Source organism: Novipirellula rosea, assembly GCF_039541335.1.
Classification (GTDB): domain Bacteria; phylum Planctomycetota; class Planctomycetia; order Pirellulales; family Pirellulaceae; genus Novipirellula; species Novipirellula rosea.
In genome coordinates this window covers 115,344-173,014 of record NZ_BAABGA010000024.1, presented here as the reverse complement: position 1 = coordinate 173,014, position 57,671 = coordinate 115,344, and the positions used below count along the sequence as shown (strand labels likewise).

50 protein-coding genes and 2 pseudogenes (2 of these 52 cut by a window edge) are annotated in these 57,671 nt (G+C 54.6%); 22 read left to right on the top strand and 30 right to left on the bottom strand.

All coding sequences use genetic code 11. The features are described 5' to 3' along the window. Positions 1-143: pseudogene (locus tag ABD971_RS09870) on the top strand (hypothetical protein) (its annotated part extends 255 nt beyond the left edge of the window); the annotation flags it as partial. Between the two features lie 764 nt (positions 144-907). Here ABD971_RS09870 and ABD971_RS09865 read toward each other — a convergent pair. The 6 genes from ABD971_RS09865 to ABD971_RS09840 form a co-directional block, all read right to left on the bottom strand. Then, positions 908-1,357 (bottom strand): hypothetical protein, encoded by a 450-nt coding sequence (locus ABD971_RS09865; RefSeq protein ID WP_345321612.1) that lies wholly within the window; start codon positions 1,355-1,357, stop codon positions 908-910. Further along, the gene (locus ABD971_RS09860) at positions 1,354-2,925 is read right to left on the bottom strand and encodes a recombinase family protein (RefSeq protein ID WP_345321610.1); all 1,572 of its coding nucleotides are present in this window, start codon (positions 2,923-2,925) and stop codon (positions 1,354-1,356) included. Before ABD971_RS09860 ends, ABD971_RS09865 begins: the two co-directional genes overlap by 4 nt. After that, positions 2,922-3,413, bottom strand: coding sequence for a DUF2924 domain-containing protein (locus ABD971_RS09855; protein WP_345321608.1), 492 nt, complete (start codon positions 3,411-3,413; stop codon positions 2,922-2,924). Before ABD971_RS09855 ends, ABD971_RS09860 begins: the two co-directional genes overlap by 4 nt. Continuing rightward, on the bottom strand, positions 3,410-3,622 hold the full coding sequence (locus tag ABD971_RS09850; protein ID WP_345321606.1) for a hypothetical protein: 213 nt from the start codon (positions 3,620-3,622) through the stop codon (positions 3,410-3,412). Before ABD971_RS09850 ends, ABD971_RS09855 begins: the two co-directional genes overlap by 4 nt. A 1,167-nt stretch (positions 3,623-4,789) precedes the next feature. Next, positions 4,790-9,325: a hypothetical protein gene (locus ABD971_RS09845; protein WP_345321604.1), complete on the bottom strand. Its 4,536-nt coding sequence runs from the start codon at positions 9,323-9,325 to the stop codon at positions 4,790-4,792. 363 nt (positions 9,326-9,688) lie between these two features. Beyond that, positions 9,689-9,871, bottom strand: coding sequence for a hypothetical protein (locus ABD971_RS09840; protein ID WP_339940469.1), 183 nt, complete (start codon positions 9,869-9,871; stop codon positions 9,689-9,691). 378 nt (positions 9,872-10,249) lie between these two features. On the opposite strand from ABD971_RS09840, the gene ABD971_RS09835 reads away from it, so the two are divergent. From ABD971_RS09835 to ABD971_RS09825, 3 genes are read left to right on the top strand one after another with little or no spacing between them, the layout of a single operon-like run. Beyond that, complete coding sequence (locus ABD971_RS09835; protein WP_345321602.1) at positions 10,250-11,821, top strand: ankyrin repeat domain-containing protein; 1,572 nt, start codon at positions 10,250-10,252, stop codon at positions 11,819-11,821. 33 nt (positions 11,822-11,854) lie between these two features. Further along, positions 11,855-12,229, top strand: coding sequence for a hypothetical protein (locus ABD971_RS09830; protein ID WP_339940472.1), 375 nt, complete (start codon positions 11,855-11,857; stop codon positions 12,227-12,229). Further along, entirely contained in the window at positions 12,222-14,459 is a 2,238-nt protein-coding gene (locus ABD971_RS09825) for an ankyrin repeat domain-containing protein (RefSeq protein ID WP_345321599.1), read from the top strand. The genes ABD971_RS09830 and ABD971_RS09825 overlap by 8 nt, the downstream gene beginning before the upstream one ends. Positions 14,460-14,724: 265 nt before the next feature. Here the strand turns inward: ABD971_RS09825 and ABD971_RS09820 are convergent, their stop codons facing one another. Continuing rightward, on the bottom strand, positions 14,725-16,068 hold the full coding sequence (locus tag ABD971_RS09820) for a cation:proton antiporter (protein WP_345321597.1): 1,344 nt from the start codon (positions 16,066-16,068) through the stop codon (positions 14,725-14,727). Between the two features lie 206 nt (positions 16,069-16,274). On the opposite strand from ABD971_RS09820, the gene ABD971_RS09815 reads away from it, so the two are divergent. After that, on the top strand, positions 16,275-17,126 hold the full coding sequence (locus tag ABD971_RS09815; RefSeq protein ID WP_345321595.1) for a terminase gpA endonuclease subunit: 852 nt from the start codon (positions 16,275-16,277) through the stop codon (positions 17,124-17,126). Positions 17,127-17,169: 43 nt separating this feature from the next. On the opposite strand, the gene ABD971_RS09810 is transcribed toward ABD971_RS09815, so the two are convergent. Together ABD971_RS09810 and ABD971_RS09805 are read right to left on the bottom strand one after the other, a co-directional pair. Continuing rightward, positions 17,170-17,991, bottom strand: coding sequence for an HNH endonuclease (locus ABD971_RS09810; protein WP_345321593.1), 822 nt, complete (start codon positions 17,989-17,991; stop codon positions 17,170-17,172). 1 nt (position 17,992) lies between these two features. Beyond that, positions 17,993-19,420: an AAA family ATPase gene (locus ABD971_RS09805; RefSeq protein WP_345321591.1), complete on the bottom strand. Its 1,428-nt coding sequence runs from the start codon at positions 19,418-19,420 to the stop codon at positions 17,993-17,995. Positions 19,421-19,781: 361 nt separating this feature from the next. Between ABD971_RS09805 and ABD971_RS09800 the strand changes: the two genes are divergently transcribed. After that, positions 19,782-19,979: a hypothetical protein gene (locus ABD971_RS09800; protein ID WP_345321589.1), complete on the top strand. Its 198-nt coding sequence runs from the start codon at positions 19,782-19,784 to the stop codon at positions 19,977-19,979. A 267-nt stretch (positions 19,980-20,246) separates the two neighbouring features. Continuing rightward, positions 20,247-20,564 carry a hypothetical protein gene (locus ABD971_RS09795; protein ID WP_345321587.1) on the top strand — a complete coding sequence of 106 codons (318 nt, stop codon included), beginning with the start codon at positions 20,247-20,249 and terminating at the stop codon, positions 20,562-20,564. 999 nt (positions 20,565-21,563) lie between these two features. On the opposite strand, the pseudogene ABD971_RS09790 reads toward ABD971_RS09795, so the two are convergent. From ABD971_RS09790 to ABD971_RS09765, 6 genes and pseudogenes are all read right to left on the bottom strand, one after another. Further along, positions 21,564-21,728 (bottom strand): annotated as a pseudogene (locus ABD971_RS09790) (type II secretion system protein); the annotation flags it as partial. Positions 21,729-21,804: 76 nt separating this feature from the next. Further along, complete coding sequence (locus tag ABD971_RS09785) at positions 21,805-23,424, bottom strand: permease (RefSeq protein ID WP_345321585.1); 1,620 nt, start codon at positions 23,422-23,424, stop codon at positions 21,805-21,807. Beyond that, the gene (locus ABD971_RS09780; RefSeq protein ID WP_345321583.1) at positions 23,421-23,900 is read right to left on the bottom strand and encodes a hypothetical protein; all 480 of its coding nucleotides are present in this window, start codon (positions 23,898-23,900) and stop codon (positions 23,421-23,423) included. The genes ABD971_RS09785 and ABD971_RS09780 overlap by 4 nt, the downstream gene beginning before the upstream one ends. Continuing rightward, on the bottom strand, positions 23,900-24,865 hold the full coding sequence (locus ABD971_RS09775) for an AAA family ATPase (RefSeq protein WP_345321581.1): 966 nt from the start codon (positions 24,863-24,865) through the stop codon (positions 23,900-23,902). Before ABD971_RS09775 ends, ABD971_RS09780 begins: the two co-directional genes overlap by 1 nt. Next, positions 24,862-27,231 (bottom strand): transglutaminase-like domain-containing protein, encoded by a 2,370-nt coding sequence (locus ABD971_RS09770; protein WP_345321579.1) that lies wholly within the window; start codon positions 27,229-27,231, stop codon positions 24,862-24,864. The genes ABD971_RS09775 and ABD971_RS09770 overlap by 4 nt, the downstream gene beginning before the upstream one ends. Then, positions 27,212-28,417 (bottom strand): DUF58 domain-containing protein, encoded by a 1,206-nt coding sequence (locus ABD971_RS09765; protein ID WP_345321577.1) that lies wholly within the window; start codon positions 28,415-28,417, stop codon positions 27,212-27,214. Before ABD971_RS09765 ends, ABD971_RS09770 begins: the two co-directional genes overlap by 20 nt. A gap of 133 nt (positions 28,418-28,550) precedes the next feature. On the opposite strand from ABD971_RS09765, the gene ABD971_RS09760 reads away from it, so the two are divergent. Together ABD971_RS09760 and ABD971_RS09755 are read left to right on the top strand one after the other, a co-directional pair. Then, positions 28,551-28,880 carry a hypothetical protein gene (locus ABD971_RS09760; RefSeq protein WP_339940513.1) on the top strand — a complete coding sequence of 110 codons (330 nt, stop codon included), beginning with the start codon at positions 28,551-28,553 and terminating at the stop codon, positions 28,878-28,880. A gap of 449 nt (positions 28,881-29,329) precedes the next feature. Beyond that, positions 29,330-29,770 carry a DUF2946 family protein gene (locus ABD971_RS09755; protein WP_345321575.1) on the top strand — a complete coding sequence of 147 codons (441 nt, stop codon included), beginning with the start codon at positions 29,330-29,332 and terminating at the stop codon, positions 29,768-29,770. A 431-nt stretch (positions 29,771-30,201) separates the two neighbouring features. Here the strand turns inward: ABD971_RS09755 and ABD971_RS09750 are convergent, their stop codons facing one another. Continuing rightward, on the bottom strand, positions 30,202-31,014 hold the full coding sequence (locus ABD971_RS09750; protein WP_345321573.1) for an ATP-grasp domain-containing protein: 813 nt from the start codon (positions 31,012-31,014) through the stop codon (positions 30,202-30,204). 243 nt (positions 31,015-31,257) lie between these two features. Here ABD971_RS09750 and ABD971_RS09745 point away from each other — a divergent pair, with 243 nt between their 5' ends. Continuing rightward, positions 31,258-31,578: a DUF1801 domain-containing protein gene (locus ABD971_RS09745; protein WP_339940517.1), complete on the top strand. Its 321-nt coding sequence runs from the start codon at positions 31,258-31,260 to the stop codon at positions 31,576-31,578. Here the strand turns inward: ABD971_RS09745 and ABD971_RS09740 are convergent. From ABD971_RS09740 to ABD971_RS09710, 7 genes are all read right to left on the bottom strand, one after another. Further along, positions 31,553-31,963, bottom strand: coding sequence for a DUF4437 domain-containing protein (locus tag ABD971_RS09740; protein ID WP_345321570.1), 411 nt, complete (start codon positions 31,961-31,963; stop codon positions 31,553-31,555). The two genes, ABD971_RS09745 and ABD971_RS09740, sit on opposite strands and share 26 nt — an antisense overlap. 109 nt (positions 31,964-32,072) lie before the next feature. Further along, the gene (locus tag ABD971_RS09735; protein WP_345321568.1) at positions 32,073-33,080 is read right to left on the bottom strand and encodes a zinc-binding alcohol dehydrogenase family protein; all 1,008 of its coding nucleotides are present in this window, start codon (positions 33,078-33,080) and stop codon (positions 32,073-32,075) included. A gap of 153 nt (positions 33,081-33,233) precedes the next feature. Further along, on the bottom strand, positions 33,234-33,794 hold the full coding sequence (locus ABD971_RS09730; protein WP_345321566.1) for a hypothetical protein: 561 nt from the start codon (positions 33,792-33,794) through the stop codon (positions 33,234-33,236). 276 nt (positions 33,795-34,070) lie between these two features. Continuing rightward, the gene (locus ABD971_RS09725; protein WP_345321564.1) at positions 34,071-35,414 is read right to left on the bottom strand and encodes an alkyl sulfatase dimerization domain-containing protein; all 1,344 of its coding nucleotides are present in this window, start codon (positions 35,412-35,414) and stop codon (positions 34,071-34,073) included. Between the two features lie 101 nt (positions 35,415-35,515). Further along, the gene (locus ABD971_RS09720) at positions 35,516-35,968 is read right to left on the bottom strand and encodes a MarR family winged helix-turn-helix transcriptional regulator (RefSeq protein ID WP_339940528.1); all 453 of its coding nucleotides are present in this window, start codon (positions 35,966-35,968) and stop codon (positions 35,516-35,518) included. Next, on the bottom strand, positions 35,958-36,419 hold the full coding sequence (locus tag ABD971_RS09715; protein WP_345321562.1) for a hypothetical protein: 462 nt from the start codon (positions 36,417-36,419) through the stop codon (positions 35,958-35,960). Before ABD971_RS09715 ends, ABD971_RS09720 begins: the two co-directional genes overlap by 11 nt. A 341-nt stretch (positions 36,420-36,760) precedes the next feature. Further along, the gene (locus tag ABD971_RS09710) at positions 36,761-38,956 is read right to left on the bottom strand and encodes a trypsin-like peptidase domain-containing protein (protein ID WP_345321560.1); all 2,196 of its coding nucleotides are present in this window, start codon (positions 38,954-38,956) and stop codon (positions 36,761-36,763) included. A gap of 466 nt (positions 38,957-39,422) precedes the next feature. On the opposite strand from ABD971_RS09710, the gene ABD971_RS09705 reads away from it, so the two are divergent. Then, positions 39,423-39,824 carry a leucine-rich repeat domain-containing protein gene (locus tag ABD971_RS09705; protein ID WP_345321558.1) on the top strand — a complete coding sequence of 134 codons (402 nt, stop codon included), beginning with the start codon at positions 39,423-39,425 and terminating at the stop codon, positions 39,822-39,824. Positions 39,825-40,082: 258 nt separating this feature from the next. Here ABD971_RS09705 and ABD971_RS09700 read toward each other — a convergent pair whose 3' ends face one another. The 5 genes from ABD971_RS09700 to ABD971_RS09680 all read right to left on the bottom strand — a co-directional run bounded on the left by ABD971_RS09700 (position 40,083) and on the right by ABD971_RS09680 (position 43,719). After that, the gene (locus ABD971_RS09700) at positions 40,083-40,436 is read right to left on the bottom strand and encodes a YciI family protein (protein ID WP_339940535.1); all 354 of its coding nucleotides are present in this window, start codon (positions 40,434-40,436) and stop codon (positions 40,083-40,085) included. 1 nt (position 40,437) lies between these two features. Further along, the gene (locus ABD971_RS09695) at positions 40,438-40,839 is read right to left on the bottom strand and encodes a DoxX family protein (RefSeq protein WP_339940537.1); all 402 of its coding nucleotides are present in this window, start codon (positions 40,837-40,839) and stop codon (positions 40,438-40,440) included. Between the two features lie 2 nt (positions 40,840-40,841). Then, positions 40,842-41,321: a VOC family protein gene (locus ABD971_RS09690; RefSeq protein ID WP_345321556.1), complete on the bottom strand. Its 480-nt coding sequence runs from the start codon at positions 41,319-41,321 to the stop codon at positions 40,842-40,844. 47 nt (positions 41,322-41,368) lie between these two features. Continuing rightward, positions 41,369-42,220 (bottom strand): YciI family protein, encoded by an 852-nt coding sequence (locus ABD971_RS09685; protein ID WP_345321554.1) that lies wholly within the window; start codon positions 42,218-42,220, stop codon positions 41,369-41,371. Positions 42,221-42,468: 248 nt separating this feature from the next. Continuing rightward, positions 42,469-43,719, bottom strand: a complete 1,251-nt coding sequence (locus tag ABD971_RS09680) for an RNA polymerase sigma factor (protein ID WP_425571278.1) — start codon at positions 43,717-43,719, stop codon at positions 42,469-42,471. Between the two features lie 549 nt (positions 43,720-44,268). Between ABD971_RS09680 and ABD971_RS09675 the strand changes: the two genes are divergently transcribed. The 8 genes from ABD971_RS09675 (at position 44,269) to ABD971_RS09640 (ending at position 51,106) form a co-directional block, all read left to right on the top strand. Then, entirely contained in the window at positions 44,269-44,787 is a 519-nt protein-coding gene (locus tag ABD971_RS09675; RefSeq protein ID WP_345321550.1) for a sigma-70 family RNA polymerase sigma factor, read from the top strand. Next, positions 44,787-45,779, top strand: a complete 993-nt coding sequence (locus ABD971_RS09670; RefSeq protein ID WP_345321548.1) for an anti-sigma factor family protein — start codon at positions 44,787-44,789, stop codon at positions 45,777-45,779. Before ABD971_RS09675 ends, ABD971_RS09670 begins: the two co-directional genes overlap by 1 nt. Positions 45,780-45,785: 6 nt before the next feature. After that, the gene (locus ABD971_RS09665; RefSeq protein ID WP_339940551.1) at positions 45,786-46,520 is read left to right on the top strand and encodes a hypothetical protein; all 735 of its coding nucleotides are present in this window, start codon (positions 45,786-45,788) and stop codon (positions 46,518-46,520) included. 140 nt (positions 46,521-46,660) lie between these two features. Beyond that, the gene (locus ABD971_RS09660; RefSeq protein WP_425571277.1) at positions 46,661-47,989 is read left to right on the top strand and encodes a YHYH protein; all 1,329 of its coding nucleotides are present in this window, start codon (positions 46,661-46,663) and stop codon (positions 47,987-47,989) included. 11 nt (positions 47,990-48,000) lie between these two features. Continuing rightward, the gene (locus tag ABD971_RS09655; RefSeq protein ID WP_345321546.1) at positions 48,001-48,462 is read left to right on the top strand and encodes a YbhB/YbcL family Raf kinase inhibitor-like protein; all 462 of its coding nucleotides are present in this window, start codon (positions 48,001-48,003) and stop codon (positions 48,460-48,462) included. Positions 48,463-48,901: 439 nt separating this feature from the next. Next, positions 48,902-49,303, top strand: coding sequence for a sulfatase-like hydrolase/transferase (locus tag ABD971_RS09650; protein ID WP_345321544.1), 402 nt, complete (start codon positions 48,902-48,904; stop codon positions 49,301-49,303). 490 nt (positions 49,304-49,793) lie between these two features. Further along, positions 49,794-50,441, top strand: coding sequence for a hypothetical protein (locus tag ABD971_RS09645; RefSeq protein ID WP_345321542.1), 648 nt, complete (start codon positions 49,794-49,796; stop codon positions 50,439-50,441). Further along, positions 50,438-51,106 (top strand): DedA family protein, encoded by a 669-nt coding sequence (locus ABD971_RS09640; RefSeq protein WP_345321540.1) that lies wholly within the window; start codon positions 50,438-50,440, stop codon positions 51,104-51,106. Before ABD971_RS09645 ends, ABD971_RS09640 begins: the two co-directional genes overlap by 4 nt. 262 nt (positions 51,107-51,368) lie before the next feature. Here the strand turns inward: ABD971_RS09640 and ABD971_RS09635 are convergent, their stop codons facing one another. Then, positions 51,369-51,599 carry a hypothetical protein gene (locus ABD971_RS09635; protein WP_345321539.1) on the bottom strand — a complete coding sequence of 77 codons (231 nt, stop codon included), beginning with the start codon at positions 51,597-51,599 and terminating at the stop codon, positions 51,369-51,371. Between the two features lie 315 nt (positions 51,600-51,914). Here ABD971_RS09635 and ABD971_RS09630 point away from each other — a divergent pair, with 315 nt between their 5' ends. From ABD971_RS09630 to ABD971_RS09620, 3 genes are all read left to right on the top strand, one after another. Then, the gene (locus ABD971_RS09630; RefSeq protein WP_345321537.1) at positions 51,915-53,957 is read left to right on the top strand and encodes an FAD-dependent oxidoreductase; all 2,043 of its coding nucleotides are present in this window, start codon (positions 51,915-51,917) and stop codon (positions 53,955-53,957) included. Positions 53,958-54,188: 231 nt separating this feature from the next. Beyond that, complete coding sequence (ahr, locus tag ABD971_RS09625) at positions 54,189-55,193, top strand: NADPH-dependent aldehyde reductase Ahr (protein WP_345321535.1); 1,005 nt, start codon at positions 54,189-54,191, stop codon at positions 55,191-55,193. Between the two features lie 268 nt (positions 55,194-55,461). Further along, positions 55,462-56,886: a pectate lyase family protein gene (locus ABD971_RS09620; RefSeq protein ID WP_345321533.1), complete on the top strand. Its 1,425-nt coding sequence runs from the start codon at positions 55,462-55,464 to the stop codon at positions 56,884-56,886. Between the two features lie 288 nt (positions 56,887-57,174). Here ABD971_RS09620 and ABD971_RS09615 read toward each other — a convergent pair whose 3' ends face one another. Further along, on the bottom strand, positions 57,175-57,671 hold the 3' portion of the coding sequence (locus ABD971_RS09615) for a GNAT family N-acetyltransferase (RefSeq protein ID WP_345321532.1). It continues 4 nt past the right edge of the window; the window shows 497 of its 501 coding nt (coding positions 5-501); its start codon lies beyond the right edge, outside the window; it ends in the stop codon at positions 57,175-57,177.

Sequence of the window (57,671 nt, the reverse complement as noted above, 5' to 3'; positions counted from 1 at the left end):
CACACGTCACGTTACCGCAACAGAAAGAGTCATCGAACGCAGCCGTGCGATGGTGGAAGCGAGCGGCGAATTGGGGTTTATTGCACGCATCAGCACTCCTCGGCTGTGCTATGTCAATCGGTAGCGGCAGCGCCGGACGGTGACACTGGTACACAGGAAATCACAGGGCGAGGATCGTTTCACGTTGCCCCCCCCTTTCCCGTGCAAAATGCCCCAATAGTGAGACACAGATAGAGGCTAAACAGTCACGATTCTCATGCTGTGGCATTCCTACGAATTGCACCTGCTGGAAGCAAGCGTGATCTTAAAAGTGGTCGAGAAGCATACGAAAAAGGGTATTGAGTTCTTGAGCGGTTGCGGGTGTGCTGCCTTGCACGAAACGAAGTGGGTTCTGGCACCAAGCACCAATGCCCAGGATAAAGCCGGGAATAGGGTGATAGAACAGGAAGAATCTCCGACGGCGTCTAATACAATCAAACTACTTTGGGAGATTTCATGAAGAACCTGAAAACGGGTCCGAACAACATCTCGAGACGTTGTCCAGTAAGTCGTTCTTCTTCGCCTGGGAGGAGACGAGAATCCTCGGATAATTTCGGCGAATCGAATCCTGCTACACACTGAAGCTTAGAAGTTGGCCGAATACAGCCGAATGCAAACTCAGTTATATGAACAGCCAGTGTCTCAACGATCGACGAATTAGCGAGCTCGAACTTCTCAATACGGAATCCGAATATGGTCTGCCAAGACAACCACCAAACAGCGTGACGTCGAATGGCGTTTCAAATTCGATGACGCCCGTTAAACACTAGAGCGACTTTACTCAAGCATCAAGACTTGATATCGCACTAGGCTGAAAGTTGGTACGACGCAGCGAAACTGCACTCTTGTTCCGGCTCGACTTCATAAGTTATTGGGCGTTTTGCTCACGATCGGTGACATCGAGGCTATTCGACATCGAGTGACACTCTCCCAGTAAGGTTGCCCACATCCGCCGTTGCCTCTCCCAGGACAATTCCCTCGCGATAGGACGCAAATTCCGCTCGTGAATCTTTGATCGGCCCGTCATTTCTCGGGGTAGGTAGAGTAGAGCTTCTTGAATTTCTGGTGCGAGCAGCGATAGGCTTAGAATCTGAGTAAGGCGGGGCTGGGAGACCTTGCCCAATTCGGCAAGTTCGAGCATGTCCTGCGCCTCGCCACGCCGCAGCATCTCGTCCATCCGAATCGCGAGTGCCATCAAGCGTGAAATCCTTGGAACTTTTCCCCGCCGTTTCACTGGCGCTTCGTCGCCCGGCTCCGTCGTTTTTTTCTGTACGGGTTTCTTAGGGTTCACATTGATTTTGCATTTGACCGTGATCATGAGTTCGTCTCCTGTTTGTCGGTCGCTTCAGCAGAAAAGGTTTTGATGCCCGCAGGGTGCATTGAGATTGAAAGCGAGCTTTCGTCAGCGTCAAATTCGATTCGGCTAATCAACAACGTCAGGACCGCCGACTTCTCGCGTATGTTCAGCTCATTCCAAACGTTGCCAAAGTCTGAGAAGGCCGCATTCACATCACGCTCGTCGATCTGCTCCGCAGTCAAGCGATTGATCTCGCCGTCAACGATTTCAAGCGACTCAATAATTCGGGCGACTTCTTGGTGCAACGCGGCTAATCGTTCTGAATCGCTCGTCCCGACTTCGTTCGAGATGCCCAGATGCTTCATCTGGTCGTGCTGGTGATTCAAACGCTGGGTGAGTTGCGTTCGTTGCGTCTTCAGCTCCGCCAATTCCGCTTCGCAACGTTTACTCGACTGCTCCAACACATCGCGGCGTAATCCTGGATCGTCGGCGACGCAGCGAATCTGGTCGACTACCGCCGCCTCAATATCCGCCGCTGGCAACGATGGCGACGGACAATACCTGCGTCCCCGTTTGATCGCCGTCACGCACGTGTAATAGCGGTACACTTTCGCCCCTCGCCGGGCCACATTGTGGACCATCGAATAATTGCACGCCGGGCAATAGATCAGTCCTTTCAGCAACGCCTGATACTTGTTGACCAAGTGATTGCCGCCGCCGCGAGCGTGACTACGCATCATCGCCGCAACATCGTCGAACAACTTCTGATCAATGATTGGCGTGTGCTCACCCTTGAACGTCTGCGTCTTATGCTTGATCCGGCCGATGTAGGTCGGGTTGGTCAACATCGTATGCAACGAAGACTTATCAAACGGTTTACCGCCTCTCGTTTTCCCCGATTTTGTCTTCCAAGACTTCAAGCACCAGCCACGACGGTCAAGTTCCTCGACCACCGGCGTCATCGACTCCATCTCAAGGTACAGCCCGAAGATACGCCGCACCTTCGCCGCCTCGTCCGCGTTGACCACCAACTTTGGACTTGGTCCGGATCGGTCGACGTCGTACCCAAGCACCGGCACACCACCCGCCCATTTGCCACGCCGTCGCTGAGCCGCAATCTTGTCGCGAATTCGTTCGCCGATGATCTCTCGTTCAAATTGTGCGAACGAAAGCAGGATATTCAGTGTCAACCGACCCATCGAGTGCGTCGTGTTGAACTGTTGGGTCACCGAAACGAACGAGACGCCATGGTTGTCGAACGTTTCCATGATCTTAGAGAAGTCCAGCAAACTGCGACTCAGCCGGTCGACCTTGTACACGACCACGCAATCAATCTTGGCCGCCGCAATATCTTCCAACAAACGTTTCATCGCCGGCCGGTCAACGTTGCCGCCCGAGTAGCCACCATCGTCGTAGTGTGTCGGAATGACCTTCCAACCCTCCTGCGATTGACTGGCGATGAAGTTCTCCGCGGCTTCACGCTGTGCGTCCAGCGAATTGAACTCTTGATCGAGTCCTTCCTCAGTCGATTTGCGAGTGTAGATCGCACACCGAATGATCCGCCGTTCAGATTCCGTTTCCTTTTTCATTTCTGTCTCCTTCCGAGTCGAAAGAAGAGAAATCCGTTGTAGCTGACTCCGGTGATCTCGCCGGCGACTTTGGACAGCGAACGAAATCGCTTGCCCTCGTACTCAAATCCGTCCGTCAATACGAGCACTCGGACCATCTTGCCCTTATATCGCCGTTCCAAGAAACTGCCCGGTGGCGGAAGACGAGGATCCCAGTCGACGTATCCGTCTTCTTCAGGCTTGACCCGACGAAGGTTGTCCAGAACCTCTTCGCGAGGAGCTGTCATGCGAAGATCCGAAGTCGCCGCCAGCTCACGAGCTTTCTGTTTCGCCTCGTTACTTAGCCCGCCTTCGTCCAACGCTTGCAACCGCCAAGCGATGCGTCGAACCAGATACCGTTTGTGGCGACTGCGACAAACTTCATCGAACACTTCTTCGTAGAGCGTTCGCAATTGATTGACTGTCTTGTCTTCAAGCGAAGCGACTGCCATTCTAGTTTCATCCTTCATTGGCTCACCTCCGTGTTGACTTGCTCTTTCTCGGCGACGCTCGACACTTCATTCTTGCCGGACGAAGCGGAAGCTCGTTTAACGTCGACTTGATTCGACTGGCGGTTGTAAATCGCACATCCGGTCGCAGTTTGTCCTGCCTTGACCCTGCGGCGAGTCAACGCTCGCGAAAGAATGGCAGCGAGATCACTGCGTCTTTTGAGATTCATGACTGGGTACCTCTGTGAAAGAAGGAATGAATTTGGCCGCGGTCATCTTCCGATCAAAAACCGCGTCCGTCACAGAGAGCCCTGAAAACCGACCCGGCTCAAGCGGCTTTCCCACAGAGTCTTGAAGAGTTTCCGAAACAGTTTCCAAGCAGAACCGTTTCCACCGCCCCACGCCGCGTCCGAGCACCTCAGCCACGGCCCGCCGCCGCGCATCCGGCGACAGCTCATCCACATCCAAATCCGGCTTACCCACACGCAGCCCTCTGAAAGAACGCAAAGCAACCGGGAGCAACCAAACGCTCCCTCCCCGGTTACCTATGCCGTCCTTCCGCCCACATGCGCGCCAAAGTAGAATTCAAGTCAACAAGTAATCATCCACCCCACCCAGGAACGGCATCGTACGAACCGAGCCGCGTGGACGGGCAAAACCTAAAAGAAAATCACCACAAAATCTGCCGAGTGTGTTGACCAACGGCTAGAATCCTCCACAAGTTTGAAAACCGCTGGTCGCCCACAACTTAAGTGGAATAGGCATCTTGCCTGTCACCCACAACAAAACTTGAAAGCCGGCGTTTGGAATATTTTCCAGACGCCGGCTTTTTTCGTGGTTTACCGCAGACGGGGCAAGGACTTATGTCATCGCTGGCGGGCAAAAGTTCTCTTGCAGTGTCTCTGGAAAAGGTCTCGCCGGTTTCGGCCAGAGGGTGATTGCGAGCGATCTTGGCCAAAGGTCTCTGTTGTCTTTGTACGATGCAGACCTCAAGGTTATATGCCCAAAAGTTCTATCGCTCATTTTCTGGTTCGCAGCAGCATGAAGCGGCTAGGTGCAAACCGTTTTCGTTGACCAGAAAACCGGGGACTGAACTGACATTGCAGCGCTCCGTTTCAGGTTCCTCAACCAGTAAAATGAACTGACGCAAAGGCAACCGTACACGACCGACACATCCGATGAAGCATTGGCGGTTCAGCTTGACGGCTTGTTGATTTAATGAAGTTTCCTTCGGTAACGGGTGTATGATGGACTTTCTAGTCCGTCAATGGTGTATTCGACGGACTAGGAAGTCCATCGTACGACTAAATCAACAAGCCGTTGAGGGATTGCAGCGCATGTCTCCGACCGAGTCGCGACGAATTGCCATAGACTCGCGACCGCAGGTGGCGCCTGCTTCAATTCTCTGATGGCTGGCCAATGGCCTCCGCCTTGTCCGTCGGCCGCAGCTGTTCTTCGCCCAGCGTGCTGGTGTCGACAATAGCGATTCCAGGTGCCAGCAGCGATCGTTTTACGGTCAATTCCAAAAGCTCCACCATTTCGCTCCACCGATTGTGATGGGCCAGTAGCGCCATCATGTGGTCAATCAGCGCCGGATCATGACGCTGCGTGTAATAGGCCTGGGTACCCCGCACGAGCCGATCGATATCCCATCGATGGTCGAAGGTTACGGGCCCTTGCTGGCTGGCCATCCCTTTCATCAACTCAATGGCTTTCGCATAAACCGCATCCCCTTTGTCTCCGCCAATCGTATCTGCAACATTGCTCAAGTAATGTTCGACCATTCCAGGCTTTCCGTGCCAGCGTGGCAGTAAATAAACAGCGATCTGTTGGTGCAGCGAAGCGTTTTCGCGATGCTCGCTCTTCTGCAAGTCGATCGCGAGCTTGCGAAGCTGATCGAGCGACATGCCGGCGCTGGTGGCAAAGCCCAACCGCAGATGATACACCTGGGCGATGGGTGCTTTCACTGTAGCCAACGGCTTGATGACTTCGATGCCTTCGCGAATATGTTCGTGAAAAATCTGCCAGCCTTTTTCCGTCACCGTACTGGCATAACCTCCACCGCGAGCATTCCACGCGATTGAATGATGCAAATTGGCGAGCGCACAACGCGCGACTTGCGATTCGGGATACCTGGTCAGCAAATGTTGGGCAACGTTGAGAGAGCGATCGATGGAGTCGCCGCCAAGATGCGGCATGAAGGAAAAAACCGAGCGTTGGATCGCGCTATAAAACTCGTCCGCCAGCGCCCCTTGATAACTTCCTTCGGATCGCATTTCGGAGGAGGCCAGAAAATCAGACACCGCTTCGATCTGGGCGATGTCCAACTGCTCGACCAACTCCCCTGCAATCTGCCCGATCACGCGTTCAATCGGTTTCACTAACGGATCCGGCCGTCGCGACACCACATAGTCCTGACCGCGCCGATGCACGATCAACTTGCCTCCGGCGCCAACGATCGAATCTTCACCGATTGTGCCTTCGATGATTTGATACTTGAAACGTCCGTAACCAGCGCCGGGGTCATACCAATCCACGAACGTGTAGCCCGCTTTGTCAAAATGAGGATCCAGTGGGCGACCGATGAGTTGAACCACATCGCGTTCTTCCAGTCGCACCATGTCCATTCGCTGCGGAAGGAATGGCAAACCAACCGTGCGGGGCCGCAATCCGAACCGGTTCCAAATCAGTTGCGCGCGAGCCGCGTCCGCTTCACTCACCAGCGTATAGCCTTCACCGGCGGCCGCCAGGGCACTCTCCAGACCTAGCATGCCCAGAAAATTCCCATGTGCATCGGGTTCGGGCCGCGCGGTGCGAGTGATGATTGCTTGTTCGCTCAAACGCGCGACAGTCCAACCATCGCTCGATGCGAACAAATGCACGTTCTGCTCCGATCGCCTCCTGTTGCTCGGCTTCGTCAAACGAATCGCTTCGCTGCTCTTTAAATCCCAACGGAATTGCTGACTATCTTTCATTTCGATCACCAGAGAGTCGAAATCACCGGATTGATCGGCCGCCAAAATGGGTTCGCTAGTGCCATCGATCGACAACACCTTGGCTTGTTTACCGTCACCAACCATCAGCTTTCCCTCAGCGATCCACCACACCTGTTGCCCATCGTTATGCAGCCACGGGCCATATTGCACGCGTGACGGAAGATCATCGCTCGGAAGGGTTTGGCCGCCGGTCAGATCGACGCGGAACAACTTTCCCTGGCTGTCACGCATCACGCCATGTTGGGCGCTATGGTCGATTGCCAGCAGCGAAGCTTCGGAATCGATTTTCAGCGGTGTGGTGTCCCATACGATCGTGTGTCTGTTGGCATCGATCGCGTTTTCAATCCGTTCGCGTGTCTCCGCTTTCACCGGCGGCGTCTGGTGGACAACGTCGTCCGAAGCAACCGGTTGACTCAAAACCGCGTCGATCGAACGGTCGTCGCTAAGATTGTCGCGTTGTCGCAGATAGACGGCATGCAGTGCCCGACCTTCGCGAAGTGTCAACGTCTTAACCGGCATGGTTTGCAATGCACCATTGAGCATCCGCAATTTCAGTGTGTCATCGGATTCGTAGCCTGTCTCTTTGACCACTGCTGGACCGATCAGACCGCTGGAAACGCTTAGCATACGCAACCACTTTTCGGGTTCTAACTCGATCGTCGCCGACGCCTCGGGCGCCGCGTCCGGGTCCATCGTCGGCAGCTTCAGCGCGGCAAGCTGCTGCCGCGATCGGTCGTCCAGCGTGGCGATCCGCACCAGAAATGTTTCCCCTTGAAAATCTTTCATCACCACATCATCGCCGCGGATCGCCACCGGCTCAGCATGCAATGAGTCCGTGTGACCGCGAAACTCCCATCTGGGAAATCCTTCCTGCAGTTTTGCGACACGCTGCTGACCTTCGGCCCAGTGTCTGCGAAACTCCGTTAGCAGGCTTGCTGGATTGGGCTTGTTCTCGCTCGAGAATACGGCAGTAAACGAGTCGCCATCCCGCTTTTGAAGTGTCACCGTAAGCTGCCCTGGCAACGGCTTATCGTGCTCAAAATCGATGATTGCACCAGCAGAGTTGTATGCAATTTTGCCAGTTTCCGGTTTGACCCAAAAGCGAAAGAATTGTCCGTCACGCGTCATCGGCAACTCGGTTTCCCAGTCACGATCTGGCAAGCGGTCCTCAAGGCGACGTAGTTCCGCGTCGTGTTTCGACGCCATGTGTTTACGTGCCAACAAAACGGGCGTCGCGGTGGGATCGTTGTCTTCGACGAACAGCAAGTCTTCTCCCCACTTGCCAACCAACTTACCGACGATCGTTTGGCCCTGTTCACCGATATACCAGCGTTTCGAATCCGCTACGGCCACTTTCGAGGCTAGATCCGGAAGCTCACTCGTGGGTGACGGGATTCGGCTTGCCAGTTTGTCTCGCAGCTCGGCAACCCCCCGGTCCCGCACCATCGCTTGCAACTCAGCCTGATGCTTCATGCTGTTTGTCACTGCGCTGAGGTGGTCGAGATAGAGATACCACCAATCGAGGGCATCACCGTAGGTATGCGACATCTTCACTGTCTGGCCATCGATGCCCGGTGCCTCGTTGGTCATCCCCTGAACTTCAACGACCACGACCGACAAGTCCTTGACGACGACGCGGTACTTCATCAATCCCGCCAGCACTTCACCGGTCAACCACTGCAAATCATCGTCGCGGGTGGCGATCTGGGCGGCTTGGCGATCAATCTCAGCGAGTTGAGATGCCTCGACAAACAAGTGTTCGCCGTTGATGAATTGAAAGGCAAAACCGTTTTCGAAGGCCCCCAGCAATGTTCCTTGCAGTTTGGAAAACCCAGGTTGCAAGTTCCAGAAGTCGCGATCAAACGCAGTTTCCGCTACTCGCAACAACGCCTGGTCTCGATATCGATCAGCGGACATTTCACCGGATCGGCGCAAGACGCTGAGTTCCAAATGAAACAGATCCTCACATGACACGCTGGCTGCTTCCATCTCACGTGTCTCCAGCGGACCCGCATAAAACCGAATCATGGACTGGTTGGGTGCGCTGAGATCGAAACCGAACGTCCAACCGCTGCGACCACGCATCGCGATAGGCAGCTGACGCAATTCTTCATCGCTAAATTCTTTTGTGATTCCCAGTCGTTTCGCGCGGTTCAATATCCCACGAAACTCTTTGCCCAGCACAAACCCCATCGAATACTTGGGCAATCGATAGGCCTGGCCTTTGGGCAAAGCGAACTTATCGATATTCGCGGCAACCGATTCGCCTTGCGAGAGCGAAGGACCGGCCTGTAACACGAACGCCTCTTCGGTTTCATGCAACACCTGGCCGTGCACCGGATGCGGCACCCAATTGTCGACGACAAGATGCTCTCCGTTACCGAACGCCCGGTACCGCTCGGTCAGCTCACGTAACTCCTCATCAGCGACTGCACTGGCGTCCACCACGTACAGACGTTTGCCGTCAAACGCGAACACCTTGCCGTTTTCGATCGCAACGGGTTGGCGAAAACCCGCGGCGCCGGCCGGTGGTGCGTCTTTCCACTGTTCGATGCCGCGTGCGAGCGGCGGCAAGTATTGGTAGCGAACGTAGCTGTAGCCGCGATTATGTTTGGCCAGAATTGTTTTCTGATCCTCAGGCTGAAACATCTTTAGCGGAACCAGGTAGCTCGCACTCTGCACATCACGTCCGCTCTGCTTAACGCGAAAGATGCCTTCGATCATCGATTCAGATAACGATCCTGAAACCTGCCACCCATTTTGCAACGTCCAGGTGCGATTGGCCGTCAACGGCTGGGACTGGCGAAACGCCATCAGCTGTTTGATTTGGCTATCACCGGACTGTTGGGCAGTCGTTGGGTGGATCACACCGAATGCAAGCACCGAAAACAGAAAAATTCGAAAGTTAGCTGTGGCTTGCGTGAACCGGTCAAACATTCCATACCTCGGAGGGGGAGTCTTTCAGATTGGTCTACCTTCTTATGACGGGATGAATCCAGGCAAGGTTCCATCACCATTGCTTCGGTGAAGACTGCGACGGTAGTGTACAGTTATTCCATTGCTTGCAGGTTGCCCAGTCAGCTCACCAGTTCCCAGAGCATTGACAGTACAATTGGGGTGTTCGAGATATTTCGGGGTCTACCCACAGTTTTTGTCTCCAGGCCCTGCTTTTCGTACGCTAATGGCACTTCTGGGTGACACGGCGGATCTTAAATATTTGCAACAAGCATTTGAATCGGTCGGTGTTGCGGACCTTCTTCAGCGGCTTCGTGAGGACTGATCAGCCTCCGCGCTATCCGTTTAAAGTGCGTGCTTGAATTCGTCGGTGGTCTCGACTGCGATCTCGTCGTCACGGTGGTTCAGTACAACTTGTGCAATGACGTCTGACAACCGCTTCTGTTGCAATCGTTCATCGAGTTCGCGCCACTGTTTCCTGAACGCGAGTTGCAATCCGGGTGCGTCATCCTCGATCTTAGAAAGCATGCTTCGCTTGTCCTTGCTCCCTTCGACGCCAACTCAAAGAAGTCTCTAACGATGATGGCTGGATCCGGATCGACAAGATCCTTGCCCTGGACGGCGCCCATCCACAGTTCATCGTGCGACGCCCAGTCGGAACGGTGAAGGATAGTGGGCTCACGCTGTGGTGCGTTATCGGCTTGAGTGTCATCGCTCATGACTAGCCTCCAAGTTTGTTGTTTTGGTGAATGATCGAATCAGGAGCCCTCAGTGTGCGCGAGTGCCGAAAGTGTCTGGCACTGACGACATCGTATCCGCGATCCTGTTACAAATTAAGCTCGCAACGAACTGTTGCTATAGTTCGTCGTCAAGCAAACTGATACTTCCCCGTTTTCTAATAGCAAGATGCCCCAGAGCTACGAAACCGTTTTAACAAAATACGCGGTCCCCAATCGGCGAGGCGTTTGGACCACATTCGGCTCGGGAGGCTCGTGGGAGTCCATCCTTTTTGATGCCGTTGGCGACGACCCGGCGGACATGTTTCGGCAGATGACCGATGTTCAGAGCGTAACCAAGATCGAGAAGCGAGATGTGCTTGCGAAGTATTTTGACTCACCGGACGGAGCCTGGTCGCTCTTGATTCAGCCTCAACACCAGAAATGGAACTGGCTCGCTGGGCCTTCGACGTTTCAGGAAATCATCAGAGCAATTGCCAGAACTGAGCCGGGTCGTTGGTTGAGAACCGGCTACCAAAAGACAAGTGGTGCACTCTATGTTGAACTGTATGAAGCAGGGCGACGACGGTTGTTTTTCTCTAGTGATGGTGCTGCATGGGATGAACCCGAAGACGATGAGGACGAGCTTGATGGATTCTTGGAATTTGAATCCGACGACTACTCTGCCAATTGGCCGCTCGAGTACCAGACCATTGACGATGTTCATCAACAATTGATGATTGATCTCGACGCTTATGACCCGTGCTGTGTTTGGGATGGGCATTTGTTCGCTATGCATAGTGATGCGCTTGCCGAACAAAACATTGCAAGGGTCGACTTGATTCGGTTTGGCAGTTCAAAAACGACGCCTTCCAAGCGTCGATCGAAAGCTCAAAAGACCACGAACACCGATCTTGTCCACGGAATCCAAAAACACGATCTTGAGCGTGTTCGACACGCACTCGCGAATGATGCTAATCGAACCAAGTTGCCGGGCACTCCGTCGACGGCGATTGGGTTGGCAATCACCTACTTGAACTGGCATTTCCCCAACTCGGTAAAAATTGTGCTGGCAGTTCTGGATGCGGGTGCGGATCCGAACGATGGTGGTTTCCGCCAGCCTAATCCGATGGCAATCTTGGTGGATCATTCGACCGTTCTGGCAACGGACGCGGTAGGACTGATCGATTCCCTGGTGAAAGCCGGTTGCGATTTCAAACAACTTTCAGACATGCCGTGGGATACCGTTAAGAAAACTTCCTTGGACATCGCGGTTTCCAAGAACCGGATCGACCTTGTTTTATGCCTGCTTTCACACGGCGACGGTGATCTGGACGCTGGGAACAGTTCGGACGCGATCCCTGCACTTGTTGAGAAATCGTTACAGAGGATGGGTGACTGCGGAGACATTCAACCGCCGCCTGGATTGCGTGCGGAACTAAGCGAATTTGTGCGTGAAGAATATCCCCGCGAATCCATGCGGTACCTAGCCGGTCGTTTGGCATTTTACGAAGAGCAATTTCAAAGGCAGTCTCGCGACGCTTTACAATCTTTGTCGGACGCGGTCCCTAAGATCATGGACCGATTGACGAAAATTGTCCGGGGCGAAAAGAACCCACCTCGAAAAAAGTCGCCAGTGCTTTTTGAACCTGATCTCGCGACTGCGATGTCACTCCCCGAAAAAATCAAGCTGATGTCCGTTGAGCATCTAGATTGGGTTGATGTCGTGAGATTCAGCGAGATGGACCAAGCCATGCGTTGAGCCGGGTTTGAATCGATCGGATGCTACATCGAAGTGAACGATTCTCATCAATTGGAAACGTTCATTCATTCCGAAAAGAATCTGTACGGGATCATTACACAGCTTGGCGACCACATCTTCTGCTACACGTTGTATCACTATGCCCGCCAGCGATACGTTATTTCAATCGACTACGATATTTTTCGCTCGGAGGTGATCGAGGGGTTCTTTATGGAGCCGGCGATTAACAGCCCTTTCGACTCAGTCATACGCCAACTATTCGACTATCATGACTTTATCGAAACCAAGAGAAAACCGCTCGTGCCGGATGCTTCAACGTTTGAGAAAGATTACGCGCGAGGATACCAGACTTTTCGCACACGATTGATCGCGACTATGCAACGGAGCGAAGACAATGAAAATGCCTAATTCAAATCACGAGGCGATGATCGAAGCGATATGCGATGGAAAGCTGCCAGAGGTGAAGCAATGGTTGGACGAAGGTGTTCCGCCCGACGGACCTCCGCAGTGTCCCGCTTTTGCAAGGCCTTTAGCGTTAGCGCTAAGCGGCGGTCATCTTGAGATTGCCGAACTGCTGATCGCCCGAGGTGCGAGTCAAGCTACAGGCGTCGAGGCGCTCAAGGATTGCATTGACAACTCGGACCTGAGCGAATGGATTGACCGGCTGATTGCTGACGCCAACCCTGACCTAAGCAAAAAGTTCCAGGAAGCGTTCGTGCATGCCTGTGAGGAGGGCAAACGCGAAATTGCTGAAAAGCTGTTGGCGGTTTGCCCAACGCCTGCTGAGTTCACGTTTCGTCGTTGCCCACTCAGGCAAGCGATTTGTTCATTGCAAACAGAGACCGTGCTGTGGCTACTCGAGATCGGATTCGGACCGCAAAGTCATCTGGCAAACGAGGGACCGCCCGTCGTTTACGCAGTCCTCGCAGATGAACCGAAGGTGCTCGAACGATTGCTCGAGGAAGGCCAACCAGTCGACCAAAAAGTCGGTGGACATCAAACGGTTTTCACATGCATTCCCAAGCTGTACTCACGGCTTCGTCATGTGCGAGACTTTCCCAAAAACGACAAATATGAAGTGTTTCACGAGGGCAGTCTCTTGCACGTGGCAGCGGTGGCGGGCAGTCCGAAGTGTGCGGCTTTACTTTTGGAAGCCGGTTTGGACGCACAGGCGATTGATAGCGAAGGAAGAACGCCGGCGATGTTGGCAAGCATCGGTGGCGAACACACAGCGGACGTGCTGAAGTTGCTGCCGGAACCCGACCTGACTGATGAGACGGCACTGGTTGATCTGGCAACGCGAGGAATACGCGATGGTGATGTGTCGGCTGTCAAGAAAGCAATCGAGAATGGGTTTGACATTACGACTCCTGTGAAAACCACCTACGGCGTCGTTTGGACACCGTTGACATTCGCGGCGATCCAAGGCAATGTCGATATATTGCGTGAACTGATCGCTGCGGGAGCCGAACTCAACCGCTCAGACTGGACAGACTCTAAGCGTCCAGTGATGAAGGGAATTCGCTACTTGTACGAGAACGGAGGTCTGGGAATGTTCGCCGATCCTGCGGCACCGATTGATCGAACTGCGCTGGGTTGGGCAGCCCTACATGGACATGTAGATTCGGTTCGCATTCTGATCGATGCGGGCGCAGACCCATCTTCGATGGACGCTCTTTCGATGACCGCACTACACACCGCTGCACTGGGGAACCAGGCAGATGTCATTTCTTTTCTCGTCGATGCTGGTTTCGATTTGCACGCCGAGGCGTTTGACAAGATGACTCCGCTGCATGTTGCTGCCGAGGTCAACGCAATTGCATCGGTGAAGAAGCTCGTTGAACTGGGTGCCGATCCAACGCGATTGAACAAACGCAGCGAGAGTCCGTATCTTGCGGCGAAGTCGTGCGGGAAACCAGGGGCATATCGATTTCTGGAGTCCCATACGCCTGCGGAGCTTCGCAAGAAAAAACGCAAACCCAAACCGCCGCCACCTTCGTTGATCGGCGGGAACGACGAACGAAAAAAGATTCTTGCTGCTGCAATGAAGCGATTCGGGAAGAACGCGAAACAGCTATGCAACCAGAAAACGCGAGATCGGCTTGCCCAGGTAGCAACATCGGATCCGTTCCTCGCAATCGCTGAAACTGTTCGCAAGAAAATGAGATTCACCGAGTGGGGGAGGTGGGACGATTACCCACATATTCTGTGGTGCGAAAACGTAAGAATTACGGATGCGAGGTTACTGAAGCTGCGAGCTGAGTTTTTGCCCAACGACGCTTTTCTTACGCGAGGACTGTTGCGAAGCGACGACGGATACAGAGTTTACCTTTTGCCTACGAGTGACATGTTCGAAGTCTTCGCCGCTTTTGGCGTTAACGGTATCAACATGGGGATGCACGACGAGTTACTGTTGGCGTGGTTGATGGACCTGCACGATCGGCACCCCTATCAATTAATCAGTGTCAGCCACGACGGGCTGGAACCTCGTTTTGATGCTCCTACGAAAGATTCCAACGCTTTGATGCAGGAGTTGTTAACCATTTGTCCGCCCGAGGACGATGAACACTCCGCCACCCAATGGCTACGCAAACGACTCGCAAGTAAGACACCGCAACCATTCTTATGGTGGGACTGAGTCGAGGAGATGTCGAACCGGGAAACGACGTAGCGAAAAAGGTAACATAAAGTATGGTTTTCTCTTTCTGTTGCTGGCGATCGCAATAGGAGTGGTCTCAGTTCGCGGCGGTCCGTGGGCTTGGTTGCTTTTTTATCCAGCGTTCTCGTTTGGCGTGGTTTCGTCTGCCTATTTGTTTTCCGCACCGGGAGTGTTCGGTAATCGTTCTGATGGGCGACGATCAAGGCTTGGAACGGTTTTGGCTTCGCTTTCAGGCTCGCTCGGACTAAGCTTCCCGCTGCTTGTTCCTGTGCAGACGCTGGTCGCGTAATCGCATCACGGGTGCTGCTGCGATGCCATGCACAATCACGGACAACACGACGGCAAACGAACAAACGGCCCATAACGTGTCTTCATTGGAAAAACTCTCCGTTTCCGCTCCATAGGCAAGATAAAACAGACAACCGATGCCTCGTACTCCAAAGAAACTGACGATGCCGCGGTCGAAGAGGGAAAGCCTCTGTTCTCCCAGCAGGCTAATCATTCCGGCAACTGGGCGTAGAACGAACACCAATAGTAACCCTAGCGCGGCCCCTGCCCATGTTAGCGGAGCCAGCAAACCACCAGCGATCGCACCGCCGAGGGCGAGCAGGGTGACCGTCATAAAGAGCTGCTCCGTTTGTTCGGCAAACGCATGCATCGATCGATGCGATTGCATCGTCTGTTCGCTGTGCCGGATCGTGACTCCCCCGATGAACACCGCCAGGAAACCATATCCTCCCAAGATCTCGGTCACTCCGTACAACAGCAGTGTCGCCGCTAGTGATCCGACGCCGGCCCTCATTCTCTCCTGTTCGGATTCCACCGGCACCCGCAATAGCAAGCGAGACAACCCCCAGCCGATCGCCGTACCAGCAATGAGCGCCACGACAAGCCGATAGACGAGATCGACCAGTACCCACTGGCCGATCCAGTTCGTTGGCGATAGCCCCTCGTTGAGCATCAGAATCGCAAGGTACGTGAAGGGAAAGGCCAACGAGTCGTTGAGTCCAGCTTCGGCCGTAAGTGTGAACCGCAGCTCGTCCTCTTTCTCGGTGGGATCCGTCTCGTTGGAGGCCTCCTCGCTCTCGGCCTGCTTGCTGCCCTCGGGAATCTCCTCGTCCGGCTTCCCAACCTGCACGTCCGACGCCAGGACGGGGTCGGTCGGAGCCAGTGCGGCCCCCAGTAACACCGCAGCCGACGCTTCGAGGCCGATCAAGTACCAGGCAAGAGTCGCGACCCCGGCGATCGTCAGAGGCATGCAGATGCCTAGCAGTCGCCACGTCGCACTCCAAGTGCGCCACTGCAGGAGCCGATCAATTTTCAGCCCCACGCCCATCAACGAGACAATCACGCCAAGTTCGGTCAGATGCAAGGCGATCGCGCCGTGTTTCCTGGGGTCGAGCGAAGGGAGGTCCAGTGGCAAAGCGAAGGCGGCGTAGCCAGCTGAAAGTGCGAGAATTGGAAACGAAAACGGATAACCTTGAAATCGGTGCAATAGTGTCGCCAGACCAAGAACCCCCAAGCCCACGACCACGAGGGATAGATCGTAAGCTTCCAAAAAGGTGAGGGTGTCTGTTAGGGTGAACAAAAACGCGACTCCCGCCAATCCATTGTGATGGATGGTGGGACAACACTTGCACCATCCGACATTTTCTTTCGTCCCCCGCGATCCTGTAGCAAATCGCAGGCCAGGGTGGTCAACAATGTAGTGAATCCAGCGTGACGCAGGCGTTCAAGCTGGTTGTTGGGTGCCGTTGGCTGGTTCCTTTGGTGAATTGGTATTACGAATACCACATGCTCCAGCCAGACATGGGGCATCTCGTGAACGTTTCATTTGCCGAAACCTCTGCGGACCGTTTTATCTCGCAATTCATACTTGATTCCATTGACGCGAACGGATTTCTGTCGGCACGAATCTGGTTAACCCTACCGAGCTCTCTCCTACATAACCCTGAGGGCGATCGCCGTTTTGTACGGTTCCCTAGCGGCGTGGAAGGTTCCATCTACGCCAGCCTCGAATCGCTCACCGAAAGCATCCTTGGTCGCGAAGGGAAACGCGATGACGGAGCCGCCATGAGAATCGGCCGCTGTCTCATCGACGCCAACTGGGGCCACTCCACCAACGTCGTCTACCAGTTCTGCCGACAAAGCCCACATGCTTCGATCTTACTACCATCCAACGGTCGTTTCGTCGGAGCATCCTCCAACCCATTCAGCGAATACAAACGTCGACCAGGTGATCGCGTCGGACTCAATTGGCGAGTCCCCTTGATCCACGGCAAGCGGGCGATCCGCCACGTCATCTATGACACGAACTGGTGGAAGTCCTTCACTCACGCACGCCTCGCCGTCGCGATGGGCGACCGAGGCTGGCTCTCCATCTTCGGAACCCAATCCGAAACCCACCGCATGTTCGCCGAACAAATCACCGCCGAGTATTTTGTCAAAACCGAAGGTCGAGGCCGAACCGTCGACGAATGGAATCCCCGCCCCGAACAACCCGACAACCACTGGCTCGACGGCCTAGTAGGCACCGCCGTCGCCGCGTCGATGCAGGGTTCTTTGCTGTACGGAACAGATTCCATTGCAAGCATTCAACCAACGCGAAAAAGCGTCATGGAAATGCAACGCAATCGACGTTCGTAGTTTGTTGTTACGTCTCGACCGCATGCACAGATAGCATCAACGTCTACGTTGCATTGATTAAAGTCATAAATTCGTCATTCGAGGCGAGCGATCTATAGACGAGCGACTTATAGTAGTTTCTTCCAAATTGTGTCGCGAGCCCCGCAGCTGAACTTTCAAGATTCGACTCCACTCGTGCGCGTCGTTTTGAATGAGCAACTGCCACGACCTCAGACACGAATTCAGCGCCGAATAAATTGTATCTTTCAATTAGATTAAGGGTGTCGAATTGTTGTTGCAATCTGCGAAAGACAACTCGCTGCATTCCCGCCGGTTTCGTAAGCCTAAACTCAACCTTGGCTCTGTTTCCCCTTGGAAAAGAAATATCCACCTCGATGAACTGCTCATTCGGAACGTCGTCAAAATAGAGACTTACGATCGCGCGATCGCCATTGTGCAACCATTTGCTACCCTTCATTCGATTGCAACGACTGCATGCTGGAACAAGATTTCTCGGAAGAACTGAAAATTCGGGAAACTTGTTCTTAGGCAGGTAATGGTCAACGCAATCAATTTCGCCGAACAAACAATATTGACAGACAATCGATCCGTTCTCTGGAGCGATCTTTAAGAGACGCTCGATGAGGCTGTTCAACGGCTTTGTCGGCGACTCGAAACAATGCCTAAGATCGTTTGACCTTACCTTGCTTAAGCTTAGTGTTGAAAGTGATTCTAACTTGTCAGCGCATGACTCATACTCTCCGTAACGTTTCTCAATAATCGCCCATATGTTCTCGAGCCTTTTTTTTCGGGCTCCCCGCTTGGCGCCGACAATGCTTGAATAGGTGTCTTCATCACAGTCCGTGATTGGTTTTAGGACAGCCATACTAATCCTTCACGCTTTCCAATGCGCTCAATGCGTTAAAGCTTAGCCCACGCTGGAATAACGCAACGATCTCGTCATCTGTCAATTCCGACGCTGCGTCTTTAAACCAATCGTGATAAAGACTTGGCGATGCGTTCGTTTGAAAGATTTCTTGTGTAATCGCTGTAAGATTTTCACCAAAGCACTCCCGCACGAGTTCACGGACGGTCGTTAGATCTTTTGTGCGTATGAAGAGCCGAACATATTGCGAGGGAATCTGTTGAATCACCAAGGGTGAGTGCGTTGCAACAATGGCGAAGGAATCGAATTCGCGAAGCAAGCCACTTAGACTCAATAGTAGACCCGCAACGGAATTAGGGTGTTGGTGAAGTTCTGGTTCGTCGAAAAGAACGATAGAGTCATTCTCGATTGAAGCGACCAACTCCGTGATTGTGGACAAGAGAACTAGTTGGCCAGAGCTGAGCCGCGGAGAAGGACTCTGGCTATTGTGGTTTCTGGGATAGAGGTAGTTCCGAATGTCCTCCATTACCTTCGTATCCAATACTGAGTCAATCATATTCGTCCAAAGCTCAATCCGTTTCAGCTCTGCCACCTTTGCAGCAGCATCTTTTGACTTTTTTAATAGCCGTCGCCGATCGAGTAACTTGCCTTCGGCGTCGTAGATCCCGCAGTAGATATAGCTGAACGTGCGTTTCGTTTTCGGCTTGTTGAACCGATCGAATGCGCTGTACGACATCGCTATTACCCGACGAAATGCGGGGCGAGAAGGCAAGAACTTCCCTACGTTCACTTCATCACCGCTCAGCGCAGCAGCTAGTCGCCCAAGCAGCCAGGTTTTTCCCGTTCCATTCTTTCCAATGAGGGCCATAACACGGTCTGGCAGAAGTGGTTGGTTTCCGAGTTCAACAGACAGTTCGTGGGGTGACGACGCTCCTTGCATCTTCACCCGAAATAAGAACGAGCACTTCGACGTAGTTTTTGGTGCGGTTGGCTTGAAAAGGCTACCTGCATCACGCAGTACAACGCTGGCCTCGCTGTAACGGGTGAGGGATGTGGAGAAAACATCAAGCGAACTGAATTGTTCGTACAAATTAGGTTGAAAAACAACATCACGAAGAGCGACAAGTATTTCTTCTCGTGTTTTTTTTGGAAGTTTGCGAATGGCGCGGTAGTAATCAATCGATTGTCCGAGTGAGAAATGGTCGTCCGCCAATTGCTCAAATTCTTCATCCAAATTTGTCTTCTTATGCTGCTTCGCACTTGAAATTTTCACTGGTCCAAGCTCGACAACTTTTCCAGTCGTCAAGTATTTGAGAGTAAAGAGAGTCACAAAACCGAAGTCGTTCCATGTGTCGGGAGTAAGCGTCGCATACGGGACTTTGGCTTTCCGCGATACGCGTCCTTGTCTGCCAACAATGTAGAACTTCATTGACTAATTCCTATTTGAGAATCGTATAGACACGCAGATCATCTGCGAATCGTAGTAGCGGGATTAGAATTCTCAGCAGTTTATCGAATTGAAGCATGCTGGTTAAGCAGGTCGAAGTCAGTCAGCGTCGATGCAAATCCGTTCTCAAAGTTTTTCTCCGTATCAACTGGGTTGACCGTCGCGAGCGATTCGCGGGTCGGAGGCGAAAATGGGGTTCCGCAGTAGGTTGTTGTCGGGGAGGTTACCCCGTAGATGTAAATACCAAATTTTGTCGAAACGTAAAATTCTGGTTTACCTGTGGCTCGCTTCTCCTAAGTAACCCTAAGAGAGACGTTTGTTTGCGAGCGAGTGAGTGCTGGCGATGGCTGATGACCTTAACGATGTAATCCGTGAGAACGCTGCAGGGCCTGCGAAGGCGTCCGGCGATGCTGGATCGGTTGAGCAGTACAAACTGACAGAGCAAATCGCTGCCAACAAGCATCTCGCTGGCAAGGAAGCGGTTCGCAAAGCAAATCGCGGTTTGCGTTTTAACATGATCGTGCCGCCCTCGGCTGGCTGATTAGCAGGCGGGAGGCTTCAGGCCGGAGTCCGGAGCAAACTCAACTCGCCTACAGACTGCAGACTCAAAACTCGAGACTCAAAAAGGGCTGCCGGGGGCGACAGCAGGGTTGCAACACGGATGTTGAAGCGTTTGTCATGGATAATCGAGCAAGCATGGCCTGGTGGAGCTTCCCGTTTCTCTGTAACACCAGGATGCTCTCCCCGGCAGCCCTTCTTTTCGCGACTGCGGGCGAAGTACGACGCAGCGAACACGACGCTCGACAAGATGAAACATTGGTCGCGAGCCAATGGATTGTCGGCTGCGACTGCGAACTCGCCCGACGTGCGGCGAACGCTTCGCAATCGTTCGCGATATGAGGTCGCCAATAACTCGTACGCTCGCGGCATCACGCTAACACTTGCGAATGATGTCGAGTTCGGGATCCACGTCGACCATTTGGCGGAGAGCTTCCCGAAACAGGTCCGCAACGTCGACAATTGGTGTTGTTCCAACGGATGCAGCAAGCCGCAACAAAAGTGGCGAGTAGTTTTCGTCTTCAAGCTTGCACAAATTCAACCGCTGTTTAGGAACTCGGTATCCTAAAGTTTCAAGAAACTTAGGAAGGACTTCCTGCGTGACACCGGCCAAGTTTAGCTTTGTTACCTCAAAGTCAAAATCAGAAACAACGTCGAGGAGCAAGTCCGCCTCGCGGGTTGCGAACACCAAGCAGAAGCCAGCTTGATACGCCGATTTTATAAATTGGTTAGAAGGCAATTCATTCGAGTCAATCCAAAGACACATTCGTCCTGCGGAAGAGAGTGCCGCTGCAACGTGCTGTGGCAATGATCGTGCAGACATCAACGGACCGTAGTTTCGCATGTCCACTTGCTCGAAGACGGCAATGTACTCGTCGCGAATCGGGCTCTCGGTGGTTCGCAGGTCGGTTGGCGGCCAGAGTGTTGCTGATTCCCAATCCAGTCACATCGACCGAGCAGCTTGCAGGGCGCCAACCACATTCGGCGTGCCCAGTGGGGACATCGAAACCCGACGCATTGTCAAAGAAAACCGACCGTTTCCACGCGGGAAAACTTGATGTTTTTACAAAACAAGCTTCATTTTCGTAATAAGAGCGGTTTTCCCGAGCGAGAAAATGGAAGAAAACACGAGAATTGATGAGCAGTTCATGCTCGATAGGCTACGTCCGGGTGAGCTATTACAGCTCGGTTTGAGCGAAGTGCGGTTTGCCCAACTTTCCGTGGGACAGGCAGCTTGCTTGACATCCACAACAAAACTTGAAAGCCGGCGTTTGGAAAATTTTTCAGACGCCGGCTTTTTTCGTTGACGGATTGAAGTGCAAGCAAGAACCTGTCTCTTCGCGGCCTGGCAGTTATTTCGGGCTGCCCCCCGCAGCCGCCCCAATCCGGTCCACAACAACGGCAGCGGGCGGCTTTTGATCACCCGGGGCGTTACTAGTAGACCGGGCCTCCAATGGGCATCGAGCGGTTTCAAAATGTGGTCTCCGAGCAAAAGAAGGCTGTACATGCAGAAAGAGTGACGGACGCGGCTGGAACGTGTTGTCTGTGTTTGCTCAATCCGCCGATTGGCAAGTTGGCGGATACGGTTCTTGCAATCGGTACTGCGTGCCGCTTCGCGAGCCGACTGAACAGCAGGCAGCAATAACGCGATCAGAACACCAACGATCCCAATGACCACCAGTAATTCGATCAGCGTAAAGCCGCGCAAAGAGTTTTTTCTAACAATCAACATGAATAGGATGATCCGCAAAAGGTGCTATCAATCCGGTCCGACCGCCCACGATTGTAGTCGCGTTGCATATCGATTGTCAGTGATTTGGCCGAAATGAGTGAGCCCAGCGGAAATTGGTACCCAAAATATCCCTCACAACCCGTTGAGTTTCGTCCGGTTCAAACGGGTCGTGCTCAAGTTCATGTTCAAGTAACTCCAGCTTTTTTCGGATCAAATACCCCTGCATTCGTTGGTAGGGTCGAACTTGGCCGGTGCGAATGAACGTGCCAACCTCCATTCGGCGACTCCAATCTTCCCAGACCGGCAACCAAAACAGCGCGTGATCGACCTGTCCGCTGTTCGCGGCTGACAAACACTCCGCTCGAGCCAGGCTGATCTCTTCGAGGCATTCGTCGGGCGAAGGGTAGTAGGCATAACACGCAACGACACTCAGCGCCACCAGCCCGGCCAACACCGTCGCTCCGATCACGCCCGGTGGAACCACGATGTCCAAGCCGCGACGCGGCTTTGCATCTTCGGTCTGCAGCGACGAAGCAAACGAACCCGCCTTGGCACTTGCGACCAACGACGCTTCGTCGATTTTCAACACGCGAAATACCAGTCCAAGCAGAGCGACGATTGCCAGTGCGATTAACGAAGCGATCATGCTGACGTCGGCCTCTTTGGCGACCAGATCGCCGATCGATTCGAGGCTGATCGAGTGAGTGGTCGACAGTGGGTTGGCGTAAATGTCGAACGCGTGGGTATGACCGGCTGGCTGGACGCCTGGTGGAACAAGCGGTTTGTTGATCGCATACGACAGCCCAACCACGATCATCAACAACAATGCAAACCATATCGACGCGGCCTTCGGTCCATAGTGACGTGCGAACCACAACGGAGTGGCAAAGTTCATGCCTGCCCCAAGAATCAACAACGTGAACGACGCCCCCGGCGAATTGGCATGTTGAAACATCATCCCCATTTGGCTCATGGCCAACATCGGTGTGGCATACACCGGAACCGCAACAAACAGCATTTTCAACGGTGCCCACCAATCGTCGCGTTCGACGGAGTGTTGCATCGCGCCGTAAGGCAACACGGCGGCCAGGACCGCCAGTCCAGACAAGGCGACAAGCGTGATCAACAGGGTCACCCCGGTGGCTTCGCGTGCGAAGTGGACGATGGTTGCGAAGATGCGGCGGAGTCCGATTAAATGGTCCGGTGTGAAATAGGCGTCCAGTCGATCATCGGCATCACAATCGGCATCGCAGGCTGGAAGCCGACGCCACTTTGAAAACGCATCCCAAAACAGACCGAGCGCCGTCACCACCACCAACGAGCCTAATGCAAACAAGATGATTACCAACGGACGACTGAGCGTCAGCCCGTACAGCAGCGACAATGGATTAAATAACGGAGCCGACAACGCGAACGCCGACATCGCCCCCGGTTTCACCTTCACACGTCGCATTTCAAACAAGATTGGCAACACGCCGATCGAACAAACCGGCAACAACATTCCGACCAACCACGATTGCGGCAGCGATTGCCACCTGTCGCCACCGAACAATCGACGTGTTCCCGTGGCGCCGAGGTAGTAACGCAAAACCGATGCGATCAGCAGTCCGACCAACAACGTCGGTGCCGCTTGCGTGAATCCTTGCAGGACGCGAATCAGTCCGCCGACCAGCATCATCGAAACGGATTGATTCATGATTGGTCCTTTGCAAGGCGGTTCAGTTGCGGAGGAATTTTGTTGACAGCTTCATCCACCAGATCACAAAGCGATTCGATTTGCTTGCGATTCTCGTTCGTCAGAGCGCCTTTGGCGGCACGCAGGTTTGCCGCCAGCGATTCGCTGGCGTTGTACAGCGGCAACCAGTCGGCTTCGGCAAGGTTCGTGTCGGCGGCAACTTCCGCCGTCCAACTGATTAGCTCTTCGATTTCGTGCAGCGTTGACTCGCTCGCGTTTTCGATCGCGAGTCGTTCCCGCAACTTCACCGCCACGTCGGCAAGATCGGCGGGCCAATGCTCGGCGACGACGTGATCGTGTTCAAAGTGCGACGTTTTGACGGCGGTGTCGGGAGTGCAGCCAACCAGAAGAACCAATGCGAGCGCCGTAGGAGCCCAGGCACTGGCTGCCGTTCCCCCCATGCTCGATCGACTAAAAACTCGATTCCAACATTTCATCATCGGTACTCCGGCGCGGGAACGGCATCCAACAAACGGTTGATCACTCCGTCAACATCGTCGGTTGTTGTCAGCAAACGCACTGACAAGACCGGCCTCGCGACGTGCAGTACATCACTCGGCGTGACGAAACCACGGCCTTGCAGGAGCGCCCACGCCTGAGCGATCCGTTGCCACAACAACATGCCCCGGGGGCTAACCCCCAACTCAATCGCTGCGTCCTCACGAGTCGCCTCCACTAAATCCACCAAGTACTCACGCACTCGCGGGTGCACCGTGATTGTTCGCACTTGTTCCTGGATTCGTGCGAGTTCATCCAACGAAAAAACGGCGGACGAATCTTGGCGGGACAAATCCGCTCGCGATGCCGCTTCCAAAATGTCGATCTGCGACGCACGATCGGGGTAGCCGATTTTCAGTTTGATCGTGAACCGATCCAATTGAGCTTCGGGAAGCGGGTACGCACCGTGCGAGTCGATCGGGTTCTGTGTTGCGATCACAAAAAAGGTTTTTGCCAACGAATACGGCACCGCGTCGATCGTCACCTGGCGTTCGGCCATCGCTTCGAGCAACGCGCTTTGGGTTCGCGGCGTCGTCCGGTTCAGCTCGTCGGCCAGCAAGACGTCCGAGAAAACCGGCCCCGCGTGAAATTCAAATTCGCGAGTCTTTTGGTTGAACAAATTGAACCCGGTCACGTCCGACGGCAACAAATCCGGCGTGCATTGGACTCGGGCCAGCTTTCCACCGACGCAGGCAGCGATCGCTTTGGCCAGCGTCGTTTTTCCCGTCCCTGGCAAATCGTCCATCAACAAATGACCTTGAGCCAATAGGCACGCGATGACCAGTTCGACCGCTTCGGTCTTGCCTAGCAGGACACGGTTGAGCTGACTTCGCAAACCATCGAGCGTTTCACCAACGCTTTCGACGTCGACCAATTCGTCAACCGGTTTTTTGAGCAATTTCATGCAGTCGCCTCGGTGGTTAGTTGACGGAGGACTTGAATTTTCAGCTTCATCATCAGCTCTCTGGAAACGGTGTGTTCGTGGAATCGGTTTTCGCCGCCAGCGAACGTTGCTTGGTCGGCAGCGTCACAAAACCGGCGGGCGGTCTCGCGTAGTTGATCATGGGTGGACGTGATCGCCAGCAGCCAATCCCGTTGCGGTTGTCCCGCGACACGAGGGCAACCGGCGTACTTGGCTCGCGTTTGCAACACTCGCATCGCAAGCGAAATGCGACCTCGGGGCCACACGATCACGCCGACGGGATACAGGGCGCTGAGCCCGATTTCGATCCAGAACAATCGCGTTGCAAACAGGAGCCCTGCGACGGCGAGCAGCGACATCATGTGTGGCCACCGCGCCATCGCAAACTGTTTCGCAACCAACCAAGTCGACGGCGTATAGATTGGTTCTTGGTACCCTGGTGTCGGTTCGACCTCGAACCAGCGACCATCGTTGAGTCGAATTTCTACCCAGACGTGAACATCTTCAGGCAATACATTGGTGTGACCTGCTGCAAGGTCGATGGCCGATGGTCGCACATAGAATCCGGTTACCAATCGCGATTGCAGACCTATCTCGCGGGCCATCAGTGCCGCCGTGGTCGCGAATAGATGATCGCCGCCACGACCGCTGCGAAGGAAGCCTTCGACGGGAACGGATGAATTATTCTCGACTGAACGATCGAAGGTGAAGTCTTCGCGAAGTTTCGCAACGATGGCTTGAAGTTTTTCGTAGGGGTGGTCCCGTCCGGCGGTCCACTGCGTAACAAGACTTGTCAACCGTTTCGGTGCCTCCTGCTTCACCCTTCCGCTTGCGGGAGAGTCGGACGCAGCGGCGGTCGAGGAGGGCTCTCCGGGGGGCAATTCGACATTTGGGTTTAAGTCAACGTTCGCCGTGCCATCGCTACGTTCGCCCGTCCCAGAGCGTGCAAGAAGTGTCAGTCCATCCCACAACTCATCCTCCATCACCTTCGTTGATGCGACATTCACGACCGTCAACTGCGGCACTTTCTCGCGTCCCGGCATGAAGAACGAACCATCGTCGTCGATCGCAAAGAAGTCTTGCCGATCGACGTCTTTGATGTGCAATGCCGATGTCATCATCGGCGTGGGCAACCGCACTGAATCCAATCGCAGCACCTTCAACAAGTTCACTTCGGTTGTCGATTTTACCAACGGTTCCGCCGCCGGATCACAAAACCAAGCCGCTCCGGCAATCTCTCGCCGCGTCAAGTTTTCATTGCGATGCTTCGCCTCGTTCGACCAATCCACACCGTCAAATGTGTCATAGCGATTCATCGCCAATCGGACTCCCGTCGGTCCGGCCCATTGGATGACCGCACGATCAGCGGCATCGTCCAGATGTAGATGTTTCTTTGCCGGCATCCGGTCGGTTGAAAATGAACTGCCCCCCTTCTCGCTCTTGGCTGTCTTCTCGTGAGCTTCCAGGACTCGGTCGGCCGTCATTCCTTGGCGTCGTTCCCACTTCGTTTTCTTCTTCGGTTCGCCGATCGTATCGCTGAACATGTCGAACAAAGTCGATTCAGTCGATTCCAAGAATAGGTCGGACTCGACCGCGCCAAACGATTCCGCGTGATCCTTGGCGGCGATCGCCGCGTCACCGCTGCCGACACCGCTGCGGGCGGCGGGGTCGGACCACTGCGAACCGCCGCTGGTTGGCATGAACCCGAACGTCAATCGGTTGGATTCCCCTAAACGATCTCGCGTGAGCAAGCCGACCGCGATGCAAATCGCCATCGCGGCAAAAACGGAAACAGGACGAATGCCCGATTCACGACGAACGTTTTCGACGCGACACAACTCGAGCCGTTCCCAGTGGTTGGCGACCAAATGCCAAACACAAATCGTCATCCACGCGATCGCTATCCAAACCGCATGGGGACTGTCCGAGATCGCGACTGCGAACAAGGTCAAGAATCCCGATGCGACCAACGACATCGCTCTCGACCGCTTGTCACTTGTTGATAAAGCCAGCGAAACAGCACCGAGGGTGGCCAGCGCCGTCATCTCAAAGGCGATCGGAGAACCAGTCACGCGAGCGATGATGGCGAAAACAATGGGAGTCGCAACCGTCGTGGATCTTGTCAACACCCAACCGACGATCCGCGGGACCGGCTGGCAACCTGTCATCTGGATTCGGGTAAACAGGCTGGCAGCCTGTCCTACAACGGTTGCGGCCATTACCGACAACTCGGCGATCAATAGTATTTTCGATTCGACAGGAAATCTTAACGATGCCACCGCCGCGACGGACAGCACCGCCAAGGCCACGGCTTCCACGGTTTTTCGCTCAAGCGGCAACGTTGGCATCACGCACCTCCCGCCAGAGATCCGTCATCGCGGCTGCCAAGTCTTCACGCGGACCAATCACGATTTCGCGAACGGCACCGCCGGCACGCCGTCCGCCGCGTGGGTTGTCAATCGTGACCAGCACACTGCCATTGGTTGATCCCGATATATGGATGCTTGCGTTTGCGCTGCCTCTCGTGGTGCAACGACATGCTTCGCCGTCGACGGGGACACTCGCCAGTGCATCAAGCATGTGACGTCTGCCTCGGGTGTCGAGTTTGTACGTCAACGGACGATCGCCCAATCGAACTCGGGTCTTGATTCGCGATTGATGCAAAGACGACAGCACACTGGCGGCGACTCGGGTCTGCCGAGCCAACGCTTCGCGATCGGCATGACAACGAGTGTCAACAAACACGTCCAGCGTCACCGATTGCGGCCCGCCACGTTCGGTCACGATCAACGAATCCGATCGAGCCGACGCGACCCAGTTGATGTGCTTGGCTGAATCACCATGACGCAGCGGGCGTACGCCGACAAAGTCGCCGCTCTGACCACCGCGACTGCCGTCTCCGTGGTCTGCGTTGGTCAAACCCACCAGCGGCAGCAACTCCGCAATCCGGTACACCCTCGGCCAAACCATCAGCGGTCTGGTGTCACTGATCGGACGACGGGCAGTCCAGATTCCGAACGGAAACGAACACGTGACCTGCGGGATCAAGATCGGATAAAGTCCACGCATCGTAGGCGTAACTTCAACGGCATAGTCCGCAGTGCACCGCGGCGGGACGCATGCCAGACCGACGGTTGGTTTTGATTCATCGTCGGAATCGCAATCCAAGTACCCTTCGATCGCCAGTCCCCAAACCGGCAACGGGATGCGATTGCGAACGCTCAGCACCATGCGGCATGACGTGCCTTCATGAACCGCATCGATTTCGGGATGCAGTCCGCAGCGGGTGACGCGAACCGCGATCCACGGCCACGCCATCCCGATCGCCATGATCGCAGTCAACGACGCAGCCAACGTCCAGCCAATGGGGCTGAAGTACAACCCAATCATCACGCTGATCGCGGTCGCCAGAGCGAACCATCCGATGGGTTCTTTGAGCCAATAAACGAAACGATTTGCCCACGGGCAAAAATCAGTCGTCATCAAACGCGACAACCAACCTTGCTCGTCGGGCGCAGCATGGACAATTGCCATGGGAGCGCACCTTCAAGTAGGAGAGATCCAGAGAGGGACGTGGCATCGGTAGTGGAGATTGCTAAAGATCCCCGTCCGCGCAGGGATCTTCAAAAAAATCTCCTACGCCAGGGACGGCGCACGCAAACAGCCTATGCCACGGATAAACAACGAACGTCTTCAAGCGCTCGGTGGCCCTCGGACAGAAACTCCGCTGCGAAAGATGGATTCGACCGAGACATCATCAAGCTCGGGCCGAACACGACAAATCGCCAGTGGCTCCCAGACCGCCATTGGGCTGGATGTCAGAATCGCGTGCCGCGAAGTGAACAGGTTCTGGCAAACATGGCACGATTCCGAATTGTGGGGAACCGATTCTTGCTGCGGAGTCGACGAATCGTCCTCGGGTGCTGCCTCCGTTTGGCGTTCCGATTCGCAATGGCAGTGGCTGCAGCAAGCAACCGCCGCCGTCTCGCTCGAATGACTCGCGACGGAACGATCAGCAGTCCCATGACAGCAACTCACATGGACCCACCCGGCGACGTTGCCGAGCAACATGGTCGCCAGCAAAAGGTAAGTCGTTAGAGGGCGGAGAGAGGACAAAGGATCGGAACTCGTGTAGAGCATAAGGTATTTTGGGACGTCGATATCCAACGTCTTATTCAACTCATCGGTCCGACCAAGGATTGAGCGAATTGTTATCGGGCGGTTACGCAGCGTCAAGCGAATGCGTTCGGCCCGCCGCGGATTTTCATCGGGCTTCATCCAATCTAAATGCTGAGTTCGCCATCAGCTTGATAGCACGAGAGAGCCAGGAGAAAAGTTTTTGAACTGACTTGACGAACCGTATTTCGTTGGTCATCGTAATGAGCAGCAATGATCTTTGGTCGGACCATTTTGCAACATAACTCTCTCTATTAACGAACGTCCCCAATGACTTCGCTGGTTCGGCCTGTCCTATCGAGCATCCTGTGCTGCATGATTGCCTTCGGGCATGCACCAGCATGGTTGCACGTGGCCACCTGCGAAGGTCATTCCCACGCGAAAGCCTGTGTCTCCAGCGACAGTGTTTCCAGCGAGAAAACGGAGCCGACCTGTTCGCACTGTTGTCATCATCACCATGATGATGATGCATCCGCAACCGACCAAGATCGTCTACGAATTGCCGGTGACGACGGCTCACATCACGAGCACGATTCTGACAACTGTTTGATCTGCCAATCGCTTGCCAGTCCCTGCGGCGTAACCTGGCAATTAAGCCTGCCGATCGTAACAGGCTTAGTTTCTCAGCCCGCTCTTTTGCCAGCCGAGTCCGTGTTCGCGTCGGCTTCTCTTTCGATCGCGAATCCACGCGGTCCACCAGCGTTGGCTTAGGCTCAAGATGTTGAGATAGGCTTTCTGCTTGTCTTACTTGATCGAGACAGCTGAATGCTGTTTTGAGGGTATCTCCACCACAGTTGGGATGGATTGCTGCGCGGCTTTTGCGTGCATTCCTCCCTAATAGGCTCACGACTTCAGATGTCTCGCCGCGCGCGGTGTGACCGGTCACCGGTCCGACCAAACCCGATCGGTCGTGCCTGCGCGGTGGGGCTTCTTTTGCAAATCAAGGCTTTCGGTGCGCCACAAATCGCGGCCCCTCCCACTCCGCTCTGGCATCACAAAGGAATGGCGTTTCGAAGCTGGCGTGATGCTTGCGAACGAGTCCGCGAAAGCGGGCTCGATCGGTGATCCAAGTGATCATCGTCGATAAAAACCACGATCACGGTTACAGTCCGCCGCCGCAAGATCTTGTCGTCAAACTTATTTCATAATGGATGATTCTGGATGGCGTAGTTTGATACGGCACTCACAATCGCCGCCGCGTCGCAATCGTACAAGTCAGCACCGCCAAACGGATTGAGTTCAATAAGATGATACTCGCCTCCAACTTGACAAACGTCCAAAACATACACCGGGCAAGGTGACGGCATCGACGATGCCACTTCGTCAGCTAAATCACGGGCTTTGACGTCACCCCCACTGTCGACCGCACGCCGCGTGCCCGCGTCGTACCCGCTGCCGGCAACAACTCGCCCCTGAACCACGACAAACCTCCACTCACGGCCAACCTCGACCACTGGTGCAACAATCACTGGTAGCGTGTCTTCTTCGTAGTAGAATCCGTGGTCGAGTGCTTTCAACGAAATCGAATCGACATCCAGCACCCGACCGCTAAACGGTTTTAATGGGCTGTCTGGCCGAACAAAGACGCGATCCAGGCAACCGATTCCGGCAGCCACGTCGGTCGCATTGGCAATCAACTCATTCGCTGGCAAACACCGCCAATCCTGATGCATTAACCAACGACTTGCTCGTGGATACCACGCCGTACAGCAAAACTCATTTACCGGACAGAATGAACCTGGATTCCCAATTGCTTTCATCTCGATGACGGCAGCATTGCCGAGCGAGCCGTGAAAAATGACGGGAGTCTCTGGATCAAAATCCGGCGGCTCATGCAGCCACCAATCATCCTGCGAATCGACAATTCGGTGGTCCGCGTCGGAAATGGCCTTTCGCAACCTCCCGTGGGAATTGGGAAACACGTCCGATTCAAGAATCCAGGTTACCGAGGTCATGGTGTTTGAACTTGTTTGAATTTTCGCCGAAGATGCAAAGTTTTCGCCAATTGATTGACGCGTAACGACCGAGTAGGGTTCGCACGAAGCGGGATTCCTGGCGCCGTCTTAGCCACCGTTGGGTTGACGCTCACTCACCGAAGAAGCCAACACGTTGACCGTCATCTTGCTAACCTGTGCAAAGAACGCCTGAAACCACAATCAATCATTCCTCCTTCACCGCTCCGACTTCGTCCGTTCACCATGACTGATTCAGAAAAACAAAACCTCATTGAATTGCTTGATTCGCTTGTGATGGCGGCGGTTCCGAAAGCGACCAAGGTTGCGAAGTACGGTGGGACGCTCTACACGTTAAAGCCCGACGAGAAGGAAGGGCAGTTCTGCGGCGTGTTCCCGTACAAGACTCACGTGCAGCTGTCGTTCGCCAAAGGAAACGAACTCGCCGACCCGGATGGGTTACTCGAGGGCGGCGGAAAGTTTCGCCGGCACCTGACGTACAAAAGCCTCGATGATGTCGATGCAAAAGTCGTCAAGCGTTTCACCAGAGGATCGAGCAAGCTTTGACAGTGTCATGGTCATGCGATTGATCGTTCACAAGTCGCCGATCGTGGAGGCGTTGGATAACTGACCTGTTGCGGAACCACGTCGAACCGATCACCACGCCTCGGTAAGTGACATTGTGAATGTGAGGCGGTGAGGAAAATCCGTCCACGAATTTTACGAGAAACCCCATCGCCTGCGTCCCTGCTCGGGCGCCCCAAAGCGTTGCCGCTTGCGGGCTGGCGTCGCCGCGAGGCGGGTTGAGCTGCGTCCACTCAGCTTCCGAAGCCAAGACCACGCTAGACGTTGACTTGGTTGCTTGCTCTTGAGCGACGCCGTCAGATGCGGATGCAAAAACGCCGATGGCAAACGCGAGCAGTAGCGAAGCTGTGGTTCGGGAATAAATCATTGGTTGAACCTTAATGAATGTTCATTTTTGGGATTGCCGTAGTGGACGAGGCAACGAGTCCCTCCCACATTTTTCGTAGTGGACGAGGCGAATTTGCGCAAAGCCGTCTTTAATTAAATCCGTCAAGCACATTCTTACCAATCGCTCGACTACTCTCTTGCTCGGCGTGGGCCTTTTTGAGCGAGTCGACGCTGATCTTTCCGAGATTGTTATTTACGGTCGAAATCAGCGTGCCGTCGTCAACCAATTCCGAAACTCGATTCAATAGCTGGTGTTGTTTTTCGATGTCATCGGTTTGGAACATCGAGCGGGCAAACATGAACTCCCAGCTAAAGCTCAGAGCTTTCGGCTTACCCGATTTGATGTCCAATGTTTCCGGATCGTCAATGAATGCGACGTGACCGCGCGGCTTGATCAGTTCAATGATTGCCGGAAAGTGACCAGCCGTTCCTGTTAGCGACGCAACGTAGCGAGGCTCAAGTTTCAGTGCCTTCAGTTGATCGACCAGTGACTCGCGATGATTGATGACGTGGTCGGCCCCCATCTTCTGAACCCAACGGACCGTTTCTGGACGCGACGCCGTGGCGACGACGGTCAGTCCGGTGAGCTGTTTGGCAAGCTGGATAAGAATCGACCCAACACCACCAGCGCCGCCGATCACTAGCAGACTCTCACCGTTGCCGTCACCTTCCTTCACGGCCAGTGAGTCGAACAATAGCTCCCACGCCGTTATTGACGTCAGTGGGAACCCAGCGGCTTCGGCAAATCCAAGCGACTTGGGTTTCTTGCCGACGATCCGTTCGTCCACCGCGTGTAATTCCGCGTTGGTGCCCGGCCGCGTGATATCGCCAGCATAAAAGACCTCGTCACCGACTTTGAACTTGCTGACCTCGCTGCCGACCTGTTGCACTACTCCAGCGGCGTCATAGCCAATGATCTTGGTGCCGCTGTCAGGTTGTTGATTCTCGCGGACTTTGACGTCCACGGGATTGACCGAGACTCCTCGCACTTCGACCAACAGATCGTGAGGTCGCAGTTCGGGTGTTTCTGCTTCAACTTCGACCAATGAATCAGCGGCGTCGATTGGGCCGGCTTGCGTGTATCCTATCGCTTTCATTTTTTCTCTCCTGTTTGGGTAGTGGACGAGGCAACGAGTCCCACGGATAACCCCGCCCCGCTGCCTAAGATGATCTTTTTTCTTGTCTTTTTGGGATGAAATCACATGCTCCGCGACAGGGACTCGCTGCCTGGTCCGTTACGCGAAGAACCTCTACGTTCTCATCAGGCCATCTTTTCGTAGAAAGGATATGACCTTGTCGAAGCGATCCCAATAATCCGCAACGAACGGACGCAGTTCGGGGTATCCAGGCACTAGACATCCGGTGAATCTGTACGATGCAAACGTATCCGGCTCGACAAGTCCTGCGCGCTCAGGATTTCTGGCGATGTACTGGCACGTATTTTGGAATTCGGTATCCCGACGCTCTTCGTCGGTGAAAACGTGATCGTAAGCCTGATCCTGAAGGTCAAAACCGATCCTTTCCAGTGATTCGTTGCATCTCGGACGGAAGTGTTTCATTGCATTGAGCTGATCGCTTCCATCGCAAAGTCCCATCCATACCATGTGAATATGATCGGGCATGAGACAAAACATCGGGCAGGCTAGACCGTATCGGAACAGAGTATGCGTCAGCAATTCGCGAAAGCGATATAGGAACATTGCAGATAGCCATCCCCGCTTTCGCTCGACCATGGTGAGAGTCCAGTGAACAATCGCATCACCTTGATAATGCTCTCGCTCAAGTCGCCTAAGATGATCTCGTTTGTTCATAAGTCCTCCCTTATGCAACGTAGTGGACGAGGCCCGCTCATTCTCTGCCAAAATGGGACGTAGTGGACGAGGCCCGCTCATTCTCTGCCAAAATGGGACGTAGTGGACGAGGCTACGAGTCCTTTCCAATCTCTGCCCAAAAAAGGACTCGCTCCGCCAAAAAAGGACTCGTTGCCTCGTCCAATACGAATATCTGTCAAAACAGGGACTCGTTGCCTCGCCCACTACGTCTCGTCCAGTACCTTAGCGGTAGGCTGCTTGCGACCTGCCGCGAAATCATTCCCTTAGCTCGCGAGCGACGGTCAGGTAGTAGTTGCGTGCGGTCGCGTTGACCATGTTGCCGGCAAGTTTAGTTAATGCGTCGGCTTTGATTTGCTTCGCGTTCTTGTCGTCAGAGTCGATCGCAAGCAAGTGATCGGCAAGTTGTGCAGCCCATTGGTTATCGTCCGCAGCCAGTGCTTCGCGGGCAGATTCCAAAAGCTTGTCGATTCCGCCAGCCAGCTTTGCGACCCGCTCGGCTTCTGCCTTGGGCGGCAGCGGAAACAAGTTTGATGGATTGCCGTCAAACCAGCCGAGGTAGTAGTTGAAAGTCGTGCGGACGCCCCAGTCCGGATGTCCGTAGAACGGTTGCAAGTATTCTTTGCTCGCGAGCTCCTCAGGAAGTTGCACATACTCAACCAACTCGTCCGGCGTTAGTCCTTTGTTGATTCCTTCCACCGTTTTGTCGTGGATGAACTGCACCGCGTCGCGGTAATCGTTCAGAACTTGCTTGACTTGTTCTGCTCCGAGAATTGGATTGGTGTGACCGCCGACCAAGGCAACAGCATCGATGTCGGCCATCTTACCGAGGCTTTCGGCCCACAGCCGCGTGCTGCGATTGGGAGTGCCGCGAATCGCGTACAGGTTCGGAAATGATCGATAGAAATTGTCGCCCGCGAACACGACTTTGCTCGCCGGAAACCAGACGAACAATTCATCGTTGGTCTCGCCCGGAGCGGCAACGAGTTCGACTTCCACTCCGGCGACACTGACCGTTTTTCGATCGCCGTCAAGGAAATGAGTCGGCATGGTTTCTCTGCCAGATGAAAAGACGGCTCCACCGCGTCGGGGGTATCGGGCCGGTGCGACACCGTTGTTGATCCGCTGCTCGGGCGGCAGCTTGAATCCGGCTTGCCTCGCACCGCGAACGTTTTGAAACGTCAGCCCGCCGGCTTTCCACGGACCGGCTTCGCTGCCAAAGTTTTCGTGTGCCCAAATCTGCGGTCGCTCGTCACCGAGAAACGCCGCCGCACCGCCTGTGTGATCGCCATGGGCGTGGGTAAAGATGATCGCCTTGACCGGTTTGTCACTGAGCTTACGGAATTCATCCATGATGCGAGTGCCATCCTCAACCGACATGCCGGTGTCGATGATGACCAGTCCATCATCGCCTTCGATCATCGAAACGTTGGCCGGGCTGAAGCCGACGGCAACGTGGACATTGTCAGCGACTTTGACAACTTGTTCTTGGAATTGGGCGTTCTGGTTTCGCAGCCGCTCAGTAGCACCGGTCACTTCTTGAGCAATGCCGACACTGGCACCAGAAAGCACAAGGCAGAGAGAGAAGATGATTTTGTTCATGTGATTATTCCTTTGAAATTGGTTGTCGTGGAAGAGGCGACGAGTCCCTCCACCCTGAAATCGAAACACGGACTCGTTACCTGGTCCACGACGGTGAACCGTCATTCGAAAGTTTGGCGTGCCAATAAGTTCGCCTGCATCTTTCGCAGAACGTTTCGCGTCACTTCCAGCTCCGACTTCGAGATGCCCTTGAGTGTTGTTTCTCGCAAGTCGTCTAACAGCGGCAGGACGGTTTGAAGTTTCTGCTCGCCGCGGCGAGTCAATCCGACCATCACGATCCGAGCGTCTTCACTTGACTCGCTTCGCTGGACAAACTTCTGCTGGACGAGCCGATCCAACTGACGTTTGACCGTCGTCGGATCACGAATCATCAGCGACGCCAACTCGTTCATGCTCAGCGGCCGGCCGGCATCCAGCAAACTGATCAATGCTTGCGTTTCCTCCGGTGAAAACGGCCACCCGGCACGCTTCAGCACCGCAGCCATTGCAGAACGAATCAGATAAGCAACTCGCCCGATCGCGAATCCGGGCGAGGACTCCGAGTCAAAGTGCATGTTCGCCTCCGGATGAATCTTGAATCGAGACGGTGGTCGGTTTCGCAAAGATCGGACGATACCAGTCAAAGTAACAGTAGATCAGCAGAGCACACGCTGCGAAATCGGGAAGCCCGACGACCAGATATTGATGGGCAAAGAAGATCACGTACAACAAGATATTGAACGCATACGGCAGCGACATCAGGATCGCCAGCGGCGCTGTCCGCGGGAAGAACATCAGCCCACCCGCGACCGTCTTCAGAAAGCCAACCCAAAAGATCAGATAGCCTGTCTTCTCAATCGCGAGCATGAATTGATCGAGTTCACTTGGCGGATCGCCAACCGGATACCCGTTCACGCCAAACCCCATCGTCATGATCCCCGTGCCGAACAGGAAGAGTGCAAACAGTATCCGCACGACGAAGGCGAGACGTGGAAGTCGAACGCTGCGTTTTTCAGGTGGAGGCATATCAATCGGTTCAGTAGTGGACGAGGCAACGAGTCCTGCAGTACCAGACTCGTTGCCTCGTCCAATACGCAAGCCACATACCTGTATATTACAGCCATTTATCCGCCAGTCAATGCTTTGGGAGAAAAAAGTGGATACCGGCTTACTCCATCCAATATTTTGGATGCTCTAAAGCCTTTGAGCAGCGAACGGTTCGAATTTCGCGGAGGTAAATTAACAGTATCTGCTTGCCCCCATACGGGGCTCGAACCAGCCATCAAAGCGACGCCCCAAAGGCGAACGAAGAATGAATTGCGAGTAGTGAGTTTCAGCAGGATCACTTCCTTTTCTCTGGGTTTCCGCTAACTCGAAAAATCGTCATCGATTGACGCCACGATTCGAGTAAACGCCTCCCGGAACCTCGTAATGTTGTGGTCTCGCAGTAGTATCTTGCCATTGGGGCCAACCAGGACTAGGCAAGGCTGTATATGCCGCGTGAGGTAATCGGCGGAAATGGAGGAATGGCTTCGGATCCACGCTACCGGCCAGTCGATCTTGACCTGTTTCGTATGGACTTTGAAATCGGGCTCCCATTGCTCTGGATCGGTGTACAGACTGATCATCGCACAGTCCTCATTGTCGCGAATCAGGTCGTTATGAAGTGCCCGCAAACTCGCAAGTTCCAGTCTACAAAGCTCCGAATGCATCATCCAAAAGCATAACACGACGACCTTACCCCGCTGGTCGGAGAGCCGGAATGTCTCACCGTTGATCGTCTCGACTTTAAACTCCGGTGCCCCGTCGCCCACTCTTGCCGGCCTATACGTTGACGGAGTATCGGAGTGTGCCACGGTCGGCAGGGCGTCAGGTCGAGCTTTTTCGATCAGCTCCTGACTCGCACTCCGGGCGACTTCGGCTGGAATGACGTAGGTTTCGGTTTCGTTGTTGGCCGCCGAAATGACGATACCCGTGACTTGACCCGATCGATCCACCAGCGGACCTCCGCACATTTCCGGAAGAACGAGAATGTCCGTGCTATAGACGCAAGGAAATCCGGTGAAGCGTCCACTGGGATAGAGTTCGCCGGCCATCGGACTAGTGAGCCCATCAAGCTGGAAATGAAGTCGTACCGGCTGGCCGTCTCGCTCGACCATCGCAAGCATCTGATCGCCCACAATTTTGCCGGGAAGACGTCCATCGTTAGGCCCTCCATTCAGTTCAATCAGGCTCTTAAAATTCGGTGTGGGCACGTCATCGATCTTCGTGACAATATCCCCCTTATGAAACGGATTGGCAAAGAACTTCTCAGACCTGCCAACTTTCCATACTCTTGCCACGGGATCAGTTGACTGCAGTTGGACTGACCCAATGATGGTCCCTCTCTCTGCGGGAACGTCACGACTTGGATGAGAAACGATGCCCACGGTTCCAGGCACCTGCCGGCTTCCCGTAGCTGCAACCATCGTGCCCGAGAGCGGGATGCCGCGGTCACTCCAGCGGATTTGTGGCAACTCGGTACCCGATACTTTCAGAATCGCCAAGTCGAACTCGTGCGACGTCCCGTGTAGCTGGGCTGGCAACTCCCGTCCATCCGCCAGCCGAATGGCGACGTTGCCGAATAACTCACTCGACTTGGTAAGAACCCAACCTTCCGAATCGACGATCGTTCCTAGAACCTTCTGCTCTCCGTCGCAGAGCACTTCGACCGCGACGGTGGGAGCGTCCTGCAGCGAATCGTAGAACGCAGCCTCGATTTGCCCCAAGCCTCGCTTCGGCGTTAGCTCGACGCGGCTGAGGGCTGGACGAATAGACGCCACGCGATCATCAGCCTCATCGTCCGTAGGCGATTCGAAACGTTTCGTCTCCGTTAAGTCGTTCCAGTATCGCTCAAACAGTTCGATCCCTACATGACGGGTGCTAGCCCTCGTTAAAGCTCCACTACCTGAACAAACACCGATGAGCCCGCCGTCCAGGTCGAAGAGGCCACCGCCGGAGTCTCCTTGCTTTACGCGACAAGAACTAACGACCACCCAGGGAGCGGCATCTGCGAGCACGATCCTTCCCATGCGGATGGTAGGAGTGCGATCGCTTGCGGGAGCTTCGATGTTCGGATACCCAATTGCAACACAAGGCTGCTCAGGTTTCATCTCCGTCGATTTTCCAAATGCGACGTGCGGCCAGGGGCCAGTGACCGAAATTTTAAAGAGCGAGATGTCCAAGTTATCGTTCAAGCCGTGCATCCGCGCCGGAACAATGCGGCCGTCGGAAAGATGAACGAAGACACGTTCACCGGGAGACATGCCGTGATGCGCACAACTGACAACGTAGCCGTCCGCAGTCGCGATGACGCCACTCCAGCCTAGGTTGTCTTCTAGTTTTTCCGTGATTTTCACAACGGCCGGTGTGACCGTCTTCAAAACATGCTGGACACGCTGCTCGATCGACTCCAAATCATCATATCGTCGTTCGGCACTGTCCAGCTCGGTACCTCGCGTCGGCTTTAGCCGAAGCGTCACACTCCCACCAAGAAATATCAGGGCAATTAAAAGCAGACGCACGTTTACACTCCGTTTGGAGAAAACAAAATAAACACATGCCGTGAATTTTTCGGCCATACCACGGCGGTCGCTGACTCACCTGATGTTCGCCACCACGATAATCCTTGTCAAATGACTAGAGTTACTTATTTCGATCTCGCGGTGGCAAACGGCAAAATATCTTGCAAAGCGTAGTTGAACCACTTTCAAACTTCTAAAGATTCCATCCGGAACGACTTCCAGCGTCACGGCGTCCACCGCTTGGTGACGGTGGCTACCAATCAATCGACGCGAGTTCACTTCATCAGACCAATATTCACCCGCGTAAGCCGCCCGCGAACGAGAGCGATTGGTTCGCGAGAAATGGCATGAGAGTTGCAAGGTCCAAAATCGTGAGATGACCACAGGCGGAGTGTCCGCTGCTCGATGAACTCCCCATCCCGATGATTCGCAACAGAGAGATGGATTCGCAACAGAGAGATGTTCGATGGATGCCGCTTTGATCGACTTGACGAACCGAGGAGTTCGCTTCACGTTCCTTGGGGAAGCTTTTCGAAGTCGGCAAAAAATCCCGAACGAGGACATCGTCGATATCAACTTTAACCAAGTGGAGATCTCTGATGCCGACGTCGAAGCGCTGCTGCCGCTTTCAAATCTCGAAGGGATCAGCTTCTGGAAGACCGGCATTTCGGATCACGCGATCGAGTTGATTGCGCAGCTCCCTAAGCTCACTCGACTCAACCTGTGCGGGACGCAAGTCACCGACGCATCGGTGGGCATCCTCGTCGGCATGACGCTGAACTACATCGATGTCGCCGACACGCAGCTCACTCCGCAAGGAGTACAAACGCTGCGCGCGGGATTGCCTCATGCCGAAATTCTCGCATAACAGCCCGTCGTCGGCCACGGCTGCTCACCACCGAACAAATCCGAGTTGTCAGGATGCGAGTGCAACTCGCAGTAGACCGCGATGTGGTCGGAGCAACGTTCTCGTTCATTCGCTGAGAGCCTCTCCGATTGGCGTGCCGACTCGCTGAACCTTTGGTGAAGATCCATCAGCGGTCCATCGTTTCGCATATCACCTTGTGTGATCGCTACGATGTAATCGTCGCCAATCGGACACTCGGTGTTTTGCACCGATCGGTATCTATTGTGGCAACTCCGGCAGCGGGTACACCGGGCGAATCTCCACCGTCCCTTTTTTTGCGGGCGGAATCCTGGCGGCGATGGCGATGGCTTCGTCGAGATTCTCAACGTCGATCAAGTAGTAGCCACCCAGTTGCTCGGTCGTTTCTGCGAACGGCCCGTCGGTGATTTGCCTTCGACCCTCGCGGACTCGGACGCTTGTCGCTGTCTCGACAGAATGTAGCGGTGACGAAGCGATCCACTTGCCCTCGGCTTCCAATTCTTTGCAGATTGCCATCGACTCGATCATACACTCCTTGCGTTCGTCTTCCGTCCAGCAGTCTTCCCGTGTGTAGATTAGCAGCATGTATTTCATTTCAGACCTCGGTCTCGGTTCGTTGGTTTGGTTTGCCAATGGCAAGACGGAAGATGTCAGGCTGCCGCAGCCCGAGGGCAATCCACGCCAGGACACCCAAGATGATCGGGACGAAGAACGCTTCGCCCACGCGGACATGCGTTGCCGTCGCCCCGCCCAGGTAGGCCGAGAGCAGAATTGTGGCGACGAATGCGGTGCGAGGAACCAAGAATAGAACCGCGATGACCACCTCGACAATACCGATCTTGAACATGACGCCCTCGTCCCATCCCATCTTGGCAAACATTTCCGTCTTGCCTTCCCACGATGTAAACTTGCCACTTGCACTTGCGCCTATCAACAACAGTGAGATAAGGACACTTAATCCCCACCCCGCTGTACGCAGCTTTTTTGAACCGTTCATCTTCATCCTTGATAAGCTTGTTTCAGTTTCGCGATGTCCAGCTTCACCATTTGCATCATCGCTTGCATCACGCGTCGTGACTTTTCAGCGTCATCGCCGTTGACCAAGTCATAAAATTCTTCGGGTACAATTTGCCATCTCATGCCGAACTTGTCCTTGAGCCAACCACACATGATCGGCTCACCCCCATCGGCCGTAAGCGCATCCCAGTAGCGGTCGACTTCCGCTTGGTCTTTGCAAGTGACCGATAGCGAAACGCGATCATTGAACGGTTCGTTCGGACCGCCGCCAAGTGCCTGATAGGATTGACCTCTCAGTTCAAACTCAACGAGGATGACGTCGCCAGCCTTACCGCCTGGCCAATCGTCATGGGCGATCATCTTGTGCAGGATTCTCGAATCGTCGAACACCGACGTATAAAACTCCGCCGCCTGATCGGCGTTGTCGTTAAACCATAGGCAAGGTGTGATCGCTTGTCGCATTTTAGTTATTCCTTTTTGTTCTCGTTCGTTGTTTCGTGTCTTTCCATTCAGACGCAAGACTGTTCGCCGGGCACCATCACCATCCAGCCCACGCCAAACTTGTCTGTGACCATCCCATACAGCGGCGACCAGAACGTTTTGCTGAGCGGCATGTCGATTTTGCCACCCTCGGCGAGCGAATTAAACACGCCAGTGCAGCTATCTTCCGACGGAAGCGAAAGAGCCAGCCGGAATCCATCAAACGTTGATTTGTCATTGCACCCGTCGGAACACATCACAGTCAACTTTCCGATCTGGACGGTTGCGTGCATGACTTTGTTTTCAAATCCTTTTTGCAGCATGCCCTCGGGTGTGGCATCCGGACTCTCGTTGAAACGCATCAGCATCGCGACGGTTGCTCCGAGAGCGTGTTTGTAAAACTCAAGTGCTTCGTCACAGCGGCCTGCGAAAAACAGATACGGAGCAAGCGTGCTGTCCTGCATCGCGACGGAGGCCCGCAGTTTGTCTTCGTGCGCAGCAACCTTACCATCAGGATCGCTGGCTGCGAAATCATCCATTTCATAGAACTGGCGAATCTCGATATCCGATTCTTCTCTCATCGGATTGGGGCATCGCTTCACCCACTCGACCGCTTCGTCCATCGATGCGACTTCCCACAACCAGTAACCAGCGATCAACTCGGAGGTTTCTGCAAACGGACCATCGGTAACGATCCGCTCGTTGCCACGGAATCGCACTCGCAATCCCGTCGAACTCGGTTTCAGCCCGTCGCCGGATTTCATGATGCCGGCTTTGACGAGTTCCTCGTTGTATTTCCCCATTGCCTCGAGCAGTTCCGTGCTGGGTAACTCGCCCGCCTCCGAACTCGGTGACGCTTTTACGATGACCATGACTCTCATTGCTTCTAGCTCCTCATCTTGGCTAAGGTTATTTGGTTAACTGATTTCGCGCTTCGATCATCGCGTTGATTGTTTCGTCGGCAGGGCGAATCTCAAACGGCCCCACTTTGACTCCTGGATGCTTGGACATCAGCTCCACGGCGTGCGGCATATCGTCGGCTTTGTACTATGGAGTCGAATGGCGGATTCCAGAATCGACAGCCGATTGATGATTTTTCAAAGATTTTTGCGCGGGCATGACTCCGAATTCAAAACGCCCGCAATTTACGAAGTTTCTCTTGTAGAAAACGTTTCTCGGATGCCTGCTCGGTAAGCGCCATCGCTGTTTCAAACGCTTCGATCGCATCCGCGGTGCGACCGACTCGCCGAAGTAGCTCACCCCGAGCGGAATGGGCCAGCGAGTAGCCTAGCAGGTCACCGCGATCCAGAATCGTTTGAATGATCGTCAGCCCGGATTCGGCTCCATCTCGCATCGCCACGGCAACGGCTCGGTTGAGCTGGATGACCGACGTTGGTTCAATCCGAAATAGCACGTCGTAAAGCGATACGATCTGATCCCAATCCGTATCGTTGGCAGTCACGGCGTCAGCATGAACGGCCGAGATTGCTGCTTGGATCGTATAGAAACCAAACCGACGTGAAGCGAGCGACCGCTCGATCAACCGCTGGCCCTCGGCAATCAAGTCGCGGTCCCAGCGGCTCCGGTCCTGATCCTCGAGCAGGACGATGTCGCCATCAGGGGTTTGTCGTGTTTCGCGACGCGATTCATGAAGCAGCATCAGTGCCAACAGCCCCATCACTTCGGCGTCTTCCATCAATGGAAGCACGAGCCGGCACAGCCGAATCGCCTCACTCGACAAGTCGGCTCGCGTGATCGAATCACCACTCGACGCCGAGTAGCCTTCGTTGAAGATCAGATAGATCACCGACAGCACCGAATCAAGACGCTCGGGAAGTTCGGAGAGATCAGGAATGACAAACGGAATCGCTGCATCACGAATCTTCGCTTTGCCACGAACGATTCGCTGAGCCATTGTGGCCGGCGTTGTCAGGAACGCTCGAGCAATCTCGTCAGTAGTTAAACCACAAACTTCGCGAAGCGTCAGAGGAACTTGCACCTTCAAATCGATCGCGGGGTGACAGCAGGTGAAGATCAATCGCAATCGGTCATCTTTGATATCGGTTGCGGCATGCGAAGCATTTGCACCCGCGACCTGTTGCATTCGTTCGGCGATCTCGGTGCTGATCTGTTGAAGCTTTTCGCGTCGGCGAATCGTGTCAATCGCCTTGAATCGCCCGGTCGTGATGAGCCAAGCGACCGGATTCTCGGGTACCCCCTCGCCCGGCCATTGCGCTGCCGCCGATGCGAACGCCTCCTGCATCGCGTCTTCCGCCAAATCAAGATCACGTAGCGTACGCGCAAGCGAAGCGAAGATCTGTCGCGATGCTTCGTGGAAAATCTGTTCGATTTGTTGGTGAACCGGTTCAATCATCTGGATGATTTTCGCTGCGGCTCAACCGTTTGGGAAGAAGGGCGTTTGGGAAGAACGGCGTTTGGGAAGAACGGAACGACCACTTGAAAATTCCCGCCGGTCACAGATTGTTGCGCCGAATCGGGTTCGCCCTACCGAGTCAAGCTTTAGTAACCGGGCAATTCGCAGGAAGTCACGGATCAACCATTTGTTGTCGTTCGCCTGATTTCTAAACGTCAATTCCCGCCAATCTGGCGCCCAAACGCATACCCACAGCACCGGCGAGAAGATCGATGCCAATGACTGCCCATGCCGTCAGGGGGGTGTGTTAAGCTCGCGACTTTACGCAATTGGGGAACCGGAGGCCAGTCGGGCGGGTATGGCGAAGGAGATCGGTTTCTCGGTTGCGTGACGAGTGTGAAATTTTGTTCGCTTCGCCTTGGCATGAGTGTCGGCTGAGTGATGGGCATGATGGTGTAGAACGGAAGAATTCCTCAAAATTCGCAAATGGTGAGTCATAAAACACGTCGCTCGGATAAGTAAGTACGTGAGGAAGTTTTTTATGTGGAGAAATTTGTGGACGAGATAACCCGACAAGCGACCCGCCATTGGACTTTGGCCCAGCCAGCAGTCTCGGCGTTCATAGCCTCGGTCGTCCGTGATTTCCGCGATCGTGACGATGTGCTGCAGAACGTTGCCGTGGCGGTCGTTGAATCGTTCCACACCTACGATTCCGATTCGCCCTTCATCCCCTGGGCGATCGGAATCGCGCGGCGGCAGGTGGGGCTTTACTTGCGACGCCGGAGCCGAGATCCGCTGGTGTTTGATGACGACGCGGTCGCTTGCCTTGCCATCGCACTTCATGAAGAAGCACAAGAACGTTCGCACGCACTCGATTTCCTTCAGGACTGCCTTGGATCCCTGGATGGTCGCGCGAAAAAGTTGATTGGCCTGCGGTACCGAGACGACATGAAGCCAGCCGCGATTGCCACCGAAACTGACATGACGCCAAATTCAGTCGCAAAAGCACTGCAGCGACTTCGGGATCATCTCAGAGGGTGCATCGAACGCAAGTCACTGGAGGCGAGTGTTTAATGAGCGTTGATTATCAAGAACTGATCCACGGATACCTCGACGATTCACTTTCGAGTGAGCAGCAAGCTCAGTTGAATCAATGGATCAAGTCAGATCCAAAGCACGCCCGGCAGTTTGCTTCCTACATAATGCTGCATGATCGACTGCGTAACGAATTGGCCGCGTCGGAAAATGACGCGACGTACGTTGTGTTGCCCAACAAACCGCGATCGAGCGTGTGGGGACGATGGTCGTCGGGTCTAGCGTCGACCGCTTGTGCTGTATTGCTTGCCGTTGCGTTGTTGTGGCAAACCGCAGATGCTCCTTCGGCTTCGGCCGCGATCGCAGAATTAAATCGAATCATCGAGGCCAACGATTTGCCAATGGATCGTACGTTTATGATATCCGTTCTCGAAGCAGTGATTCCACCAAAACACCAAGATCCCAACTCACCCGAGCGTCGTCGTCCCCCCAAACCTTCTCTTGACGGCGCGGTGCTTGACGTTCGTGGTTCGAACCAGTTCGTTCTCACACGCAAGACCGCGCAAGGCGAATTCTTCATTACGGGCAGTAACGCAGCGATAAGCTGGGCCGTACGACCCGATGGGTCCGTTCGTTATAGCGATGACTTGAATAGGTTCGCTCGAGATCTGCCGGGGCACGAAGACGGATTGCCTATCAACAATCTGCACGATGGACTCGAAGCGTTGCGCACCGCTTATGACTTGGAATTGTTACCTCGGGAAGACTCCGAGCCAGCAGCCATGCGAGACAGTGAAATCTATCGACAGATGGTGGCCGTCAAGAAACCCGGTTTCCGTGGGGCGGCCCGAGTGGAAATCCGTTACGCCGAATCAAGTGGCAAGATTAGCGAGATGCGTTTTGAAGAGATGTCTTACGGCCCCCAGAAAATCACATTGACGATGACCGCTATCGAAGAGCGGAACCTGCCAGACAACCATTTCGACCATTCCCCCCATCACGGCCCCGAACAGGCCGTGGAATACGAGTAAAGAAAGATGAAACGTTTTCTCTGGACTGCGATCGCTGTCGCAGCATGCCTCGCCACAACACAACTGGCGTTCCAGGTGGGGGCGCAGCCTCCGGCCAATCAACGCCCAACTACCAATCGAATCGGCAAACCCAGTATCAGCGACACCGTGAAAGCGAATGTGTACGCCGACAACTGGTTCACCTTGTACATCAACGGCGAGCATGTCGCAGTCGACTCGATCAAGTTCATGCCGCACAACGTTGTCAGCGTCGATATTCTGCCAGCGTATCCGATGACGATTGCGGTCATGGCGAAAGACAATGCCGATTCGGAAACCGGCATGGAATACGCCAATACGAGCATTGGTGACGCAGGCTTCATCCTGAAGTTTGGCGACGGCACGGTGACCAATGCAGGCTGGAAAGCCAAATCATTTTCTCACGGACCGATCGACCATGACACCAAGAATCCCAAGGTCAGAAATCTGCCGATTCCAGAGAACTGGTACGCGATTGACTTCGATGACAAGTCATGGGGATTCGCCAAAGAGTATTCGCAACAGCAAGTTGGCCCGAAGGAACCTTTTTTTGCGCATGACTTCAGTGGGGCAAGTTTCATCTGGACCGATGACATCGAACTCGACAACACGGTGATCTTCCGTCATCGCGTTGCCGCAGCTCCCGATGGCAAATCTCGCCCCGATTTTTCAAACCTGAACAACATTGTTCCTGACTCCCCGCCAAGAAGGCCAAAGCGATGAATCTGAAAAACGCATATCAAACCGCACTTGGTGCATTCGACGATGGACGAACATGGGGTGGTTCTTGTAATGGAAAAAGAGACGACTCCCCTGCTGCAGGACTCGTCGCCTCGTCCACTACGAGAAGAATGGACCGAAGGATGCTGACGTGCTCGGTGTTTGCGATTGCAATGATGCTGGCGATCCCCAGCGTCCTTTTGGCCCACGAAGGTCACCATCATGGCGATTCAGAAGAAGCCAAAGGATTAAGGACCTGGACGCTCGGTGATGAAGGTGCCCACTTGCATGGCACGTTCGTCACCGCGTCCGGTGAGAGCGTTCAAATCCGTCGCGACGACAACCGGCTCGTCACCGTCAAAATTGAACGCCTGATCGCTTCTGACCGGGCGTGGATCGCAAGCCGGCTTGAAGCAATTGAGGCCCTCAACCAGCAGCGTCAGCTACGGTTTGTCATGCAGAATCGTCCGAATACAGAAACCAAGTCGAAGGAGAGAACCAACCCCATGCCATTGATCAACCAACACTTCGGGCCGTTTTCGAGCACGTTGAATCTGCGTTGGGATGATGAGTATTTTTATGTTGGTTCCAACGGAATGCCAGACCATCCGATGATGATCGGAATTCGTTCCTGGCAACAACAGGTTCCGATTCCTCAAAAGTACTTTGGTGACAACGCTTGGCGAATTCCTTTGAAGCCGGTTCCTGCGAAGCAGCCAATGTCAACGAAGGGCAACTTTCTGCGTGGTGCGATCGCACTGGCGGTCAACGGTGTCCCGATCTTCAATCCGCTGAACAATCGTGGCGACGATGCACTGTTGTTCGGTGAATTGGATGAGTACGGTGGTCACTGCGGGCGTGCGGATGATTATCACTACCACATCGCTCCGGTTCATCTCGAAAAGACAACGGGCAAAGACCAGCCGATTGCCTACGCCTTGGACGGCTATCCCATTTTCGGATACCAAGACGAGCAGGCGAGCGATTTTGCACCGCTTGATTCGTTGGGAGGCCATAAAGACGAGGCTGGTAACTATCACTATCACGCGACCAAGACTTACCCTTATCTGAATGGCGGATTCTATGGCGAAGTGACCGAGCGTGGTGGCCAGGTCGATCCGCAACCACGAGCCCAACCGATCCGCCCTGATTTGCGTCCCTTGCGTGATGCCAAGATTACTGATTTCACGCAGCCAAAGCCGGGAAGTTATCACCTCGTTTACGAAGTCCGCGGCCAGCAGGGGTCTGTTTCTTACACGCTTGCGGACGATGGCTCGGCTAAATTTACTTTCGTCGATACGAACGGTCGCAAGACGTCGGATACATACTCGCCGGGTGATTCCAAACGCAATGGATCGCCACCCCCGCGCGACGATCGCTCGCGCCGTGGTGGTCCGCCACCTCCACCGCCACGCGATGGAAACGATGATCGTCCACCTCGCGGCGGACCGGGCAGGTCGATCCACCGGTAGACCTATCCTCCGTGTCACGCACCACCGTTGCTGGTTTTGAAGTGATCAGCACTTCGGTTGACGAGAAACATTTTCTCTCGGTCGACTGCACTTGTGACGGTGCCGCGCAATCACCGGCGATCACTTGGAGCGGTGCTCCAGCAGAAACGAAGACCTTTGCGGTTAGCATTTGGCACACGGCTCCCGACCAGGAGAAATCCTACTGGGTTGTGTACAACATTCCGGCTAACGTCACGTCGCTGAAGCAAAACTCCCAAGGCGTCGGCAGCGTTGGAGCGAACGATAGAGGCAGTACCAACTACGATCCGATGTGCTCCAAAGGTCCTGGCTTAAAGAAGTATCACATCACCGTTTTTGCGCTCTCATCAAAACTCGAGGTCTCGCCGCGAGAGGCAACAAGAGCCAACCTACGAAAGGCAATGAAGAACGTCTTGCTTGGCGAATCGACGCTGGATGTTCTCTACGAACGTTAGCGAGCCGTGCGTATGACGAACTCGCGAAGGCTAACTCGTTACACTCGTCCATCATCGGTAGCCTGGGCCGCCTAATCTATGGTGTTAACGTCGGATATTAAGGGTGAGTTTTTCTTCCGGCCGATGTTGCGGTTACCTCTCCACCGACGAAGTTGACTGCTGATTTAGTAGCAAACGCACAGGCCGGAGGCCGACAGATAGACTGCCGTTGGCGTGAGCCAACGGTTTAGGGCGACTTGTCGCCGTAAGGCCGGAGGCCGACACACTGGCAGCAGATGTGTCGCCCTCCGGGCTATGTTTTCCCGCCTCTCCTGACCGGTAGCTTACGCTACCGGCAGAGGGTGTATCGGCCTCCGGCCTGCAATCAATGCGGTCCAGGCTAAGTCTCAGTCGGTCTCGCCACCCTCTACTCAGACAACTCTAGAAAACATGCAACACCTTGCTTCGAAACTCGCCTTGGTCACCGCCACGATTCTATACATCGCCCCCCAAAACCAATGCCGAGGACCCCAACATCGTCTTCATTCTTGTCGTCGATCAGCCCTGGGACGGCACCACCGTACCGATGATTCCCGGAAAGGACTTCAGCAAAAGTAGCCAGCTCCGCACTCCTAATATCGAGCAATTAGCCTCGCAGGGAATGACCTTTTCACAAGCCTACGCCGCCCACTGCATATGCGAGTGTTCGCGCGCCGCCATCCAGATGGGGCGAACTACCACTACGCTGAACGCCCCCGACAAAGGTTCGCGAAATTGGAGCGCCCCCGTCAGCCAATCACTCGCCCACTCCCTCAAGCGTGCCAACCCCGGTCCACCTCGCCGCCAACAGAGGAACAAATAGGTCGACGCAATTCAACCGACATCAAATTGCCCCGTCCCTGTTTTCCCCGTCTCGTTTATTACCCGTCCCGTTTATTCTCCTAACCAATTCCCCTTTTCGATATTGCATTGACAAGGCGTCAAAACGGTGTTCGGATGGGTCATGCAATATTCGGTTAAAGCACCTCGGCGAAGCTGCAAAACGTAGCCTAGGCTTCCAGCCTGGGGACGACATCGAACCCAGGCTGGAAGCCTAGGCTACGTCAAAGACCGTCGGAAAAATAACTGTCGTAGCTACGCTCGCCAGAGCGTGGATCCACCTCCTGGTGACGGTAGCTACGTAGCAACGACCGCCACTTAAACATCCGATGGGCCTTCGCGACGACTTGCAAAATCCAACCAGGGTATCGGACGCTGTTTTCTAGGACGCTAATTTTAATGTCGCTAATTCCAATGACGCTGAGCGTCAATTCGGCGGTGTTTACCAATAGCGAATGAAGATAAAGGATATGATGATTGCCAGGCAAAAGCTACTGAAATTTGCCATCGTCTTCGTAGGGCTTGGCTTGGTTTTCTACTTTGGTGGTCGCACACTGGAATCGTATCGTCAACTGCGATTTATCCAAGAACAGGGTTTTGATACCGGCGACGCGGACGTCGACGCCATTCACCCTTGGATGACGATCCGTTTTATTGCCGCAGCCTACGCGGTCCCCCGAGAGTACATCTACGCCGAGTTGGGTGTCAATGCAACCGAACGCCGTCGCAATATTGACGTCAAGCATCTGAACGAGGAACTCGGTTTGGGGCGTTCGGAGTCCGGTGATTACCCGGCCGTCATTGACCGGCTACGACAAATTATCCTGGCCTATCACGAAAATCCGGTAGCGACCGGTCTAAGCGACGTACGCCCTTGGATGACACTCGAGTACATCGCGAATAGCTCAGGGATCCCGATTACCACGATGGTGGACGAACTAGGGTTGGACAAGTTTGCTCTCCAGGAACCACCCTCAAGTGAATCGGGTAGCGACGATGAAGTTTACATCCACAAACCCTTGGATGAACTGGCTCACGAGCTGCGATATCCTCGTGGCCCACGCGGCCTGATTGAGGAGATCAAGGCCGTCATCACTCGACATGCACAGGAGGTGCAATGAGTCTGTCGCTTACCCCGCTGATTGAACAGATCCTCACCTGGATCGCAGCGTACGGCCTGCTCGCACTGGGTCTATCGATCTTTGCGGCCGCAGTCGGAGTTCCGCTGCCCAGCACTCTCTTTGTCATCGCGGCTGGGGCATTCGTGCGACAAGGTGTTTTGGATGTTGTCTTGACCCCGGTTTGCGTTCTTGCCTGTGTCGTACTCGGTGATGTGGTTTCGTATGGTATGGGCCGCTATGCCCGCATCGGCATCGAACGCCGTTTCGGGGGGCGACGCTCGTGGCGACGCGCGCGTTCAGCACTGCTGAATCGAGGTGGAGTCGCGATCTATCTCACTCGCTGGATGCTCACCGCGTTCGCAGTTCCCACCAACTTGGCAGCGGGAGGCGGTGGCTATCCCTTTGTCCGTTTTCTTGCCTTCGATGTGGCAGGCGAAGTGACGTGGATTCTCGTTTTCGGCGGACTGGGCTATGCCTTTGGTAGTCAATGGGAGGTGATCGGCAGTTTGGCCAGTGACTTTAGCGGCATGCTAGTTGGCATCGTGTTCGTATTAGCCGGCGTGTATTTCTTTGTAGGGCGACGATTTCCGACACAAGAACGTTTTGGAAAATGGACACGTAAAGATCAAAGCGAAGAACTCGACAGTCAAGAGTTGCAAGGCTGAGAGGCTCTCTACAGCCAGGTATGTCAAGCACTTGATTCTGGATCATGTTTCAGCCAGTTGCAACGTCGGCAAGTCGATGTCGATCTACCACTGCGAGAACACCACAGTACACGAGTTTTCGGGACCTGTCTTCATCCGGTGAGTCTTGGAGAACACTAATCAACGCTAATTGACACTAATGGGGAAGGAAGAAATTGGATGCGTGTCATCGTGTTCCTGTCCTCAATCCCCCAAATGTTTAATTGTTGGCAATTAGTGAAAATTAGTGTTCTTTGTTCTTGTTCCTGAACGGTAAGCTGTCGATCCCACGCGGGTTCAAACCTTGCTCGATGTCTGTGGTCGCTCGCGGCAGGAAGAGAGGAGCGGGGTCGTACAATGGAAACAGTGGTTCGACCTCCTGCCACTTTTCGACTTCCTTTTTCTGCTTGTCGATCGTGATCCGCAGAGGTCGGCGATGATGGGCGGCATGGACAAAATCCCCGCAATACGGCATGGACAGCACCACCCGCAGCTAACAACCTTTGATCGTGCTGACACCCTATAATTCAACGCTGTGAAGCATTTTCTCGTCGCTACCTTCGCCAGCAGGTGGTGATTCGTTTTGGGCGGCAACCATCCACGCTCTGGCGAGCGTAGCTACGGAACACAAGTGCCGTACTTTGCCGTCTCTAAATGCTTCACAGCATTACCTATAATTGCGTCTCGCAATCCCCGCCCATCCGTTGGTACTCCCTGCAATCCTTCAGGAAAATCATTCCCTCGGAATGATTTTCCCTGACCTGCTTTCCCCCCCAAGATCCACAAGCTAATGCGATTCAACCTTATCCTGCAAACTCTCCTCGCGGCCATCGCCATCCAACCTGCAGGAGCGGCGGATATCGTGGTTTACGGGGATTCGCCCTCTGCCGTCACCGCTGCGATCGAGGCCGCGGAGAACGGGAAGGATGTGTTGCTGGTCTCACCGGTTGAACACCTCGGTGGGATCATCGTCAATGGCCTCGGCAGCCAGGATGTGGACGCGCGAGCTGGCAATGCGGCGCCGATCGGCGGGCTCACGAATGAGTTTTTCATCCGTATCGCGAAAGCTTACAATCCCAAAGCCAAGTCGCCGAGATACAACTTCCGCTCCTCGGTCGCAGAGCAGGCTATCGACGACTGGCTCGCAGAGAAGAAAGTGCGAGTGTTACGTGGGAAACGCATTTCTGAAGCGAAGGGCGCAGTGATGAAGGAGGGCGGGCGGATCACCGGATTCACATGTGAAGACGGGACGACGGTGCACGGGAAAGTCTTCATCGACGGTACCATCGAGGGTGATCTCATGGCGTTCTCCGGAGTCAGCTACGCATGGGGCAGAGAAGGGAACGCCAAATACGGGGAGACCGTCAGCGGCGTGATCAACCCGACACATGAACAGCAGTTTCACGTAAAGGTCGATCCCTACAAGATCCCCGGAGACGCCTCCTCTGGCACAATTTATGGAGTGCAAAACGAAGCCGTCGGCACTCATGGGGATGCGGACAAGAGCGCAATGGGCTTCTGCCTCCGCCTGCCGCTCACGAAAGACTCGGCAAACAAAATCACCATCACGGCTCCGGAAGGTTACAAGGCTTCCGATTACGAGATCTACCGCCGCTTTTTCGCCGCTGGAGGCATCAATGACTGGCTTGATGGTCCAGGCACTGTCTCGGAAAACCCTCGAGCTCGCCTCAACGATCTAGGCAGCTGGCACGAGCTTTCCGCGAATTTCTACGGCCGCAACCACGGCTACCCCGATGGCACCTACGCCCAGCGCAAAGCGATCTACGATGAACACCGCAGATACACGCAGGGTCTGATCCACTTCCTTTCCACCGATCCAGCTGTCCCGCCTAAGATTCGCAGTGAATGGTCGCTATGGGGCCTCTGCAAGGACGAGTACACCGACAACGGGGGCTGGCCGAGGATGCTGTATCTGCGCAGTACGCGGCGAATGATCTCCGACTATGTCATCACGGAGGCAGATGTGATCGCTCGCCCGAGAAAAGGCCAATCAGGCAAGACCCTCCAGCCTGCCCCGCCGGTCGAAGACCCTGTCGGGATCGCCTGGTGGTTTGTCGACCTGCACGCAGCGCGGACCGTGATCAAGGACGGACAGGTTTACAATGAAGGTGCTTTCATCAACTACCAAAACTACGCTCCGTTCGGCATTCCCTACCGCTCCATCACCCCCAAAAGAACCGAATGCACCAATCTGCTCGTCCCCTCCGCCCTTTCCGCAAGTTATGCGGGATACGGAGCTATCCGGCTGGAATGGACCTACATGATCCTCGGCCAATCCGCAGGAGCTGCAGCCGTCCTTGCTCTGGAGGAGGACATTCCCGTGCAGGATGTGGCGTACGCGGAACTCGCAGAGCGTCTTACCGCACGAGGCCAGAAGCTATCCCCGCCCGCCGCCACAAAACTGTCGGGAATCATCGTCGATGATCATGATGCACAGGTGACCGGCCAGTGGCTGCCTAGCAGCTTTTCCCCAGGCTTCCATGGAGACGGGTATCTCCACGACAACGCGGTGGGAAAGGGTTCCAATTCCATCCGTTACACGCCCGATATTCCGACGGCCGGCGAATACGATGTTTACACCATCTGGAGCAGCAACCCTTCTCGTGCGAAAAATGTCCCCGTGACAATCACCCATGAAGGAGGCACAGAGAAGATCTGGCTGAACCAGCAGCAGGGCGGATACCACTGGAAACTCATCGGCAGCTGGAGATTTTCAAAAGGAACAGCGGGAAACGTCCTTTTTGAAACCAAGGGCACCGAGGGATACGTCATCGCGGATGCGGTTCGCTTCGTGAAAAAAAACAAACCTTAGAACGCGGAAAAAAGTGTCAGGACGTAGCTGACATGTTTGTTTCGCGCACCAGTTAGCGGGTAACAAAGTGACCTGATTGGTTTCAAATGCCCCCAATCCCTTCGATTTTGCTGAAAGCGATAAAGAAGGAGTCTGGCATGGCATTTGCGTTTTGAATTCACTTAATGCTTTCGCATCGAGGCAATCGTTCCTCTATAAACTGTTCCGTTCATCCAATCCAAGAACTCACTTATGACCGCCATCCACGCTTATGCCGCGACCAAGCCCGGCGGACCGTTTGAACCTTTCGATTATGACGCCGGGGAAGTTGGACCGGATGATGTCGAAATCAAGGTCGAATCCTGCGGTATTTGCCACAGCGATCTCTCGATGCTCGATAACGAATGGCAGATCACGCAGTTCCCCTTCGTCGGTGGTCACGAAGTCGTCGGTCATGTCGTGGCATTAGGCCAGCATGCACTGGGGTTGGCCGAAGGTGACCTGGTGGGTTTAGGGTGGACTAGTCGCAGTTGCATGCACTGTGACGAATGCTTGTCTGGCAATCAAAACCTTTGTGTCTCTGTCCAAGGCACCATCACGCATCAACACGGCGGGTTTGCCGATCGGGTGCGTTGCCATTGGGGCTGGGCAACAAGGATTCCCGAAGGCGTCGACCCCGCATCGGCGGGTCCGTTGTTGTGTGGCGGCGTGACGGTGTTCAGTCCGCTGGTACAACACAATCTGTCGCCGACTGCCAAAGTCGCCGTTGTCGGCATCGGCGGTTTGGGGCACATGGCGCTTCAGTTTTGCCGTGCTTGGGGATGCGAAGTGACTGCAATCTCGCGCGGACGCAGCAAAGAGGACGAGGCACGTAAACTGGGTGCAAACCACTTTGTTGCGACCGAGGAAGATGCCAACCTGAAAAACGTGAATGGAAAATTTGATTTAATATTGAACACGACTGACGCAGCATTGCCTTGGGATGCCTACATCGCCGCGCTCGCACCACGCGGAGTACTACATACGGTCGGCGCGGCGGACAAAGTTGAAGCGTCGGTACCTCCAATGATTGCGGGGCAGAAATCGTTTTCGTCGTCGCCTATCGGCAGCATTGTTGCGACACGAACGATGTTGGACTTCGCAGCCCGTCACAAAATCGCGCCGATGACGGAAGTCCATGCAATGAGCGACATTAACGAAGCGTTTGAAGAGCTCCGCAACGGATCTCCCCGATATCGGTTAGTGCTGATGGCGTAGCCGATGTTGCCAAGCTGAGGCAACCACACCGCCGGTGGGAAACCGATTTCGGCGACATGGAGCGAGCACGTCAATGCCGCAGCGACTCGCATTTGAGTTGGGCGTCCTTTGATCGACCAAACCTCTAACATCACGAACCGAGTCACCTCCATTGCCGCTGGCGGACGTACTGCACACAAACGCTCGGATCGCTGATAAAATGTCAGTAGACTGATTCAGCTCGATTGTTGCTGGGAAGTGAGCCATCCGTATCTCAGATTGGAAGCCGATGAAGTTCTCCCTCACTTATATCGTTCTGCAAATTGCCCTGCTCCTGACGGTGTCGGCAACGCCTCTCGTTGCCGATGGCGAATTACCGGCCTTTCCCGGCGCCGAAGGGTTTGGCGCGGAAACGCCCGGCGGCCGGGGCGGTCAAGTCATTGAAGTGACTACTCTCGACGATGATGGTCCCGGCAGTTTCCGCGCCGCTTGCGAGGCGAAGGGCCCCCGGATCGTCGTTTTTCGAACCGGTGGAATGATCGAGGTTCATTCACCCATCGTCATCCTCGAGCCATTCATCACGATCGCAGGGCAAACGGCGCCGGGAGACGGGATCACCCTGAAGGCAGCACCGGAAATGCGTCGGACGGTCGTGCAAGTCGCCAGCCATGACGTCGTCATTCGCGGTCTGCGGGTTCGCCGCGGTCCATCCGGCGAGAAGACCGTCAGCGGCGATGCGATCAGCATTCACAATCAGGATGCGGCTCCCCAGCGTATTGTCATCGACCACTGCTCGATCAGTTGGGGGACGGACGAAAATCTGGATGCTTGGTATTCCGCCAGCGACATCACGATCCAGTGGTGCGTCATTTCCGAGGCGCTGGAAAACAGCAGCCACCCCAAGGGACCGCACAGCAAGGGGACCCTGATGGGGTCGGACGTCAGGCGGGTTTCCTATCACCACAATCTGCTGGCCCACAACGTCGCCCGCAATCCCCAGTTTTCCAACGACGAGGGCCCCGACCACATCATCAATAATGTGATATACAACTGGAAATATTTCGGCAGCCAGTTCTCGACGCCTGAAAAGCAGGCCCCGAAGGTGAACCTCATCGGCAACACCTACCAGGCCGGTCCGGACACCCGCAAGGTGCGCTACGAAGTGCAGCTCAGTAATTACCCGAAGCAACCTTTGTTTTACGTCCGCGACAACGTGGGCCCCCATCGCCCGGACGGCACCGCCGACGAGTGGGCCTTGATCGGCGACGCTTCACCCGCGTTGGGGAAAGACCAAATGATCGTGCCCGCGGCGAAGGAGATTCAGCGCCAGAAACCGTGGCCCGCCTCGCCCATTCCCGTCACGATCAATCCGGCCGGACAGGCTTACGAACTCGTGCTCGATCAGGCCGGGGTGACGGTGCCCCGGCGGGACGCCGTCGACCAACGGGTCATCGCCGACGTGCAGAGCACGACCGGACGATGTATCGACGATCCGTCAGATGTGGGCGGCTGGCCGAAGCTCGATCCCGGCACTCCTCCTGCCGATGCCGACCACGACGGCATGCCGGACCAGTGGGAGAAGGAGCACGGTCTCGATCCCAACAATGCCAACGATCGAAACGGCAAGGTGGCCAGCGGCTACACTCGGATTGAGGAGTATCTCAATTCCCTTTTCCGCCCGGGAACCAATCAAGGAACGATCAGGACGCCGTGAAGTTCGGTGTCGGGCTGGCGGGCGAGGCTGACCATTGGCGACGACGCCTGGAAGGGTACCACGTTAGGTGCCACCCAGCAAATTTTGATTGGTAACCGGCACGATGGAATTGCCCACGAAAAGTTGACAGGGGATCGGCAGATGTCAGACGACTCTGACAGGAGAACCGATTCATGGTTAAGCGTAGAACAATCAGCCGAGAGTTCAAGTTCGCGGCGGTCGAGAAAGTCGCTAAGCAAGGCTTGTCCTATGCCGCGTTCGGATGTTTGAAGGGTGAAGTGTAAAAGTTTAGAGATCGCGGCTCATGAAGGTTGCATCGCCAGTGTAGGAATCGTTGATCGTGGCTTGCTTGGATGGGATGAAGCCCATTTTCGTCCAGAAACTAGCAGCTTGTTGGACAGCGACCAGCGACATTGATCGGAAGCCTTCTGTGCAGGCGACCTTTGTGAGCTGGCTGAACAATGCTTGCGCCACGCCGCGACCGGCGGATGCTTTTTGTACGGCGAGGTCGTGTACGAAGAGATTGTCCGTTGATATCGACGACGATGGTTCAGCGGTACCGAGCACTGCAGTTCGGTTTGGTGGATACGGGTGGGCAAGGAGGTACGCAATGACTTCGGATTCTTGATCCACAGCGACAAAGCTCGTGCCGGGACCGCGAATTGCCTTGGAACGCATCACGGCTTCGGACTCGGGGGTGAACTCGTAATAGACTTCGCTTTGGATACGCAGGATCGCCGGCCAGTCGGCTTCGATGATCGTTCGGCAGTGGTGTGGGTGCTTGG

Excerpts from the sequence above, each read along its gene's own strand:
- ABD971_RS09670 (WP_345321548.1), top strand. The coding sequence starts at position 44,787 with ATGAGCGTTGATTATCAAGAACTGATCCACGGATACCTCGACGATTCA.
- ABD971_RS09685 (WP_345321554.1), bottom strand. The coding sequence starts at position 42,220 with ATGAGAGTCATGGTCATCGTAAAAGCGTCACCGAGTTCGGAGGCGGGC.
- ABD971_RS09780 (WP_345321583.1), bottom strand. The coding sequence starts at position 23,900 with ATGAAATGTTGGAATCGAGTTTTTAGTCGATCGAGCATGGGGGGAACG.
- ABD971_RS09690 (WP_345321556.1), bottom strand. The coding sequence starts at position 41,321 with ATGCGACAAGCGATCACACCTTGCCTATGGTTTAACGACAACGCCGAT.
- ABD971_RS09740 (WP_345321570.1), bottom strand. The coding sequence starts at position 31,963 with ATGATTTATTCCCGAACCACAGCTTCGCTACTGCTCGCGTTTGCCATC.
- ABD971_RS09730 (WP_345321566.1), bottom strand. The coding sequence starts at position 33,794 with ATGAACAAACGAGATCATCTTAGGCGACTTGAGCGAGAGCATTATCAA.
- ABD971_RS09825 (WP_345321599.1), top strand. The coding sequence starts at position 12,222 with ATGCCTAATTCAAATCACGAGGCGATGATCGAAGCGATATGCGATGGA.
- ABD971_RS09785 (WP_345321585.1), bottom strand. The coding sequence starts at position 23,424 with ATGAATCAATCCGTTTCGATGATGCTGGTCGGCGGACTGATTCGCGTC.
- ABD971_RS09770 (WP_345321579.1), bottom strand. The coding sequence starts at position 27,231 with ATGCCAACGTTGCCGCTTGAGCGAAAAACCGTGGAAGCCGTGGCCTTG.
- ABD971_RS09695 (WP_339940537.1), bottom strand. The coding sequence starts at position 40,839 with ATGAACGGTTCAAAAAAGCTGCGTACAGCGGGGTGGGGATTAAGTGTC.
- ABD971_RS09635 (WP_345321539.1), bottom strand. The coding sequence starts at position 51,599 with ATGCCGTATTGCGGGGATTTTGTCCATGCCGCCCATCATCGCCGACCT.
- ABD971_RS09640 (WP_345321540.1), top strand. The coding sequence starts at position 50,438 with ATGAGTCTGTCGCTTACCCCGCTGATTGAACAGATCCTCACCTGGATC.
- ABD971_RS09705 (WP_345321558.1), top strand. The coding sequence starts at position 39,423 with ATGGATGCCGCTTTGATCGACTTGACGAACCGAGGAGTTCGCTTCACG.
- ABD971_RS09860 (WP_345321610.1), bottom strand. The coding sequence starts at position 2,925 with ATGAAAAAGGAAACGGAATCTGAACGGCGGATCATTCGGTGTGCGATC.
- ABD971_RS09855 (WP_345321608.1), bottom strand. The coding sequence starts at position 3,413 with ATGAAGGATGAAACTAGAATGGCAGTCGCTTCGCTTGAAGACAAGACA.
- ABD971_RS09630 (WP_345321537.1), top strand. The coding sequence starts at position 51,915 with ATGCGATTCAACCTTATCCTGCAAACTCTCCTCGCGGCCATCGCCATC.
- ABD971_RS09850 (WP_345321606.1), bottom strand. The coding sequence starts at position 3,622 with ATGAATCTCAAAAGACGCAGTGATCTCGCTGCCATTCTTTCGCGAGCG.
- ABD971_RS09865 (WP_345321612.1), bottom strand. The coding sequence starts at position 1,357 with ATGATCACGGTCAAATGCAAAATCAATGTGAACCCTAAGAAACCCGTA.
- ABD971_RS09765 (WP_345321577.1), bottom strand. The coding sequence starts at position 28,417 with ATGGCAATTGTCCATGCTGCGCCCGACGAGCAAGGTTGGTTGTCGCGT.
- ABD971_RS09795 (WP_345321587.1), top strand. The coding sequence starts at position 20,247 with ATGAAACATTGGTCGCGAGCCAATGGATTGTCGGCTGCGACTGCGAAC.
- ABD971_RS09700 (WP_339940535.1), bottom strand. The coding sequence starts at position 40,436 with ATGAAATACATGCTGCTAATCTACACACGGGAAGACTGCTGGACGGAA.
- ABD971_RS09835 (WP_345321602.1), top strand. The coding sequence starts at position 10,250 with ATGCCCCAGAGCTACGAAACCGTTTTAACAAAATACGCGGTCCCCAAT.
- ABD971_RS09725 (WP_345321564.1), bottom strand. The coding sequence starts at position 35,414 with ATGAACAAAATCATCTTCTCTCTCTGCCTTGTGCTTTCTGGTGCCAGT.
- ABD971_RS09620 (WP_345321533.1), top strand. The coding sequence starts at position 55,462 with ATGAAGTTCTCCCTCACTTATATCGTTCTGCAAATTGCCCTGCTCCTG.
- ABD971_RS09745 (WP_339940517.1), top strand. The coding sequence starts at position 31,258 with ATGACTGATTCAGAAAAACAAAACCTCATTGAATTGCTTGATTCGCTT.
- ahr (WP_345321535.1), top strand. The coding sequence starts at position 54,189 with ATGACCGCCATCCACGCTTATGCCGCGACCAAGCCCGGCGGACCGTTT.
- ABD971_RS09755 (WP_345321575.1), top strand. The coding sequence starts at position 29,330 with ATGACTTCGCTGGTTCGGCCTGTCCTATCGAGCATCCTGTGCTGCATG.
- ABD971_RS09735 (WP_345321568.1), bottom strand. The coding sequence starts at position 33,080 with ATGAAAGCGATAGGATACACGCAAGCCGGCCCAATCGACGCCGCTGAT.
- ABD971_RS09715 (WP_345321562.1), bottom strand. The coding sequence starts at position 36,419 with ATGCCTCCACCTGAAAAACGCAGCGTTCGACTTCCACGTCTCGCCTTC.
- ABD971_RS09775 (WP_345321581.1), bottom strand. The coding sequence starts at position 24,865 with ATGAAATTGCTCAAAAAACCGGTTGACGAATTGGTCGACGTCGAAAGC.
- ABD971_RS09750 (WP_345321573.1), bottom strand. The coding sequence starts at position 31,014 with ATGACCTCGGTAACCTGGATTCTTGAATCGGACGTGTTTCCCAATTCC.
- ABD971_RS09805 (WP_345321591.1), bottom strand. The coding sequence starts at position 19,420 with ATGAAGTTCTACATTGTTGGCAGACAAGGACGCGTATCGCGGAAAGCC.
- ABD971_RS09815 (WP_345321595.1), top strand. The coding sequence starts at position 16,275 with ATGCTCCAGCCAGACATGGGGCATCTCGTGAACGTTTCATTTGCCGAA.
- ABD971_RS09720 (WP_339940528.1), bottom strand. The coding sequence starts at position 35,968 with ATGCACTTTGACTCGGAGTCCTCGCCCGGATTCGCGATCGGGCGAGTT.
- ABD971_RS09840 (WP_339940469.1), bottom strand. The coding sequence starts at position 9,871 with ATGCTTTCTAAGATCGAGGATGACGCACCCGGATTGCAACTCGCGTTC.
- ABD971_RS09845 (WP_345321604.1), bottom strand. The coding sequence starts at position 9,325 with ATGTTTGACCGGTTCACGCAAGCCACAGCTAACTTTCGAATTTTTCTG.
- ABD971_RS09645 (WP_345321542.1), top strand. The coding sequence starts at position 49,794 with ATGATTGCCAGGCAAAAGCTACTGAAATTTGCCATCGTCTTCGTAGGG.
- ABD971_RS09800 (WP_345321589.1), top strand. The coding sequence starts at position 19,782 with ATGGCTGATGACCTTAACGATGTAATCCGTGAGAACGCTGCAGGGCCT.
- ABD971_RS09810 (WP_345321593.1), bottom strand. The coding sequence starts at position 17,991 with ATGGCTGTCCTAAAACCAATCACGGACTGTGATGAAGACACCTATTCA.
- ABD971_RS09665 (WP_339940551.1), top strand. The coding sequence starts at position 45,786 with ATGAAACGTTTTCTCTGGACTGCGATCGCTGTCGCAGCATGCCTCGCC.
- ABD971_RS09660 (WP_425571277.1), top strand. The coding sequence starts at position 46,661 with ATGCTGACGTGCTCGGTGTTTGCGATTGCAATGATGCTGGCGATCCCC.
- ABD971_RS09760 (WP_339940513.1), top strand. The coding sequence starts at position 28,551 with ATGCCACGGATAAACAACGAACGTCTTCAAGCGCTCGGTGGCCCTCGG.